Raw genomic sequence first — 57,076 nt, 5'->3', positions numbered from 1 at the left:
GTCAGTAGGTGTAGAAGCCGCGGCCCGTCTTGCGCCCGAGCAGGCCGGCGTCGACCATTCTGGCCAGCAGCGGCGGAGCGGCGTACAGCGGCTCCTTGAACTCCTCGTAGAGGGACTCCGCGACGGCCTTGGTGGTGTCCAGGCCGATCAGGTCGGCGAGCGCCAGCGGGCCCTGCGGGTGGGCGGCGCCGAGCACCAGACCGCGGTCGATGTCCTCGGCGGTGGCGAACCCGGACTCGAGCATCCGGATGGCGGAGAGGACGAACGGGATCAGCAGGGCGTTGACCACGAACCCGGCGCGGTCCTGGCAGTCGATCGCCTGCTTGCCGAGCACGCCCTCGACGAACTCGCGGCTGCGCTGGGTGGTCTCCGGGGCGGTCAACAGGCTGGGCACCAGCTCGACCAACTGGAGCACCGGGACCGGGTTGAAGAAGTGGATGCCGATCACGTGCTGCGGGCGGTTGGTGACCACGCCGAGCTTCATGATCGGGATCGAGGAGGTGTTCGAGGCGAGGATCGCCTCGGGGTCGGTGACCACCCGGTCGAGGGTGCGGAACAGCTCGGTCTTGGCGTCCTCATCCTCGACGATCGCCTCCACCACCAGCTGCCGGTCCGCCAGCTTCTCGAGGTCGGTGACGACGCGGATCCGGTCCATCACGGCGGCCGCGGAGTCGATCTTGCCCTTCGACTCGGCCCGGGCCAGCGACTTCTCCAGGCGCTCCCGCCCGGCGGTCGCGGCGGCGTCGGAGGACTCCACCACCACCACGTCGAGCCCGGCGCGGGCGCTGACCTCGGCGATGCCGGCTCCCATCAGGCCGCAACCGACCACTCCGACCTTCTCCATCGTGACAACCTCTCCTCGGGGAAATGTGGAACTCAGTACCGCTCGACGGTACTCAGTACCGACGAGTAGCCGAAACCGGCCCCTCCCCGGCTCGGCCGCACCAGGGCAGGCCGCGCGACGGAGTCGTTCAGGGACGACGGTCCTCGTACCGCAGGCCCCAGGCGGCGATCACGCCGCCGAGCGCGCCGAAGAAGTGCCCCTGCCAGGAGATGCCGGGCTGCCCGGGGAGCACGCCCCAGAGCATCCCGCCGTAGAGGATGAAGAGCAGGACGCCGAGCGCGATCTGTCCCGGACGGCGGGTGAAGAACCCACGCGCCAGCAGGTAGAGCAGCCAGCCGAAGACCAGGATCGAGGCGCCGAGGTGGACCGTGCCGGGCGCGCCGAAGAACCAGGTGCCGAGACCGCCCACGATCCACACCACCGTGGTCACGATCGCCCACCGCCCCACCCCCGAGAGCAGGACCAGGAAGCCCAGGACCAGCAGCGGCACGGTGTTGGCGACCAGGTGCCCCCAGCCTGCGTGCAGCAGCGGGGCCAGCAGGATCCCGGCGAGCCCGTCGCTGGAGCCCGGGCGGATCCCCTCCACGTCGAGCCGGTTGCCGGTCGCGGCGTCGAAGAGCTCGATCAGCCAGAGCACGGCGACGAACCCGAGGCTCCAGGCGCCCGCGCGCCACCACGCGTCGAACCGCGACGGCCCGCGCTCGACGTAGGGACCAGGCGAGGCGGGCGGCCATCCGGACATGGCCCCACGCTAGGCGAGCGCAGCAAGCACGAGTGCCGTCCGCATGACAACGGGCGCCCTCCGGAACTATCTGGACGTCCTACTAGGTGCGCTAGCGTGGGCGCCATGACCTCGCCTGCGTCCACGTCCGGGCCTCCCGGCGCCGGCCGCGACCCGATCCGCGAGGCGCACGCCCAGTGGCAGCGCCACGGCTGGTCCGAGGCCGCGGACGGGATGGCGATGGTGACCTCGGTGGCCCGGGTCCACCAGCTGCTGATGGAGCGGATCGACGCGCAGCTGCGCCCGCTCGGGCTCTCCTTCGCCCGGTTCGAGGTGCTGCGCCTGCTCTCGTTCGTGCGCTCCGGATCCCTGCCGATGACCCGCCTCGGGTCGCTGCTGCAGGTGCACCCGACCAGCGTCACCAGCGCGGTCGACCGGCTGGTCAAGCAGGGGTACGTCGAACGCCGCCGGCACGCCGACGACGGCCGGGTGGTGCTCGCCTCGCTGACGGAGGAGGGCCGGGACGTGCTCGAGCGGGCGACGGCCGCGCTCAACACCGAGGTCTTCGAGCAGCCCGGCCTGCCGCGCCGGGACGTGCTCGCGCTGACCCGCCTGCTCGCCGAGCTGCGCGCGGGCGCCGGGGACGACGTCTCCCCCGACCTCGCGCGCTGAGCACTACCGGTGGGTAGCGGTCCGCTCTTCCCAAGCATTACTTGGGCGTCCTACTATCTAGGTGCTAGGAAGTCCTACGAACTGCTCTGCGAAGGTGCCCCGATGTCCTCCACGCCCGCCCCGTCCGGCCTGCACGTGCCCCAGCACCCGATCCGCCTGGTCACCGCGTCGAGCCTCTTCGACGGCCACGACGCCTCGATCAACATCATGCGGCGGATCTTCCAGAGCCAGGGCTGCGAGGTGATCCACCTCGGGCACAACCGCTCCGTGCAGGAGGTCGTCGACGCCGCCCTCGAGGAGGACGTGCAGGGCGTCGCCGTCTCGTCGTACCAGGGCGGGCACGTGGAGTACTTCGAGTTCCTCGTCGAGTCGCTGCGCGCAGCCGGCGCCGGGCACGTCAAGGTGGTCGGCGGAGGCGGCGGCGTGATCGTGCCGGCCGAGATCGCGCGGCTGCGCGAGTCGGGGGTGACCATCTTCTCCCCCGAGGACGGCCAGCGGCTCGGCCTCGTCGGGATGATCAACCAGGTCGTCGCCGACTGCGACTTCGACCCGTGGACCGTCCGGCAGGTCACCGCCGAGGAGGTGCTCACCGGCGACCGGACCGCAGCGGCCCGGGCGCTGACCGGCGCCGAGACCGGCCAGCTGCCCGCCGACGTGCTCGCCCGGATCACCGAGGCCGCGGCCGCGCGGAGCACCCCGGTGCTCGGCATCACCGGCACCGGCGGCTCGGGCAAGTCCAGCCTGACCGACGAGCTGGTCCGGCGCTTCCGCGTCGACCAGCAGGACAAGCTGCGGATCGCCGTGATCGCCGTCGACCCGACCCGGCGCAAGGGCGGCGGCGCCCTGCTGGGCGACCGGATCCGCGCCAACAGCCTGGACGGCGACCGCATCTTCTTCCGCTCCCTGGCCACCCGCGGCGCCCACGAGGTGCCCGAGCACCTGGGCGACGTGATCGCCTGCGTCAAGGCCGCCGGCTTCGACCTGGTCGTCGTCGAGACCCCCGGCATCGGCCAGGGCGACGCGGCGATCGTGCCGTTCGTCGACACCTCGCTCTACGTGATGACGCCCGAGTTCGGCGCCGCCTCCCAGCTGGAGAAGATCGACATGCTCGACTTCGCCGACACGGTGGCGATCAACAAGTTCGAGCGCCGCGGCGCCAAGGACGCGCTGCGCGACGTCGGCCGGCAGATGGTGCGCAACCGCGAGGCGTTCGGCAAGCAGCCGCACGAGATGCCGGTCTTCGGCACCAGCGCCGCCACCTTCAACGACGACGGCGTCACCGCGCTCTACCAGCACCTGCGCGACCTGCTCGCCGAGCGGGGCCTGCCGGTGACCGAGGGCACCCTGCCGCACGTCGACGTCCGCCACTCCTCCGGCATCCGGCAGGTGGTGCCGACCGAGCGGGTGCGCTACCTCGCCGAGATCACCGAGACCGTGCGCGGCTACCACGCCCGCACCGAGGAGCTGGCCGAGGCGGCCCGTCGGGTGCAGCGGCTCGACATCGTCAAGGGCGAGCTGGTGAAGACCGGCGACAGCGCCGACAACGTGGGCGGCCTGCTCGAGCAGGCGCGCAAGGAGCTCCCGCACGAGGTGGCCGACCAGATCGAGGCCTGGCCCGCGGTCGTGGAGTCCTACTCCGGCGACGAGCAGGTGGTGCGGGTCCGTGACAAGGAGATCCACACCAAGCTGACCCGGGAGTCCCTGAGCGGCAACAAGATCCCCAGGGTCGCGCTCCCCCGCTACACCGACCACGGCGAGCTGGTCCGGTTCTGGCGCCGGGAGAACCTGCCGGGCTACTTCCCCTTCACCGCCGGCGTCTTCCCGTTCAAGCGCGACGGCGAGGACCCCGCCCGGATGTTCGCCGGCGAGGGCGACCCCGCCCGGACCAACCGCCGGTTCAAGATCCTCTCCGCCGACGGCGAGGCCACCCGGCTCTCCACCGCGTTCGACTCCGTCACCCTGTACGGCCGCGACCCCGACCCGCGCCCCGACGTCTACGGCAAGGTCGGCACCTCGGGCGTCTCGGTGGCGACGTTGGACGACATGAAGGTGCTCTACGACGGCTTCGACCTGGTCGCGCCGTCGACCAGCGTGTCGATGACGATCAACGGGCCGGCGCCCACCGTGCTGGCGTTCTTCCTCAACACCGTGATCGACCAGCAGGTCGACGCGTTCCGCGAGCGGGAGGGTCGCGAGCCCGACGAGGCCGAGCACGAGCAGCTCACGGCGTACGCCCTGGCGAACGTGCGCGGCACCGTCCAGGCCGACATTCTCAAGGAGGACCAGGGGCAGAACACCTGCCTGTTCTCCACCGAGTTCAGCTTGCGGATGATGGCCGACATCCAGGAGTGGTTCATCGCCAAGCAGGTGCGCAACTTCTACTCGGTCTCCATCTCCGGCTACCACATCGCCGAGGCCGGGGCGAACCCGATCAGCCAGCTCGCGTTCACGCTGGCCAACGGCTTCACCTACGTCGAGGCCTACCTGGCCCGGGGCATGGACATCGACGACTTCGCCCCCAACCTGTCCTTCTTCTTCTCCAACGGCATGGACCCGGAGTACAGCGTGCTCGGTCGCGTCGCCCGCCGGATCTGGGCGGTGGCGATGAAGGAGAAGTACGGCGCGGGCGAGCGCTCGCAGAAGCTGAAGTACCACGTGCAGACCTCCGGCCGGTCCCTGCACGCGCAGGAGATGGACTTCAACGACATCCGCACCACGCTGCAGGCCCTGATCGCCATCTACGACAACGCCAACAGCCTGCACACCAACGCGTTCGACGAGGCGGTCACCACCCCGACCGAGGAGTCGGTGCGTCGCGCGCTGGCGATCCAGCTGATCATCAACCGCGAGTGGGGCCTGGCGATGAACGAGAACCCGCTCCAGGGCTCCTTCATCATCGACGAGCTCACCGACCTGGTCGAGGAGGCCGTGCTGCGCGAGTTCGACTCGATCAACGAGCGCGGCGGCGTGCTCGGCGCGATGGAGACCGGCTACCAGCGTGGCCGGATCCAGGACGAGTCGATGCTCTACGAGCACCGCAAGCACGACGGGTCGCTGCCGATCATCGGGGTCAACACCTTCGTCCGCCCCGACTCCGACGCCTCGCCGGCCGAGGTCGAGCTGGCCCGCGCGACCGAGTCGGAGAAGGAGTCCCAGCTGCGCCGGGTGCGCGAGTTCCAGGGCTCGCACGCGAGCGAGGCGCAGCAGGCGCTGGCTCGGCTCAAGGACGCCGCGGTCTCCGGCGAGAACGTCTTCGCGGTGCTGATGGACGCCGCCCGGGTCTGCTCCCTGCAGCAGGTGACCGAGGCGTTCTTCGAGGTCGGCGGGCAGTACCGGCGCAACGTCTGACGACTCCCCTCTTCTCCGCCCCGGCGCACCCTCCCGCGCCGGGGCGGGGCCTGGGCGCTCACCCGGCGACCGTGGGGAGCACCTCCTCGGCCACCTCGAGCACGGCCCGCAGAGCCGGGGAGTCGTCGCTCGCGCGCCACACCAGCGACATCGGCAGCACCGGCGGGTCGCCCGCCAGCGGGACGAAGACGACGCCGTCCAGGGTGATGCTGCGCGCCGCCTCGACCACCAGCGCGACCCCCACCCCGGCCGCGACCAGGGCGAGGAGGCTGAACGTGTCCGGGGCCTCCTGTGTCACCCGCGGGGTGAACCCGGCCGCCAGGCAGGAGCGCAGCGCGAGCTCGCGGACCTCCGAGCCCCGGGCCGAGGGGAAGGCGACGAACTGCTCCTCGGCCAGGTCGGCCAGGGCCACCTCCGGACGGCTCGCGCACGGATGGGCGTCCGGCACCGCCACCATCAGCGGATCGTGGCGGACCACCCGGCCGCTCAGCCCGCGGATCCCGGCGACGGCGGTGAAGGCCAGGTCCAGGCTGCCGTCGACGACCCGGCCGACGGTCTCGCCCGAGTAGTAGGGACCGGCCAGGACGAACTCGATGCCCGGCAGCCGGGCCGCGACGGCCCTGGTCAGCACCGGCATGGTCACGGCGCTGCCGGTGCCGGCGTACCCCAGCGAGACCCGGCCGACCTCCCCGCGGCCGGCGGCCAGCGCGGCCCGGCGGGCGACGGCCGCGGAGGCCAGCACCTCCCGGGCCGGGTCCAGGAAGGACCGACCCGCCTCGGTGAGCCGGACCGACCGGGTGCTGCGGTCGAAGAGCGCCGTCCCGAGCTCGCGCTCGAGCAGCCGGATCTGCTGGCTCAGCGGCGGCTGCGAGATGTGCAGCCGGGCGGCCGCCCGGCCGAAGTGCAGCTCCTCCGCGACGGCGACGAACCCCGCCAAGTGCCTCAGCTCCACGATGCCCTCCCGAGCGACGACGACGATTCAGATGGCGCGATTCGGCTGTTGACGCGATTCAGATGCTGGACGACTCAATGCCTGGCCAATTTAGTCTTGGACCCTCTGCCTCCGGCTTGTCAGGGTGGTCGGGTGAACTTCGCCGACCGTGATCCCGCGCTGCGTCCCCTGCTGGACCAACTGCTCTCCCCAGACGACCGCACCCGGATCGAGCCCGTCCTCGACGACCTCGGCGCGGTGGCCGCCACCGAGCTCGACGACCTGGCCGCCACCGCCGACCGCAACCCGCCGGTGCTGCGCGCCTACGCCCCGGACGGCACCCGGATCGACGCCGTCGACCACCACCCGGCGTACCAAGAGATGTGCCGGCTCGCCTTCGAGCGCTACGGGCTCGCGGCCATGTCCCACCGCCCCGGCGTCCTGGGCTGGCCCACCCGGGTGCCGCACGTGGTCAAGTACGCCCTCTCCTACCTGTTCGTGCAGTCGGAGTTCGGCCTGGCGTGCCCGCTGTCGATGACCGACTCCGCCGCCCGGGTGCTGCGCCTCTTCGACCCCGAGCGCTTCGCCGCCGAGATCGACGCCCTGAGCAGCCCCACCCTGGAGGGCCTCGCCACCGGCGCGATGTTCATGACCGAGAAGCAGGGCGGCACCGACGTCGGGCAGACCGCCACCACCGCCACCGCCACCGTCACCCCGGAGGGCACGCACTGGACGCTGAGCGGCCACAAGTGGTTCTGCTCCAACGTGGCCGCCGACCTGATCCTCACCCTGGCCCGGGTCCCCGGTCAGGGCGAGGGAACCCGCGGGCTCGGCCTCTTCCTGGTGCCCCGGGTGCGTCCCGACGGCACGCCCAACGGACTGCGGATCGACCGGCTCAAGGACAAGCTCGGCAGCCGGTCGATGGCCAGCGGCGAGGTCACGCTGGAGGAGGCCTGGGCGCAGCCGGTCGGCGACCTGACCCGCGGCTTCCCGCAGATGGCGGAGATGCTCAACGTCTCCCGGCTCTCCAACGCGATGCGCGCCACGGCCCTGATGCGCCGCGCGGTGCGCGAGTCGGTGGACCACACCCGGGAGCGGGTGGTCTTCGGCCAGCGGCTCTTCGACCAGCCGCTGATGCGCCAGACCCTGCTGCCGCTCGCCCTGCACGCCGAGGCGGGTCTCGGCCTGGTGCTGGAGTCGGCCTCCCGGCTCGACGACGCGGACGCCGGTGACCCGCACGCCGCCGCGATGGTGCGGGTGCTCACCCCGCTGGCCAAGAACACCCTGTGCAAGCGCGCCCGGCAGGTGACCGGGGAGGCGATGGAGGTGCGGGGCGGCAACGGCTACATCGAGGACTGGGTCAACCCCCGGCTGCTGCGCGACGCGCACCTGGGCTCGATCTGGGAGGGCTCCTCCAACGTGATCTGCCTCGACGTGCTGCGCTGCATGACCCGCGAGCAGTCCCACCGGGTGCTGGCCGGCGCCTACGTCGGACGGCTCGCCGCGCTGGACCACCCGCGCGTCGAGCCGGCCGCCAGCACCCTGGTCGGGCGCTGGCAGCACCTGCGCAGCCGCGGCGAGCAGCTCCTGGCGATGAGCCGGTTCGACCAGGAGGCGGCGATCGGCGCGTACGCCGAGGACCTGTGCCACGCGGTGATGGCGACGCTGCTCCTCGAGCGGGCGCAGCGTGAGCTGGCCGCCGGGCTGGGACACCGCGCCCTGCTGCTGGCCCACACCTGGCTGCACTGGCTCGCCGATCCCCGGCTGACCTCCCCGCCGGCACTGCACGTGCTCGACCAGGTCGTCGACGGCGGCGAGGTGAGCGCCGAGGTGGCCCAGTCCGCGTACGACGCCATCGGCACTGCGTCGCGCCACCACGCCGAGGCGGGCACCCGTGGCTGAGCCGAGCGAGCCCCGTCCCGACGTGCAGGAGAGCGCCCCCGGCGCCGCTCCACTCGCGGGGATCCGGGTGGTCGACCTGTCCAAGATCCTCGCCGGGCCCTACGTGACGATGTCGCTGGCCGACATGGGCGCCGACGTGATCAAGGTCGAGCACCCCGACGGCGGCGACCCGACCCGGAAGTGGGGGCCGCCGTTCAACGGCCCCGACGCCACCTACTACCTGGCCGCCAACCGCAACAAGCGCTCGGTGACCCTGGACCTGAAGTCGCCCGAGGGGCAGGAGGCGGTGCACCGGCTGATCGAGACCGCCGACGTGGTGGTGGAGAACTTCAAGCCGGGCAGCTCGCTGGCCGAGGTGTTCAGCTACGAGCAGCTCTCGGCGCGCTACCCAGAGCTGGTGGTGCTGCACATCTCCGCGTTCGGCGACTCCGGGCCGCTGCGGCTGGAGCCCGGCTACGACATGGTCGCCCAGGCGGCTGCTGGGCTGATGTCGTTGACCGGGGAGACCGACGGCCCGCCGGTCAAGGCGGGCTTCGCGATGGCCGACCTCAGCGCCGCGCTCTTCGGCCTGATCGGGCTCACCGCCGCGCTGGTCGAGCGTGGCCGCACCGGGCGTGGGCAGTACGTCACCACCTCGCTCTACGAGACCCAGCTGGCGCTGCACGTCAGCTGGGCCACGGCCTTCTTCGCCACCCGGGAGCGCCCGCACCGGCTCGGCTCGGGCCACCCCAACCTGGTCCCCTACCAGGCCTACCCGGCCGCGGACGGCGACCTGGTGATCGCCGTGGGCAACCAGGCGACCTGGCGCCGGCTCTGCCGGGTGCTCGGCCGCGACGACCTCCCCGAGGACCCGCGGTTCCTGGCCAACGCCGACCGGGTGGTCAACCGCAAGGCGCTGAACGCCGAGCTGGAGTCGGCGCTCGCGCTCCGGACGGTCGAGGAGTGGTGCGCCCTGCTCAGCGCCGCCGACGTCCCGGTCACCCCGATCCGCACGCTGGACGAGATCTACGCCTCCGAGCAGACGGGCGCCCTGGAGATGATCGGCACCGTCGACCACCCGGTCGTCGGCGCCCTGGAGCAGATCCGCTTCCCGGTCAGCTTCTCCGGCCGGCGACCCCCGCTGCGCACCCCTCCGCCCCTGCTCGGGGAGCACAGCCGTGACGTGCTGGCCGAGGCCGGGTACGACGACGCCGAGATCGACCGGCTGCTCGCCCCAGCCGACCCCACCACCGAAGGGAAGACCCCGTGACCTCGCAGCAGCCCCGCCCCGCCCCCCAGGCCCCGCTCGACCTCGTCGGCACCGACTCGCTGATCGGGGAGGAGGACCGCGCGATCCGGGACACGGTCCGCCAGTTCGTGGAGTCGAAGGTCAAGCCGCAGCTCGCCGACTGGTACGAGGCCGGGCAGGTCCCGGTCCGCGAGCTGGCCCGCGAGGTCGGCGGGCTCGGCGTGCTCGGCATGCACCTGGAGGGCTACGGCTGCGCGGGCACCACCGCCACGGCGTACGGCCTGGCGTGCATGGAGCTGGAGGCCGGGGACTCCGGCCTGCGGTCGCTGGTCTCGGTCCAGGGCTCGCTGGCGATGTTCGCGATCTGGAAGCACGGCTCGGAGGAGCAGAAGCAGCAGTGGCTGCCCCGGATGGCGGCGGGCGAGGCGATCGGCTGCTTCGGGCTGACCGAGCCCGACTTCGGCTCCAACCCCGGTGGCATGCGGACCCGGGCGCGTCGCGACCCCGGGGCCGGCGGCGACTGGGTGCTCGACGGCACCAAGATGTGGATCACCAACGGGTCGGTCGCCGACGTGGCGGTCGTCTGGGCGCAGACCGACGAGGGGGTCCGCGGCTTCGTGGTCCCCACCGACACCCCGGGCTTCTCCGCCCCGGAGATCAAGAAGAAGATGTCGCTGCGCGCCTCGGTGACCAGCGAGCTCGTGCTCGACGGCGTCCGGCTCCCCGCATCCGCGATGCTGCCGGAGGCCCGAGGCCTCTCCGGTCCGCTGTCCTGCCTCAACGAGGCCCGGTTCGGGATCGTCTTCGGCGCACTCGGGGCAGCCCGCGACTGCCTGGAGACCGCGATCGCCTACAGCCGGGAGCGGGAGATCTTCGACAAGCCGCTCGCAGGGTTCCAGCTGACCCAGGCCAAGCTCGCCGACATGACCCTCGAGCTCGGCAAGGGGATGCTGCTCGCCCTGCACCTGGGCCGGCTCAAGGACGACGGCACCCTGCGGCCCGAGCAGGTCAGCCTGGGCAAGCTCAACAACGTGCGGGAGGCGATCGCCATCGCTCGCGAGTGCCGCACCATCCTCGGCGCCGCCGGGATCACCCTGGAGCACCCGATCATGCGGCACGCCAACAACCTGGAGTCCGTGCTCACCTACGAGGGCACCAGCGAGGTGCACCAGCTCGTGCTCGGCCAGGCGCTGACCGGCGAGGCGGCGTTCCGGTGACGCCCACCGCCACGCGTCCATCCACTCCCCCCACCACCCACCAGAGAACGCGAGGACACGCATGAAGATCGTTGCCGGAGTCGACGGAAGCCCGACCGCCGGGGCCGCGGCACTGAAGGCCGCCCGACTCGCCCAGGGCACCGGAGGCGTGCTGCACCTGGTCTCCGCCTACGGCAAGCTGGAGGAGCGGGTGATCGAGGCCGAGGCGCAGGAGCTGGTGCTGCACCCGAAGGACGACGCGAGACGGATCGCCGAGGCGGCGGCCGAGCAGCTGCGGGCCCAGTTCCCCGAGCTCACCGTCCACGCCGCCCCGTCCGCCGGGAAGCCCGCGGACGCCCTGCTGACAGCCGCCGACGAGGTCGGCGCCGACCTCATCGTGGTCGGAAACAAGCGGGTGCAAGGCCCGACCCGGATCCTCGGGAGCATCGCCACCGACGTCGCGCACCGGGCGCCGTGCGACGTCTACGTCGCGCACACCCACTGACCGGGGGTGCCTAGATTCCTACAGCCCCTCGCCGAGCAGGTCTGCGCTGCCAGCCCGGGGGACCGAAGCCGCGATTCGGCACGGTGTCCAGACCGGCAAGTCGAGAACAAGGCGAGTGTTGCGACGTAGCCGCCGCAATCGATGGCCGACGCCCTTCGTGCCGCTCGGCCACTTGGTGAGGGTGATTCCACCGCCCAGCAACAGCCGCCCCGAGCGCGGTGCTCACCAGGAGTCGAGAAACCGACGTCCGGTCGGTTCGGGGATTCTGGCCGCGGCGAGCAGACGTGAGACCACCGTGCGAGTCTCGGCTGGGTCGATGACGTCGTCGACCTCGTGGACGCTCGCGATGCTCAGCGCCTTGCCGCGCTCGTAGAGCTCAGCCACCAACTCCTCGTACCGCGCTTGCCGCGCGTCCGACCCCTCGATCGCCTCCAGCTCGGCACGGTGGCCCAGGCGCACGTAGCCCTCCAGCCCCATGCCACCGAACTCGCCCGTGGGCCAGGCCACGGTGGCCAGCGGCGCCTTCAGGTCGCCACCTGTCATCGCCATCGCGCCCAGGCCGTAGCCCTTGCGCAGCACCACCGCGATCATCGGGACCCGCGCGTGCGCGCCGGCCAGGAACATGCGACCGAACCGCCGCACGCTGGCAACCTCCTCGGCCTCCGGCCCGACCATGAAGCCCGGTGTGTCCACCAGGGAGACCACCGGCAGGCGGTGCACGTCGCACAACTGCAGAAAGCGTGCCGCCTTCTCCGCCGCCGGGGCATCGATCGCGCCGCCGAGGTGGCGCGGGTTGTTCGCCAGAACGCCGACCGCCCGGCCTTCCACGCGCGCCAGGCAGGTCAGGATGCCGGGGCCGTACTCGGGGCGAAGTTCGAGCACCGAGCCGACGTCGGCGACCAGCTCAACCACGCGGCGAACGTCGTAGGCCCGCAGTCGGTTCTCCGGGATGACGTGCCGCAGCAGCCGCTGGTCGTGGGCCCCAGCGTCGGATGTCACCGGCTCCAGCACCTGCCGCAGGTAGGTCCGTGCGGTTGCCACCGCCTCCGCCTCGTCCTCGACCAGGACATCGATCACGCCGTTGGGTACCTGCACCGAGACCGGTCCCACCTCCTCGGGGGCGAAGACTCCGAGCCCGCCCCCCTCGATCATCGCGGGTCCGCCCATGCCGAGGTTGGTGTCCCGGGTGGCGATGATGAGGTCCGAGACCGCAGCCAGGGCCGCGTTGCCGGCGAAGGTGCGGCCGGCCGCGATCGCGACCAGTGGCACCTGCCCCGAAAGCCGGGCTACTGCGGTGAAGGTCTGCTCATCCAGCTGTGCCACGGCCGCCATGTCGGTGTCCCCGGGCCGGCCGCCACCACCCTCGACGAAGAGCACCACGGGTAGCCGCTGCTCGAGGGCGGTGACCAGGAGGCGATGCATCTTGGCGTGGTTGAAGAAGCCCTGGGTACCGGCCAGGACGGTGTAGTCGTAAGCCATCGTGACGACCTGGTGGCCGGCCACGGTGCCGATGCCACCGACCAGTCCGTCTGCCGGGGTCCGCTCGACCAGCTCCTCCGGGCTCAGTCGCCGGCGCTGCGCGGCCAGCACGAGGCCGCCGTACTCGACGAAGCTGCCCTCGTCGAGCAGGTCGGTGACGTTCTCCCGGGCGGTACGCCGGCCGACGCGACGGCGGCGCTCGACCGCCGCCGGGCGCAAACCGTCCTGGGTGCGGGCACGCCGGTCCAGGACCTCGGCCAGGTCGGGACGGATCGCGTCGAGGTCGAGCTCCTCACTCTGGGTGCCCTGCGTCGAGGAGTCGCTGTCGACGCGCAGGACGGCCACCACCTGGCCGCCGTCGACGGTGTCGCCCGTCGCCACGTGCACGGACTCCACCGCACCACCGTGCTCGGCGAGCACGACGTGCTCCATCTTCATCGCCTCCAGCACCACCAGGGTGGAGCCCGGAGCCACCGCGGAGCCCGCCTCCAGACCCGTGGCGACCACCACGCCCGCCATAGGGGCCCGCACCCCCACACAGCCCTCGGGCACCACCACGTCCGCCCGGTCCGACGGCGTCCCCTCCCGGTCCTCCCGGGTGCCGAACAGCGGGGCCGGGGCGGTCGCGGCCAGGAGCTCGTCGAGGCGGCGCTCGACGAAGGTGGTGTCGACCTCGCCGCCGAGGAAGTCCGGGTGGTCGAGGATGGCCTGGAGCAGCTCGATGTTGGTGTCGACCCCCTCGACCACGAGCTCGCGCAGGGCGCGGCGACCGCGCCCTGCGAGCTCCGCCAGGTCGTGGCCCGGCTGGCTGACGACGACCTTGGCCAGCAGCGAGTCGTAGCGCGGGTTGGCGCTCATCCCGGTGTGGGCGTGGGTGTCTACCCGGGTGCCGGGCCCTCCCGGCACCTGGAAGCCGGTCAGCCTCCCGGAGCTGGTGCGCACGGACCCGTCGGAGGCGAGCCGGTCGGTGGTGACGCGCAGCTGCATGGCCGACCTGGTCGGCTCGATATCGGTGACGTGCTCGACCCCGAGCTCGGCCAGAGTGGCGCCGCCGGCCACCCGGAGCTGCAGCTCTACCAGGTCCAGACCCAGCACCTCCTCGGTCACGGTGTGCTCCACCTGGATCCGAGGGTTCACCTCCAGGAAGGCGACGCGGTCTGGCGCTACCAGGAACTCCACCGTGCCCAGGCTGCGGTAGTTCGCGGCGCGAGCCAGCGAGGTGGCGTGCTCCAGCAGCGAGTGGCGCACGTCGGGGGGCAGCTGCGCGGGCGCGACCTCGACCAGCTTCTGGCGCCGGCGCTGGACGCTGCAGTCGCGGTCCCACAGGTGGGTGACTCCGCCCTGCCCGTCACCCAGGACCTGGACCTCGACGTGCCGGGCACCGACCAGCAGCTGCTCGACGTACAGGTCGGCGGAGCCGAAGGCCTTCAGCGCCTCGGACGCGCAGCGTTCGTATGCGCTGTCCAGCTCGAGGGGGTTGCTCACCGGCAGCATGCCGCGACCGCCGCCTCCGGCGACGGCCTTCACCATCACCTGCGCACCTTCCCCGAGACCGGCGAGGAACTCGTGCGCCTGCTCCAGGGGGGTGGCTCCCACGGTGCCGGGGAGCAGCGGCACACCGTGCTTGCGGGCCACCCGGCGCGCGGCGGTCTTGTCGCCGAACATCCGGAGCGTCTCCGGGGTCGGGCCGACGAAGCGGATCCCCGCGGCCTCGCACCGTTCCGCGAACTCGGGGCTCTCGGAGAGGAAGCCGTATCCGGGGTGTACCGCGTCGCACCCCTGGTCCACGGCGGCCCGCACCAACGCCTCGACGTCCAAGTACGCCGCCGGCCCGGATCCCGCGAGCCCGACCACCTCGTCTGCGTGCGCGACGTGCCCGGAGTCACGGTCGTCAGCCGGGGCGACCCCGACCGTGCGGATGTCCAGGGTGGAGGCCGCGCGCATCACGCGGACGGCGATCTCGCCGCGGTTGGCGACCAGGAGCTTGGTGATCTTCATCGGTTCCTCGGGGACGGCTCGAAGGGTGACTGGCGCACGACGGTCAGGAGCGGCGCGAGACGTGGATGCCCGCCGCCTCGCGGTCCCACACGGCGGTGTCCACCGGTCGGCGCAGCATGTGTTTCTGGATCTTCTGGGTCGGAGTCTTGGGCAGCTCGGCGACCACCTCGACGTAGCGCGGAACCATGAAGTACGGCATCCGCTCGGCCACAAAGCGGATCAGCGCGGCGGGGTCGACCTCACGGCCCTCGCGGGGCACCACGACCGCCTTGATCTCGTCCTCCCCCAACTCCGCGGGGACCGCGACCACCGCGCTCTCGTAGACGTCCGGGAACTCGTTGAGGGCACGCTCGACCTCGAAGCTGGAGATGTTCTCCCCACGGCGGCGCAGCGCGTCCTTGCGACGGTCCACGAAGTAGTAGTGGCCCTCGGCGTCCCGCCTGAAGATGTCGCCGGTGTGCACCCAGCCGTCCACCAGCGTCTCGGCGGTCTTGTCCGGCAAGCCGTGGTAGCCACGCATCACCTGCAGCGGGGAGTCGGGCCTGACGAGCAGCTCGCCCGCTACGCCGTCCGCGACGTCACGACCCGCCTCGTCGACCAGGCGCAGTCGGTAGCCGTCACGAGCGCGCCCCGCCTCCCCCGGCACCACGTCCGCAGGGTCGGAGAACATCACTGAACCGATCTCACTCATCCCGTAGACCGCACCCAGCTCGACACCGAAACGAGCGCGGAAACCCTCCATGTCGCTGGCGAGCGGGGCCATCACCGCGAGAGTGAGCGGATTGTCCGCGTCGTCGGGGCGCGGCTCGGCCTGCTGAAGGAGTTCGGCGACGGCGCCCAGCATGATGGTCTCGGTGATCCGGAAGTCGCGCACCCAGCCCCAGAACCGACTCACCGAGAAGGCTGGCTGGATGACGGCCGTGGCCTGCGCGATGAGGGACTGGTAGCAGCCGTACCACTGCCCGGCCAGGTGGAACATCGGGAGCATCACGAGGATCCGGTCGTCCGCCCTGGGGCGCTCGGCGTCCTCACGGGAGGCGTAGGTATAGGCGTGGACTTGGGTGATCTCTACACCCTTGGACAGCCCGGTCGTCCCGGAGGTGTACATGATCGCCATCAGATCCGCCGGGTCAGCCTCCGCCAGGGGGGCCGCCTCGCAGTTCAGCATGTCCTCGAAGGAGACGACCCGGAAGCGGCTGCGGGCCAGGGCAGCACCGTCTCCCCCGCGAACTACCACCGTGGCCAGGTCGGGAACGTCGTCCTGGATCGTCGCCAGTCGATCCACGTAGTGGTCCTCGACGACCAGCACCCGGGCACCGCTGTCGCGCAGCACGTGGGCCAGGAACGTCCCCTTGTACGCGGTGTTCACCGGCACCTGAACGCGCCGGGTGAGGCCCAACCCGTAGAGGACGCTGAGGAAGTCGTAGGAGTTGTCGAGCATCATCGCGACCGGCTCCTGCACCCCCACCCCGAGCTCCTGCAGGCCTCCGGCCGCCTGTAGCGACCGGTCCCTGGTCCGACGGTAGGTCCACTCAGTCCCGTCCGCCTCGACGTAGGCCACCTTGTCGGGGACGCGCTCCATCGCCCGGGCGAACGTGGCGGTAAGGGTTCGGGCGGCAACTGGGGGGAGACCGGGCATGCTGCGTCACTCCTCGGGATGGGGGCAGACCTGTGGCCCATGACTTTACACAGGTGTAAAGTCATGTGCCACAGGTCACGCTCATCAACTTTTCGGGAGCCCAGATGCACACACCCCTCGACGGCCTCAAGGTCCTGGAGCTCGCCGGGATCGGACCGGGACCGCATGCCGCGATGGTGCTCGCCGACCTCGGCGCGGACGTCCATCGTCTGGTGCGTCCCGGCGTCGACCCGGGACCCAACGAGCACACCACCCGGGGACGCCGCGGTGAGGAGGCCGACCTCAAGGAGCCCACCGGCGTCCTCCGGGTGCTGGAGTTGGTCCGCGAGGCGGACGTGCTGATCGAGGGTTTCCGACCTGGCGTCGCGGAGCGGCTCGGGGTTGGGCCCGAGGAGTGCCTGGCCCAGAACCCGCGGCTTGTCTACGTCCGGATGACCGGCTGGGGCCAGGACGGGCCACGGGCCCCCACCGCCGGTCACGACATCAACTACCTGTCGGTGACCGGGGTCCTGGACGCGATCGGCCCCTCGGACACCCCGGTCCCGCCCCTCAACGTGGTGGCCGACAACGGCGGGGGCTCGATGTTCGCCCTCACCGGGTTGCTCGCGGCCCTGTGGCGGCGCGAGCGCACCGGACAGGGCTGCGTGGTCGACGTCGCGATCGTGGACGGGGTCGCCGTGCTCGCTCAGCAGGTCCTCGAGCTCGTTGCGCAGGGCGCCTGGGGCCCAGGGACCCGCGGGTCCAACCTGCTCGACGGGGGCGCGCCCTACTACCGGACCTACCGATGTAGCGACGGCCGGTCGATGGCCGTGGGACCGATCGAGCCGCAGTTCTACGCCCTGCTGCTCGCGGGGCTGGGCCTCGAGCCCTCGGCCCTGCCGGATCGCGAGGACCGGACTGCCTGGCCCGCGTTGGTGGAGGTCCTGGCGTCCCGCTTCGCCGAGCACGACCGCGACCACTGGACCGCCGTCTTCGCCGGCACCGACGCCTGCGTCACCCCGGTCCTGACCTTCGCCGAGGCCGGCCTGGACCACCACATGCGCCACCGTGGCGCCCTGCTTCGCACCCGGGACGGGCACCTGACCGCGGGTCCCGCACCGCGCTTTACCGATGCGCCATCATGAGGGACCAACGCGCCCGGCCGGGACGGAACCAGCAGCAGGCCCAGGAGGACACCATCGCCGATCGAGCGAAGCAGCAGGAGAAGACCGACCGGGCAGCCCGGACCGGTACCGACGAGCAGATCCTCCACGCCGCCGCCGGGGTGTTTACCCGGCTGGGCTACACCCGGACCACGATCGCGGACATCGCCACCGAGGCGGGCAGCACCCGACCGACCGTCTACTCGTACTTCTCCTCCAAGGAGGACGTGTTCCGTCGGCTGGCCGAGCGGGTGCGCGATCAGTTCACCGCCGCGCAGCGGGTTCCCGAGGACCTACCAGCCGACCAGATCATCCGCCTGGCCGACATCGGCTACCTGCGTTCGTACAGCGAGAACGCAGGGCTGCTGACGATCTTGCAGCACCAAGCGCTGGCCGACCCGTCGATGAGCGACCTGTGGCAGGAGATGCACACCCGGATCAACCGCTCCCACATCCGCTTCATGGAGCGTCTGGTCGAGGAGGGCGAGGCAGTCCCGGCTGCCTCCCTGGACTCGATCGCCAACGCGGTCAACGGGCTGGTGATGCGCTTCTCCCAGCTCGTTGCCGACGACCCGTCACGCTTCGACAAGCTCGCCGACGACTTGGTTCGGATCCACCTCGCGATGCTCGGCCTGACCCCCGACGCCAGGGCGCGCATTCCGGGCGCGGCTCAGACACCCAGGTAAGCGTGGACCACGTCCTCGTTGTGCAGGATGTCCTCCGGTGAGCCCTCCCGCGTGAAGCGGCCCCCGTCGAGCACCAGGACACGGGTGGCACACCGAGCGGGGACCGCCAGGTTCTGTTCCACGACCAGCACCGAGGTCCGGGTAGCGATCTCGGCGATCCGATCCCCCAGCTGCTCCACGATGATCGGCGCCAGCCCGTGCGACGGCTCGTCCAGCATCAGCACCTTCGGCTCGGCGAGCAGGGCCCGACCGATTGCCAACATCTGGCGCTCGCCCCCCGACAGGGTGCCTGCGAGCTGCCCGCGCCGCTGCGCCAGCTTGGGGAACACCTCGTAGACGCCGGCCAAAGCGCGGCCCACGGCGGCAGTGCCAGAGGCCCGGAGCCCGGCGCCGAGCCGAAGATTCTCCTCCACGCTCATCGCGGGGAAGGACTGCTGACCCTCGGGCACCAGGCTCAGCCCTGCCGCGACGCGGCGGTGCGCCGCCTGCCGCGTCAGGTCCCGCTCCCCCAGCACGACGGTCCCGGCCAGGGCGGGCTGCAGGCCGGCGAGCGTCCGGAGCAGCGTGCTCTTGCCGACCCCGTTCGCCCCGAGCACCGCGACCACCTCGCCCGGTCCCACGGTCAGGTCGATCCCGGTCAGGATGGTCCGGTCGCCGTAGCCGGCCGACAGGTTGCGTACCTCAAGCATCAGCGTGGTCACTTCCCAGGTAGGCGGCGATCACCGCGGGGTCCCGTTGAACGTCGGCCGGAGCGCCGTGGGCGATCGGCACGCCGCCCTCGAGAACCACCACCCGGTCCACGGTCTGCATCAGGAACCTCATGTTGTGGTCGACGAGCAGCACCGTGGTGCCGGCGTCGCGGATCTGGTGGATGGTGCGTTGCAGGTCGTTGAGGTCCGGGCCGCTCAGGCCGGCACCCGGCTCGTCGAGCAGGAGCACCTCGGGGCCGGTCGACATCGCGATCGCCACACCCAGGCGGCGAAGCTCCCCGAAGCTCAGGTCGCCGGCGCGAGCCGCGGTCCGGTGGACGAGCCCGACGGTGCCGAGGACCTCGTCGGCGTCCACTGGGCGCTGGGAGTTCATCTGCCCCAGCCGCACGTTCTCGTGGACGGAGAACTCCGAGAAGACACGGGAGGCCTGGAACGACCGAGCGACCCCCGCCCGGGCTGCACTTCCCAGGCCCCACCGGCGCACCGGCCGCCCGTGCAGCAGCACCCGGCCCTCGGTAGGCGCGAGCATCCCGCTGAGCACGTTGACCAGGGTGGTCTTGCCGGCGCCGTTGGGCCCGATCAGACCGGTGACCGTCCCGCGCGGCAGCTCCAGGGTCACCTCGGCCAGCGCCTGAAGGCCTTGGAAGCGCACCCCGACCCCCTCGGTGGCGAGCACGACCTCCCGGCCTGCGCCGTCCGGTGCCGTGCCGTTCGTGGTCGTCGACACGTCAGTCCCTCCTTTCGTCGCCGTTGGCTGTCGTCGCACGCCGTTCCCCGCGTGCCGCACGCCGCCCGGCCAGGCCGCGGACCCCGTCCTTGGCGAGGCCTACGATCCCGCGAGGGGCGATCATCATGGCCGCGAGCAGGATGGCCCCGTAGAGCAGGATGGAGTAGTCGCGCAGGTCCCGGAAGACCTCGGGGAACCCGGCCACAACGGTCGCGCCCAGGATCGGTCCCAACAGCGTCCCCGAGCCGCCGATAACCACCATGGCCAGTGGCGCGAAGGCCGCGTCGGCGAAGGTGAACGAATCGGGGGTGATGAAGCCCGCCCAGTGACCGTAGTAGACCCCGACGCCGCCGATCAGTGTGGAAGAGACGATGTAGGCGATCCGCTTGCGCCGGGCCACGTCGATCCCGACCGACGCGGCGAGGGCGTCGTCCTCACGAACGGCCCGCCAGGAGGCGCCCTCACGCCTGCGCAGCACCACGGTCAGGCCGAGCACCAGCAGCACGAGCGCCACCAGTCCCAGGCGGAAGTACGCCTCCGGCTCTTCGATCGCGACCACTCCCAGGTCGAACGGTCGAGAGATGCCGCCCTCCTCGACGGGGCCGGCGGTGGAGATCCCCGCTGCTCCGCCCGTCACGCTCGACCAGGCGAAAGACAGCTCGTAGGCCACGAGGGAGACCCCGGTGGTGATCAGGGCGAAATAGAGGGCGCGGGTCCGGAAGATCACCATGCCCAGGAGACCGGCAAGCACGGCGCTGCCGCCGAGCGCGACCAGCAGCGAGAGCCATCCCGGCCACTCCCAGCGGCCGGTGCCGAGCACGCCGACGTAAGCGCCCAGGGCGAAGAAGAATCCGCTCGAGAGCGCCAACTGGCCGACGAAGCCGACCACGATGTTGAGGCTGGTCGCGATGAGCGCCCAGACCACGATGGTGGTCAACATGAACAGGTCGCTGGAGCTGGCGCCGCCCACGGACACCCAGCCCACCGCCAGCACGACGGCCGCGACCAGCAGCCGGGCGGGCAAGGAGAGTCCGTGGGCGTCCCGAAGCCGACCCGAGAGTCCGGTCCGCCCCGGTTCGAAGGGGGTCTCGGGCGCCGGACGGCCCGTGCTCTGCAGGGTGGTCATAGCCTCACCTTCGTGCTCGACGCCTGCTGCACGGCGCCCTCGGGACGGACGGCCAGGAAGACGACCAAGCCGGCAAAGATCACGATCTGGCGCGCAGTGTTCGAGATGTAGCCCGCGGCCAGAGTCTCCACCACCGCCACCAGGAACCCGCAGGCGATCACGGTGTTCATCCGGCCCCCCGCTCCCACCACGACCAGGACCACGAACGCGATCAAGGTGGGCTGGAACCCCATGTGCGGGTGAATGGACGTGGTGGGCGCGAGCAGCGCACCAGCGAAGCCGGCCAGCGCCGAGCCGAGCGCGAACGTCGCGGTGCCGATCAATGAGGTGTTGATGCCCGTCAGCTGGGCGACCTCCTTGTTCTGCGCCAACGCCCGGAGCTTGCGGCCGTAGACGGTGCGATGCACCAGCAGGCCGATCCCGGCGGAGGCCACCAGCACCATGGCGATGATGAAGAGGCGATAGCTGGAGATGACGATCGGCCCGAGGTCGACCCGGCCGTCGAAGGGGGCACTGACCGCGAGCGGGTCCTTCCCGAATGCCAGCATGAGCAGCTCCTGGACCACGATCGCCAGAGCGAGCGAGCCGACCAGCACCGCCACCGTGCTGACCGTCTGAAGCCGTCGGAACACCAGGCGCTCCAGGCAGGCCCCCACGAGGCCAACCGCTGCGATGACCACCAGCATCCCCAAGAAGAACGGCAGCCCGGCACGCATCAGGGCGTACTGCAGGAACGCGCCGAGGGCGAACATCTCACCGTGGGCGAAGTTCGGGATGTGCATGGCGCTGAAGATCAGGTAGAGGCCGAGGGCCACGAGCACGTAGGCGCCGCCCAACACGAGGCCGTTGGCGCTTTGCTGCAGGAAGAGGTCCACCTCAGGGCTCCTGTCGGGTGGGGGTGGGTGACTGCGGGTGGCTGCGGGGGCGGCGGAGGCCGCCCCCGCAGGCATGGCTCACTCCGCGCGGACCCAGCCCTGGCCGTCGCGGTAGATCGCGACCTCGCCGTCGAACTCCACCTCGCGGTCCTTGAAGACCAGCCCGCCGTCCTGAGCCGAGTAGTCGTTGAGGGTCACGTCGGCGACCTCGTCGGCGGTGAGCGCGCCCATCGCCGCGATCAGGCTCTCGACGGTCGCCTCCTCCGCCTTCTCCATCCCCTTGAACAGGATCCGGATGGTGTCGTGGGTGAAGGCGCCGTAGCCGCCGGTCTGGTCACCCAGGGCCTCTTGGAGGGCCTGGGCCATCGGGTTGCCGTCGGCGATCAGGGTGTCCAGGCCAGTGGCGGGGGTGGAGCGCAGTACGCCGTCGACCACCGAGGTGTCGGGGAACATCACCTCGGTGTCGCTGTTGGTCAGCGCGGCGCTCCAGATCAGCTGCACATCGCCGCCCAGCTCGTCCATCTGCTTGGTGATCAAGCCGGACTCCGTGGGATTCATCCGGAGCACGTAGAGATCAATGTCGGACTTCATGACCTCGGAGACCGGGGCGCGGAACTCGGTATCGCCCAGCTTGGCCGACTGCTCGAGAACCACTTCGGCACCCGCCGCCTCAACATCGGCGACGAACTGCTCCTGGGAGGACATCATCGCGGTGTGCGTCTGGTCGGTGATCGTCGCGACGCGCTTGATCTCCGGGTGGGCCTTGATCCATTCGATCGTCGGCTCGTTGTAGGCCTGAATCCGTGCCGCAGTGCGGAACACGTTGTCGTTCTTGGTGGGGCCGTCCACGATCGCCGCGTTGAGCAGCCAGAACGCCTCGGACTGGCCCATCGTCGACTGCACGGCGGACGCGGAGCCAGAGTTGAAGGGACCGATGATCACCTGCTGCTCGTCGTCCATCGCGTCCCGGGTGACCGCCTGAGCGCCCTGTGGTGTGCCCTCGTCGTTGTAGACCTTGAGCGCCAGCTCCCGCTTCTCGCCGCCGAACTCGACCCCGCCGTCCTCGTTCACCTCGTCGAAGAGGTGCTCGATCATGGCGACCATGCTCTCGCCGTAGACCGCGGACGGGCCGGACATCGGCGCGATCGTCGCGATCTCGAGGACACCGTCCTCGGAGACGAGGCCATCCTCGTCCGAGCCACAGCCGGCCAAGGCCAGACTGGCCACCAGGCCGGTGATCGCCAGTACAGCGCGGGACTTGCCCGTTCGAAGCTTCATGTGCACCTCATTCATCGGTAGCCGAGCGGTCGGCGTGAAGTGTCACGCGTCACAGTCGCTCACGCTAAAGGAACTTTACGTTCGTGTAAACCCTTTCGGTTTCTTCTCTCCGCGTGACCCGCTTCTCACTCGGTTCTGTTGGTTGACGCTGGTGAAAAGGAACCGTAGGTTGCGCCCACAGCGAGCACTCATGGGCACCGGCACACGTGCACACACACCGAGTCGAAACGCCGACCCCTGGACGCGCCCTCTACCGCGAGGGTGCCGGGCACTCTCTCGGGACCTGACCACGTGAAGATCGACCACTGGAGCTGTGCCCACGATTCAGGTGCCCGCGGCCATGACCCACGCCATCGACGCCCCCGAACAGGAGCACCATGCAGAACGAGACGGTCACCTATGCCGACCACCCCGAACTCCCCCCGCCTCAGGGCTACCGGCACTCGGCCTTGTCGTCGGGCCCCCTGATCCACACCGCTGGTCAGACCTGGTCCTCCACAGAGACCGAGGACCTCGCGAACATCGGACTCCGCGAGCAGGTCAGAGGCGCGGTACGCAGCAGCGTCACCGCCCTGGCGGGCGCAGGCGGCAGCCCAGACGGGATCGTCTCTCTCGATGTGTTCGTCGTCGGCCTGAGTCAGGACACTGTGGACGACGTCTACCGCGGCATCGGCCGCGCAGCGAAGGAGGCTGGCTTCGGACCCGTCCCGATCACCGTTCTCGGGGTGGCCGCCCTGGCCGTGCCAGGGGCCCTGGCGGAGGTCCGGGCCATCGGCGTTCCGATGACTGGCTCGGCGTGAGCGAGCCGACCACGTCGAGGCTCGACGAGCACAGCACCGTCCGCGCCGCACTGGCGGGGGCGACCCGCGCCCTGCAGGACCTGATTCGGGGCACATCGATCAACGACGACCAGGCCTCCCAGTTGCTCGGGACACTCTCCGGGGTGCTCGAGGAGTTGGCCGCCGCCGGGAGCGACGACGGTCTGGGTCGTGTGGCGCTCGACCCGGGTCCGATCGGCTGCAGTCAGGCGTTGAGCCCGGTGTACGAGGTGACGCACCGTGGCGCGCACGAGGTCCGGGGCGACCTGACGTTCTCGCGGTTTCACCTGGGATCGGGCGGTGCGGCACACGGTGGCTCCATCGCCTTGTGGGCTGACGACGTCCTGGGTCGACTAGCCCACGTGACCGCCGGGGGCCTCACCCGAACGGCCTACCTGCACGTGGACTACCAAGCGCTAGTCCCAGTGGGCCATCGGGTGACCTTCGTCGCGCGTGTGGATAACGTCGAGGGCCGCAAGCTCAGCCTCAGCGCCGATGTGCTGGTCGATGGCGAGGTCGCCACCCGTGCGCACGGGCTGTGGATCCAGGCCCGCTGAGGCGAAGGCAACCCATCAGTCGTCCTGGGGGCCCAGGGGCGGCCGAAGCGCATCACCGGGCACGGAGCGCCGGTCAGACCAGCAGGGTCTGCAGCCGGAGGCCGATCAGTTCCTCAGCCTCCCCGACCATCCGGCTGACCAGGTCGCCCACGGTCGGGACGTCGTGGATGAGGCCCTGGGTCTGCCCTACGGTCCAGATCCCCGCCTCCACGTCACCCTCGGTGAACACGGTGCGCCCGCGCACGCCCGCGACCAGGTCCTGCACGTCCTCGAACTGCCCGCCCTCGGCCAGGATGTCGACGACCTTGCGGGAGACGGAGTTCGAGGCCACCCGAGAGGTGTTGCGCAGCGACCGGAAGATCAGCTCGGTGCCCAGCTCGTCACCGGCGACGATCGCCTGCTTGACCCGGTCGTGGATCGGCGCCTCCTGGGTGCACATGAACCGGGTCCCCATGTTGACCCCGTCCGCACCCAACGCCAGCGCCGCGACCAGACCCTGGGCGTTCGCGATCCCACCGGACGCGACCACCGGGATGTCCAGCACCCGGGTGGCCGCCGGGATCAGCACCAGCCCGGCCACGTCGTCCTCGCCGGGGTGACCCGCGCACTCGAAGCCGTCGATGCTCACCCCGTCGACCCCGACCTTCTGCGCCTTGACCGCATGCCGGACGCTGGTGCACTTGTGCAGCACCTTGACCCCGTGCTGATGGAAGAACGGCATGTGCGGCTCCGGGTTCGAGCCCGCGGTCTCCACGACCGTGATCCCGGCATCGACGATCGCGTGCCGGTACTCGTCGTACGGGATCGGCTTGATCGACGGCAGGATCGTCAGGTTCACCCCGAACGGCTGATCGGTCATCTCCCGGGTCCGCGCGATCTCCCGGGTGAGCGCCTCCGGGGTCGGCTGGGTCAGGGCCGTGAGCATGCCCAGGGCGCCCGCCTCGGCCACAGCGGAGACGAGCTCGGCCGTGCCGACCCACTGCATCCCGCCCTGCACGATCGGGTGCCGGACGCCGAAGGTCCGGGTGAAACGGGTGCTGATCATGGGGCGGCTCCTCGGGATGGGCGGTCGGGAGAGTGACCGGGCTCATACATGATGCATGACCTGGCCGGGACGGTTCGACGGCGGGCGATCAGGAATCACCACCTTCCGAACGCTCGTTTAGATCGCTAGGATGCCCGCATGGACATCCAAGGAGCATCAGCAATCGTCACTGGTGGAGCCTCGGGCATCGGCGCGGCCGCAGCGCGCCAGCTCGCGGCCAGGGGGGCCCGCGTCGTGGTCGCAGACCTCAACGAGGACGCGGGCAAGGCACTCGCCGACGATATCGGCGGCACCTTCGTCCGCGTCGACGTCACCGACACCACGCAGATCCAGGCGGCTGTCGAGGAGGCGGAGAAGCTGGGTCCGGTGCGGGTGCTGGTCAACTCTGCGGGCATCGGCTCGGCCCAGCGCACCATCGGCCGCGACGGCGAGTTCGGCTCCGCGCACGACCTCGACGTCTACAAGAAGGTCATCGCCATCAACCTCGTCGGCACCTTCGACGCCATCCGGCTCGCGGCCACTGCGATGAGCCGCAGCCAGCCGCTGGAGTCCGGCGAGCGCGGCGCGGTCGTCAACATGGCCTCGGTGGCAGCGTTCGACGGCCAGATCGGCCAGGCGGCGTACTCCTCGTCCAAGGGCGGCATCGTCGGCATGACGCTCCCGGTCGCCCGCGACCTCGCGGCAGCGGGGATCCGCGTCAACACCGTGGCCCCCGGTCTGATCGACACCCCGATCTACGGCGAGGGTGAGGCTGCCGAGGCGTTCAAGGCCAAGCTCGGCGAGTCGGTCCTCTTCCCACGGCGGCTCGGCAGCCCCGACGAGCTGGCGAGCATGGTCGTGGAGTGCGTGACCAACTCCTACATGAACGGCGAGGTCGTCCGCGTCGACGGCGGCATCCGGATGCCCCCCAAGTAGGTGCTGACCGCCTCCCTGCGCCCCGCCCGATCCCTCGAGAGGACGACCCCGTGACCCCCGAGACCGAGCTCGAGCAACTGCTCGCCGCCCGCTACTCCTGCCGGGCCTTCCGTCCGGACCCGGTACCCGACCAGCTCGTCGACCGGCTCTTCGCCACGGCCCAACGCACCCCGTCGTGGTGCAACACGCAGCCGTGGCAGGTGCACCTGCTAGGCGGCGAGGCGACGGCCCGCTTCGCCAAGGAGCTCGGCGAGCACGTGGTAGCCCACGAGCAGGTCGCCGACCTCGGTCTCCCCGCCTACGAGGGCATCCACGCGGACCGGCGCAGGGAGGCCGGCTACGGGCTCTACTCCGCGCTCGGCATCGCCCGGGAGGACCGGGCAGCGCGCAGCGATCAGATGGCCCGGAACTTCTCGTTCTTCGGCGCCCCGCACTGCGCGGTGGTGACCACCGGCCGGGACCTCGGCACGTACGGCGCCGTTGACTGCGGCGGCTACGTCAACACACTGATGCTCGGCGCCCAGGCCCTCGGGCTCGGCGTCATCGCCCAGGGCGCCGTCGCGATGTACTCCGACTTCGTCCGCGGCTGGCTCGACCTCCCCGAGGACCGGCTGGTCGTCTGCGCCGTCTCCTTCGGGTACGCCGACGAGAACGATCCGGTGAACGCATTCCGCACCACTCGGGCCGATCTGGGCGACGTCCTGCACCGCCTGGACGGATGAGCGGCTCAGCGGGTCTCGAGCACGAGCTTGCCGACGTGCTCGTTGCGCAGGAGCGCCTCCTGCGCGGCGAGCGCGTCGTCCCACACGTACGTCGCGTGCACAACCGGCCGGAGCACGTCCGCGGCCGCCTCGAGGTCGGCGCCGTCGCGGACCGCCGCAACGGCGGCCGCGCGCTGCTCGGGCGTCCGGGTCCGGAAGGTGCACCCGAGGAGCTCGAGCCGCTTGCGGGCGAACTCCTCGAGGTCGAGCGTGCCGGTGGCGCCGCCAAGCCGGCCGACGTCGACGAGGCGACCGCCCAGCGCAGCCACGCGGACGTTGTCGGGCAGGTAGGGCCCGCCCACGTGGTCGACGACCACGTCGACGCCCTCCTCGCCGGCCAACGCCACCACCTGCTCGACGAAGCCGCCCTCGCCCGGCACCACAAGCGCGTCCAGCCCGATCCCCTCGAGCACTCCCGCGTGGCGGTCGCTGCGGCTGGTTCCCAGCACGAGTCGAGCCCCCAGGTGCCGGGCCAGCTGGACGGCCTGGGTGCCGACGCCACTGGCCGCCGCGTGGACGAGGACGACCTCGCCCCGGGCCAGTCGCCCGGCCCGGACCAGGGCGTCGTGCTCGGTGACCAGCCCGACCACAGCGGCGGCGCCCTCGACGTACGACCAGCCCGACGGGATCGGCAGTGTCGTGGCCGCCGGGCAGACCACCTCCGCCGCCAGGCTCCCGGCAGCCAGCGCCATGACGCGGTCGCCGACCGCGACGGTACGCACCGCGTCACCGACCTCCAGCACCTCGCCGGCCGCGTCCATCCCGGCGACGGCCGGACCAGTCCGGACCACGTTCGTGACGTAGCTGCCGGTGCGCGCAAGGACGTCCGCGCGGTTGACCGAGACGGCTCGCACGGCGATCCGCACCTCCCCTGGACCAACCGGTCCGGGGCGGGGCACCTGCCCCCGCCGCAACGTCGTCCCGTGGTCGGTCGGCTCGAGGAGGATCGCCGGCATCGTCACGGGCACACCGTAGGCGACCACCCACCGGGACCACGGCGTCCCCCTGCCCTCCCGAGGATCCCGTGATGCCCTCCGACTCACCGACCACCCACACCGGCCTGCGCAACCTCCGCGACCTTGGGGGGCTGCGCACCCACGACGGGCTCGTCGTCCGCCCCGGGCTCCTCTACCGGTCGGCGACCCCCGCCTTCCTCGGCGAGGATGAGGCCAGGCACCTCGTCGAGGAGCTGGGCATCGCGACCAGGATCGACCTCCGCCGGCGCCGGGAGGCCGAGCACGGGACGAGCGCGCCCCTGCTCGCCGTCGAGCGCCTGGCGGTGCGCCTGCCCATCGGGGCGGGGCAGGAATGGACCAGGGACCCCGACGTGGAGGTGATGACCGACCGCGTCGCGCGCTACTACCTCCGCTTCCTGCAGCACTCCGGCGGCACCCTGCGGAAGATCGTGGAGACCGTCGCCTCGCCGGGGAGCCTCCCGGCCCTGGTGCACTGCACGGCAGGAAAGGACCGCACGGGCGTCGTGCTGGCCGTCGTTCTCGGCGCGCTGGGCGTGACCGACGACGAGATCGTGGCCGACTACGCCCGGACCCGCGAGGACCTGGAGCCGCTCTACGAGCAGCTGAGGCACGTGCCGGACTACCAGGAGCGGATCGCCGTGCTGCCCGAGGAGTCGCGGACCGCGGAGCCACAGGCGATGGCGACCTTCCTCGAGCTGGTCCGCGCCGAGTACGGCGACGCGCGCGACTACCTGCTGGCCCAGGGCGTGCCCGAGGAGACCCTGGAGCGGCTGCGCGAGCTGCTCGTGGGGCGGCTGAACGAGCAGCCGGGCCCCCGCCACCCGTGAGTGCGGAGCGCCCTCAGCGCAGCCGCACCCGCCCGAGCACCTCGGGGGTAGCACCGACCATGTGGGCGGCGATGTCGACGTACTCCGTCACCACGTCGTCCACCGCGAGCGCGCCCGCCGGGTTGTACCAGACCGGGATCCCCTGGATCATGCCGAGCAGCGCTCGGGACATCACCCGGGGCGAGGAGACAGCGAAGTCGCCCGAGGCCACCGCCTCCTCCACGCAGGCGAGCATGAGCCGCTCGACCACGGCCCGCTTGCGTGCGTAGGTCTCCCGGTTCTCGCTGGTGAGACAGCGGATCTCAGCATCGAGGTAGGCGACCTTGCCGCTGGTCGCCATGAAGCGGACCAGGGCCTCGACCCCGTTGAAGAACGCGTCGACGGGCTGCCCCTCGGCCTCGGCGACCGCCACCAAGGTCATCGAGGACGAGCGGTCGATGGCGGCGTCCATCAGTGCAAACAGGATCTCCTGCTTGTTCTCGTGGTGGTAGTACAGGGCCGGAACGGTCGCACCGACGCGGCGGGCGATGTCCCGCACGGTGGTGCCGTGGTAGCCGTGCTCGTAGAAGGCATCCAGGGAGGCCGCGAGAATCGGCGTGAGCTCGAGTGGAGGACTCTTGCGCCAGTCGACGCCCGGCTCGGCAGGTTCCGGAAGTTCCATGGGCAGATTCTAACGCTCTATCGAGCGATCACTACGGTTGAGCTATCGCTCACTAGGAACTCCGTCGGGAAAGAGCCGGTCATCAAGGACGTCGCCGCACGCCGCCGCGAAGTCAGGGCTGCACGTCCTCGGCAAGGGGCTACGCGCAGCCCTTCGCTCCTCGGGCCGTGCTCTTCATCACGACTTCCGCGTCGAGCTGCGCCAGGGCGGCGGCTGGCGCGAGGACGCTCTGCGACCGGACGGCCAGCAGCCGCTCAGCGGCCGCTGAACACCGCCGGCCGCTTCTCGGAGTACGCCGCGAACGCCTCCCGGCAGTCCTCGCTCGAGAGCAGCGGCAGGTGGCGACCAGCCTCCAGGGCGACGAACTCGCCGAAGCCGAGGGTCTCGGCGTCCACGTGGTTCTGCTTCAGCGCGCGGCGGGCCAGCGGCGCCCACGCGGCGAGCTCCTCTGCGCGTGCGCGGACCCCCGGCACGAGCTCCTCGGGGGCGAACACGGCGTTGGCCAGTCCGAGGTCCGTCGCCCGGGCGGCGTCCACCTTCTGCGGGAAGAACGTGAGCTCCCTCGCGACACGGGAACCCACCAACCGCTGCAGCATCCACGGGATCCCCATGTCGCCGGCGACGCCGACCTGGAGGAACGCCGTGTTGAACTTCGCCGAGGACGACGCGTACAACAGATCGCACGCCAGGGCGATGCCCATGCCGGCCCCGGCGCACGGCCCGTTCACCGCGGCGACGGTGATCGCGGGCATGGTGTGCAGCAGAGCGGGCACGTCGAAGTACGCGAGGTCCGGGTTGTCGGCTGGGCCGTGCTCCACCTGGTGCTCGATGTCGGCACCGGGGCAGAACCAGTCGCCGGCCCCGGTGAGCACCAGGACCGCGAGCGTCTCGTCCTCGGCGACCTCGTGCAGCAGCTCGTGGAGCTCCCGCAACATCTGCGTGGTCATGGCGTTCCGGCGGCCGGGGCGGTTCATCGTGATGGTGCCGACCCCGCCCTCGACCTGCCACTCGATGGTCTCGTGACGCATCCTGGTGTCCCTTCCTCAGCCGGCTGTGCCGGCGCAGATCTCGTGGTTCTCCGGGGTCCCTTCCCCGGTCGCCTCCGCGGACTCCAGCGCCGCGACGTAGCGGTCGAAGTAGGCCTCCGGGTCGTCGACCCCGGACTCGGTGGCGAGCTCGATCCAGTCGTCGCGCTGCTGTGACGCCCCCTCGGCTGCCCAGGCCTCGCCGGCCTCGACGGGCCCGATCTCCTGCAGCTCGCGCCCGGCGTCGGCCAGCAGGCCGCACCCCCGTTCGATGTCGGGCACCACGAACCGCGCCTGGAACGCCCCCGCGATCTCCTCGCTCGCGGCGGTCATCGCCTCCTGCACGTCGGCGGGGAGCGACTCCCAGGTGTCGGTGCTGATCACGTGGGCGAGCGTGGAGTAGACGCCAGTGAAGGCGCCGATGTCGTAGAAGTGGGGCGCGACCTCCTGCAGGCGATAGTCCACCTGGCTCGGGACCGGAAGCACGGACGCGTCGACCACCCCGCGCTCCATGCTCTCGTAGATCTCCTCGGGGGCGATGGCCACGGGCTTGATGCCGAGGGGCACCACCCCAGTGCTCATCGCGCCCCCTGTGCGCGCGGTCAGGCCATCGAGGGCCCCGAGGGAGTCGACCTCCGTGGTGGTGGCGATGACCGGCTTGGAGTCCCCGAACGCGTAGAGCATGCGCACGCCGCGGTCTGCGTACTCTGCCTGGAATGCCTCCTCCTTGGCGTACAGAGCGTTCATCGCGTCGCCGACGGCCTGGGGGTCCCCGCTCTGGAAGGCCACCCCGCCGATGTTGGCCAGCACGATCTCGGGGGTATAGGCGGCGGCGATCATCGAGATGTCGGCCGTCCGCGAACCGGCGCAGTCCAGCGACTCCGCCGACTGGCACAGGGCCCCGTTGTAGGAGGTCTCGAACGTGACTTCCCCGTCGGTGGCCTCGGTGACGGCATCCATCCAGGCCTCGAAGCCCTGGGAGTACGGGTGTTCCTGGGTCACGAAGGAGCTGACCCACAGCAGGGTGCCGCCCTCCTCCCCCTCTCCGGAGCCGCCGCATCCGGCGAGCAGCAGGACGGTCCCGGTAGCAGTCGCCAGCCTCCGGAACGTCCCGCGCGAGGCTGGACGGGGACCGGACTGGGGGCGAGTGAGGGACTTGGGCAGGGACATGGCGGACCTTCCTACGGGCTGGTGAGGACGAGGGACAGGGGCGCGACGGCGGGGCCCTCCCGACCGACCACGTCGACGCGGCCCAACCAGGAGGCGGGGCCGTCGGTCCAGAGCGAGACCCGGATCCGTTCCCCTGGGAGCACGGGTCCGGTGAACCGGGCGGTCATCCGCTCCAGCCGGCCGCCGGTGGACTCCAGGGCGAGGCGGACGGCGGTGCCGACCGTGCTCAGCCCGTGCAGGATCGGGCGCTCGTGGCCGGCCCGGCGGGCCGTCTCCACGTCGGCGTGGAGCGGGTTCGAGTCGCCGCTGAGCCGGTAGACGAGCGCCTGGTTCGCCGACACCTCGTGCTCGAGCACGAGGTCGGGCTCGCCGGTGGGCTCGGGGTCGGGCCGCGGGCTCCCCCGCTCGCCGCCCCACCCGCCCGCGCCCCTGACGAAGGTGGAGTACGTCGCCGTGGCGACGTGGACGCCGTCCACCTCGATCCGCGCCTCGACGTCGAAGAGGGCGGCCGCACCCTTGTCGCGTGCGGCGACGACGCGGCAGCGGGAGACCGCCTCGCCGGCCACCGGCACGGGCGCCCGCAGGACCAGCGACTGCTCGCCATGCAGCACGTCGTCGAGGGTGGAGCCGTCGGGCAGCCCCATCCCCAGCACGTCGGGGAAGGGGAGCACCAGCGGGAAGGTGGGCAGGGCAGCGAAGTCCCGGTGCCCCTCGAAGACGAGGTGCGGCGACTCCTCCCCGGTACCGACGCCGAGGGCGTAGAGGCAGACGTCGCGGGCGTCGTACCGCCGGCAGACGGGTGGGTACTCCCGGCCCACCAGCGGGTGGACCACCGCCGATGTGGACATGCTCCCCCGGCCCTTCACGACCGGTGCCGCAGGTGCGCCTGGAGACCGCTCGGAGCGGGGTCGCACACCGCCGCTAGCTTCTTGAGCTCCGTGCGGGCGACCGCACGTCGGTGCACCTCGTCCGGGCCGTCGGCGATCCGAATGATCCGCGTCTCCACCCACATCCGTGCCAGCGGGAAGTCCTGGCTGAGCCCGCCGCCGCCGTGCGCCTGGATGGCGCGGTCGATCACCCGGGCGGCCATGCTGGGAACCACCACCTTGATTCCGGAGATCTGGCTCGCCGCCTCCTTGTTGCCGACGGTGTCCATGAGGTGCGCGGCGTACTGGGTGTAGAGGCGGGCCTGGTCGATCTCGATCCGCGAGTCGGCGATCCACTCGCGGATGACGCCCTGGTCGACCAGCCGCGAGCCGAAGGCCGTGCGGTTCTCCGCGCGGTGGATCATCAGCTCCAGCGCCCGCTCGGCGGCACCGATCAGCCGCATGCAGTGGTGGATCCTTCCGGGCCCCAGCCTGGCCTGCGACATCGCGAACCCCGCGCCCACGTCGCCGAGCAGATTGGCCGCCGGTACGCGGACGTCCTCGAAGGTCATCTCCACGTGGCTCTCGAAAGGGTTGTAGCCCATGACCGAGAGGTCCCGCTCGATGGTCACCCCCGGGGTGTCGATCGGCACCAGGACCATGGTGTGACGACGGTGCCGGTCGGCGTCCGGGCTGTCGTCGGAGATCCCCATGACGATGAGCAGCCTGCAGCGGTCGCGGTTGGCCCCGGAGATCCACCACTTGCGACCGTTGACGACCCACTCCGCGCCGTCGCGCACGATCGAGGTCTCGATGTTGCTCGCGTCGGAGGAAGCGACTTGCGGCTCGGTCATCACGTAGGAGGAGCGGATCTCGCCGGCCATCAGCGGCGTGAGCCACTGCTCCTTCTGCTCCGGGGTGCCGAACATGGAGAGCAGCTCCATGTTGCCGGTGTCGGGCGCCGCGCAGTTCAGCGCCTCCGGGGCGAGCCCGATGCTGCGCCCGGTGATCTCCGCCAGCGGGGCGTACTCGCTGTTGGTGAGAGGGTAGTGCCCCTCCTCCTTGTGCGGCAGGAAGAAGTTCCACAGACCCCGGCGGCGCGCCTCGGCCTTCAACTCCTCCAGCACCGGGGGCTGCGGGCGGGACTCGCCCCCTTCGGCGACCTGCTGCTCAAATGCCGCCTCGGCGGGGTAGACGTGCTCCTCCATGAAGCAGGTCAGCTCGGATGCGAGCTTCTGGGAGCGTGCGGTGTTCTCGAACATGTGTGTCGGTCTCCCGTCTCAGATGTGCCGGATGGTCAGGCCGCCGTCGACCGGGATGACCACGCCGTTGACGTAGCTCGACGCGGGCAGGCAGAGGTTGAGCGTCATCTGCGCCACCTCCTCGGGGATCCCGTAGCGCCGCACCGGCACCCGCCGGCGGGCGTAGACCTCCTTCTTCTCGTCTGGGAACCGCTCGGTCATGGCCGTCCGGATCGGACCGGGGCAGATGCAGTTCACCGTGACGTCGCGGGAGCCGAGCTCGACCGCGAGGCTCTTGGTGAGGCCGGTGACCCCGGCCTTGCTCGCCGAGTAGCTCATCAGGCCCGCCATGCTCATGATCGCCTCGGTGGAGGCGATGTTGACGATCCGCCCGCCCCCGGCCGCCAGCAGGTACGGCAGCGCATACCGCACAAGGCGTGCCTGGGAAGTCACGTTGACGTCCATGGTGTGCGCCCAGACCGCCTCGAACTCGTCCTCTTCCTGGAAGGAGTCGTTCGGGACCGAGATGCCGGCGTTGTTGACGAGGATGTCGATACCGCCCGCCCACTCGACGGTGCGCTCGACGAGGTTCACCAGCTGCGCGCGCTCTGCGACGTCGCAGACGACCCCGAGCGCGGCCTTCTCGCCGTGGACCTCGTTGATCTCCCCGACCACGGCGGCGACCCGGTCCTCGCCGAGGTCGGCGACGACCACGCGTGCGCCCTCGTCGGCGAAGAGGTGGGCGGTCGCCCGTCCCATGCCGCTGGCCGCGCCGGTCACGATGGCGCGACGGTCCTCGACCGAGCGGGACAAGGTGCTGATGCGTCGGGACGTGCCCCGACCGCTGGTGTTCTCCATGGCAGATCCTTCTTCAGTGTGGGGACGGGCAGGAGCCCGCCTGAGTGCGCAGGGGTTGCAGGGCGGTCAGGACAGGAGTCGGAGGCCCGCCCGGAACAGGGCGGGGGCCGCGGGACCCGTGAGCTCGTTGCTCTCGTCGACGCGTCGGCCGCTCCGGTGCAGGTACAGGTTGAAGCCGGTGATCGCGCCGTACCGGTAGCAGGCGAGCGCCTGGTAGTAGTCGAAGTGCTCCAGCGGCTGCCCGCTGTCCTCCTCGTACCAACGGCGGATCCGGTCGGGCTCCTCGCGGACGAGCGCGACCGCGGACCGCTCCTCGTGCCAGCAGGCGGGGTCGACCATCATCGCCAGCCAGCCGACGTCGAGGCCCACGGGCCCGAGCCCCGCGATCTCCCAGTCGATGACTGCCACGAGCCGGCCGTCCGCCTCGTCGTAGAGGATGTTGTGGGTCTGGTAGTCGCCGTGGAAGAGGCCGGTGCGATGACCGCCGGGGTCGGCCTCGAGAAGCCGGTCGGCGAGGCGCTCGCCCAGTTCGGTCCACGCGGGATCCGGGTGGCGAGGCAGGAACCGCCGCCAGAAGGCCACTTGGTCGGCGACCGACTGGATCTCGTCCCAGTCCGACAGGCCGGCGCGCCAGTCGAGCGCGTGCAGCTCGGCGAGGGCCGAGACCGCCTGCCGCAGGTAGGGGGTCGTGTCCCCGTCCGCGGGCAGGGCGCCCGACGTGGGGTCGTGCATCGGCAGGTGCTTGGCCCGCAGCCGCTCCTGGACGATGGCGTCCGTCCCGAACCACCGGGGATCGTCCGTCGACCACAGCAGCGGCGCGACGGGGATCCCCCCCGCCTGCAGGGTCCGGAGCAGCGGGACCTGCCGCAGCACGTCGGTGTTCCCCTGCCGCCGGACGCCCGGGGGCGCCAGCCGGACCACCAGACTCGTCAGCACGCTCCCCCCGGCGTCGAGCACGTCGCACCCGAAGCTGAGCCCGGCGTTGCCGGGCATGGGCCCCACGTCGGTCACCTCGGCCGCGCCGGGGACGTGCGCCGTGGCCCAGGTCCGCAGCCGCCCGGCCATCTCGCCCGCGGTGGGTGCGCTCGTGAGGGTGCTCACCGCGACCACGCATCCGCGACGGCGGCAAGCTCCTGGACTCCTCCGTCGGGGGTCGGCGTGGCGCCGGCGGCGGACAGGCGGGGAGCGGTGGCCGCGACCACGGACCCGTCCCGGCGCACGAGCGAGCCGCGCGCGGCGACGTGAGGGTGGTCCGGGGCCTCCTCGAAGGTGAGGACCGGCGACACACAGGCGTCGGTGCCCTCGAACACCTTCGTCCAGTACTCCCGCGGGTGGCGCTCGAACACCTCGGCGAACACCTCGGCGACCTCCTCCCACCGGCTCTGGTCGTTCTGGTCGGGCAGCCCCGCGGGGTCGAGCTCCAGGCCCTCGAGCAGCAGTGCGTAGAACTGCGGCTCGATAGCGCCCACGGCCATGAACCGGCCGTCGCTGCACCGGTAGGTCCGGTAGAAGGGCGCCGCGCCGTCCAGCAGGTTGCTCTGGCGCTCGTCGGTCCACATACCGATGCGTCGCAGCTCGAGCAGCGACTGGACCAGGACGCCGGCACCGTCCACCATAGCGGCGTCCACCACCTGGCCACGGCCGGTCCGCTCGCGCTCGAACAGAGCCGCCAGCACACCGACGACGAGGAACATCGAGCCGCCGCCGAAGTCACCCACCAGGTTGGCGGGCGGCACGGGGTGGTCCGCCGGGCCGATCGCGTGCAGCGCACCCGTCAGGGAGATGTAGTTGATGTCGTGACCCGCGGCCTCCGCCAGGGGGCCCTCCTGGCCCCACCCCGTCATCCGGGCGAAGACGAGGCGCGGGTTCCGCGCCAGGCTCTCCTCGGGTCCGACCCCCAGGCGCTCCATCACGCCGGGACGGAAGCCCTCCACCACCACGTCAGCCGAGTCGAGGAGCTGACGGACCCCCTCGAGCGCGTCCGGGTCCTTGAGGTCTGCGAGCACCGTCGTACGGCCGCGCAGCGTGTGGGTCGTCATCGTGTACTCGGCCTCGGGGGCGGTGGGCCGCACCACGCGGACCACCTCGGCGCCCAGGTCGCTGAGCATCATCGAGGCGTGCGGCCCGGGACCGATCCCTGCCATCTCGACGATCCGGATGCCGGCCAGTGGCTTGCTCATTGCGGGATTGCTCCTTGGATGGGGTAGGGGTCCGTCGACCGTGGGTGGTCGACGTGGGTGGTCGCGATGCGGACGATCGCGATGCGGGTGGTCGACGGGGGGTCAGTGCACGGCGGCGAACATGATCCGCTCCTCGGTCACCGTCTCCGGCGCGAACTCGGCAGCGATGCTGCCCTGCCGGGCGACCAGCACCCGGTCCGAGAGCGCCAGGATCTCCGGCAGGTAGGAGGACAGCAGGATGACCGCGGCCCCAGAGTCGGCGAACTCCCGGATGATCTGGTGGATCTCCTCGATGGCGCCGACGTCGACCCCTCGGGTGGGTTCGTCGAAGATCACGACCTGCGGTGCGCGGGTCAGGGCCTTGGCCAGAACAACCTTCTGCTGGTTGCCGCCGGAGAGCTCGATCACCTTGGCCTTGCCCGAGACCGAGCGGATCGCGAAGCGCTCCACGAACTTCTTTGCGACCGACCGGCGGTCGGCCGGACGGGCCCACAGCGGCATCCGCTTCGCCGTGGCGAGGTGGCCCAGGAAGATGTTCTGCTCGACCGACATCGTCTCGAAGAACCCGTTCACCTTGCGGTCCTCAGTGATGTAGACGACGCCGTCCTTGGCGGCCTGCCGGGGGACGCTGTAGCGGACCGGACGGCCGTTGAGGTAGATCCTGCCGCCGTTGATCCGGCTGCGCTTGGCCGCCCCGGCGATGATTCTCGCGGTCTCGGTACGCCCTGCGCCCACGAGGCCGGCGATGCCGAGAACCTCCCCGCTGTAGGCGGAGAACGACATGTTCTTCACCACGGCGCCCATGTTGAGGTTCTCCACCGAGAGCACCTTGCGACGCTCGGCTGCCTGGCGGACGCCGCCGCGGCGCACCGTGTACTCCACGCTGCGGCCCACCATCGCCGCGACGATCTCCCGGCGGGTCGTGTCCTTCGCGGAGACGGTCTTCTGGAGCTGGCCGTCGCGCAGGACGGTGATCCGGTCGGCGATCTGCAGCGACTCCTCGATGGCGTGCGAGACGTAGACGATGCCGATGCCGCGCTCCCGGAGCCGCTCGATCGCGCCGAAGAGCTGCTCCTTCTCCTCCGGTGTCAGGGTCGCCGTCGGCTCGTCGAAGATGACCAAGCGGGCCTCCTTGCGGAGTGAGCGCACGATCTCGACCATCTGCCGGTGCGCCCCTCCCAGGGAGGAGACCGTCTTGGTGACCGGGACATGGAAGTTGAGGGACTGCAGGTGCTGGCGCGCCGAGATGTTGATGCGGCGCATCCGGGCCACCAGCGGCTCGTCGCCCAGCTCGAGGTTCTGCGCCACCGACATAGTGGGGATCAACGAGGTCTCCTGGTAGACCATGCTGATCCCGGCGGCGAGCGCCTCGCTCGGGTGGGTGAACCGGACGGTCTCCCCCGCCAGCTGCATCTCGCCGGAGTCGGGCACCGCGGCGCCCGAGATGATCTTGCAGAGAGTGGACTTGCCTGCCCCGTTCTCCCCGAGGAGCGCGTGGACCTCACCCGGCCGGACGTCGAAGTCGACGGCATCCACGGCGATGTTCCCGGCGTAGGTCTTGGTGATGCCGGTCATCCGGAGGACCGGCTCCGCCGCCACCGGGGACTCCTGCTGGGCTGCACTCATGACTCTCCTCCTTCGGCGCTGGTGACGAGCACGGCCTCCGCGCCCGCACAGGCGACCGCGAGGACACCGGAGGCCTCGCTGGCGGCGGTGGTGCCGTGCCGCCAGCCCCCGGGCCGGGAGTGCATGCTCCGGACGAAGTCGCCGTCCCACCCGAGCTCGGCCACGAGCCCGTAGGACCGCGGTGGCGACCAGGGCTTCACCTCGCCCAGGTGCTTCACCCCGCCGACCTGGAGCGGCTCGCGGACGGAGCCGGTCCGGCGCAGGGCCGGGAGCAGCCACTCGTCGACGGGCACCTGCTGGATCATCCTTCGGCGGTAGTCGTCCTCATGGAGCACGAACTCCACGAGGTGCGTCCGGACGCCGAAGAACGCGACCCACAACCCCGCGGCCGACGGGTGCACGCGGGCCGGGTAGGCGGGCAGCCGTTCCGCGAGGGGCCGACGTGCCCCGCTGCCCGTGTCCAGGGTCGAGATCCGGTGGGCGAAGGACTCGGTGACGACCACCGTGCCGGGCTCCCGGCCGTCGCAGAGCCCCCATGGCCACACCAGGCCCTCGGCGACCGTGCGCAGGGAGCCGTCCTCGCGGACGTGCAGGATCCGGCCCTCCGCGTCACCCTCGTACAGGGCGTACGGCCATTCGGACCACTCCCGGCGCCGGGAGACCTCAGAGACGAAGACCTCGCCCGCGCTCACTGCCACCGCGGAGAGCACTCCGACGCCGGCCCGCGCCTGAGCGTCCAGCACCTCGTGCACCGCGCCGCCGCGGTCCACTGCCACGAGCCCCGCTCGGTCCACGCAGACCAGCAACGACCCGTCCCCGCGCAGGGTCATGCCGCGCGCGTCCCCCGGGAGGTCGGCCACCTTCCTCGCGGGTCCGTCGCCGTCCAGCCGCCAGAGCGCGGCACCGGCGGTTGCTAGGACGGAACCGTCCGCGTCCACCAGGACGTCCTCCGGACGCAGGTCCCCCGCGTCGCTGAGGATCCCGAGGGCGTCGAGCTCGTCGTTCGGGGTGAGCCCGCCGTCCATGCTCGGTACGCCGCGGACGGGACCACGGTCCGGCACGAGGAACTCCGTGAGGAGCGCGAGAGCCCTATGCATGCGACACACCTCCACTGGTGGTGAGGCCGGCCGTGGCCCGGGTGCTGGTCGACGAGGTCGCGCCCTCCCGCTTGGGTAGCGCGACCCGGCCCACACGGTTGTTGGTCAGCCCTCCGAGGAAGAGGTGCCCGTCGTGCTCGCGCATCGAGGTGATGAGCGAGTGGTGCTCGAGGGTCTCGTCCCACAGGCTCTCCAGCACCTCGCCCTCCTCGGTCACCTTGAACACGCACGAGGTGTTCATGTTGTGGATGATCCACTCGTCGAGAGGGAGCTCCTTGAGCATCCGCCGCCGGAAGCCGGCGTCCTCGACGGCCAGGTCGAAGGTCGGCGTACGCATCGAGGCGAAAGCGACCCAGTAGGTGCCGTCGCTGGCTCGGTTGGTGTTGTCCGGGTAGCCCGGCAGATCCTCCAGGAAGGGCTCGAGCTGCCCCTTCTTCGGCCCGTCGATCCACAGCCGGTCGATCCGCGCCAGCACCGACGAGTTGATGAGGACGGACTGCCCGTCGTGGCTCACGCAGATGCCGTTGGGGAAGGCGTAGTTCTTGACCACGGTCGTGGTCTCGCCGGTCTCGGGGTCGTAACACAGGACCCGCCCGTTCGGCCGTGCCTCCATCGTCTCGTACATGTGCTCCACGCCGTCGAAGCGCGTGCTCGCGTCACTGAAGTAGATCTTCCCGTCCGGCGCGATGTCGAGGTCGTCGGCGAGACGCACGGCCGAGTCGTCCCGGATGCGGTGCCAGGAGCGCTTCGTGCGCGTGGTGAGCGCCGTCGCCTGGCCCTGGGGGTCGATCGCGTAGAGGCCCATCCCGCCCACGCAGACGACGAGGTTGTCGTCCTTGTCGATCGCAAGCCCCAGCGGCAGGCCACCGACCCGGCAGAAGATCTTGCCCTCGGTGTAGTCAGGTCCCTCGAAACGCCAGATGTAGCCCCGCCGGTCGCCGCAGTAGAGGTGGCCGTTGCGGTCGACGATCACGTCCTCAGGCCCGTCAAGCTGCCCGAGTCCGATGGGCTGGGCGTCCGTGAGCCGGCGGTTGGGGTTCCACACGCTACCTGGCTCGTAGATGTTCGCGAGCGCCGGCAACCGCACCTCGCCGGGCACCACGAAGATCTTCTGGATGGCTTTGTCGCGGTTCTTGGCGTACTTGATGTCGAGCGTGGCGAACGCCAGCAGCACTACGGCGAGGACCACCTGGTAGAGGTTGTTGTCGTACCCCATCAGCAGCATGCCCTGGTAGAGGCCGCTCGTGACGAGCGCACCGAGGAGTGCGCGAGCAGCGGTCCCCTTGCCACCGCCGAGACTGACTCCGCCGATGATGATCGCGGTGAGCGCGATGAGCTCGTAGCCCTGCCCGGTCGTCTGGGAGGTCTGACCCAGCCGGGCAGCCACCAGGACCCCGGAGAGGCCCGCGAGGGAGCCGGAAATCACGTAGGTGGTGAAGCTGAGCCGGTTGAGCCGCATGCCCGCGCGGCGCGCCGAGGTGCGGGAGGCTCCCAGCGCCGTGACCTGCCAGCCGAAGCGGGTGCGGGTGATGACGAACTGGAAGAGCACCACCATCAGCAGCATCACCCAGAAGCCGACCGGCAGGCCGGCGATGCTGCCGCGTGCCAGGAACGTCCAGACGACGTCCTCACGGAACAGCACGCTGACGCGCGGGCTGTACTCCTGGTCCAGGTAGATCGCCACCGTCCGGAATGTCAGCAGCGTCACGAGGGTGGTGATGAACGGCCGGGTCTTGAAGATGCTGATGATCGCGCCGTTGATCGAGCCGCACAGGGCTCCGACCCCGATGGCGATCACGAACACCGCGAGGACCGGCAGCTCATACAGCTTGAAGCAGATCACTGCCACGGCGTTGCTGACCGCGAAGATCGACCCGACGCTCAGATCGATGCCGCCGCCCAGCACGACGACGGTCATGGCGAGCGCCAGCAGCCCCATCTCCGCAAGGATCTGCGTGGTGGTGACGGTGTTGGCCGCGTTGTAGAGCTCCGGAACCGTGAGGGCGAAGTAGATGACGACCGCCACCAGCAGCGCCACCGGCGCGATGGCGTCCATCCAGCGCTTCTCCATGAGGTCGGCCAGCATCCGCTGCGCCGAGAACCGGTGGACAGGTGACCGGCCGGACAGGCCGTAGGCGTCGACAGTCACTGTGTTCTCCTCCCGTGTGTGTCGTGGGCGGGGGGTCAGGAGACGTTTCCGTCGTAGCAGGCGCTGCGGTCGCGCTTGTAGGTGTCCTTGTCGATCACGTTCCAGCGCGTGTAGACCGCCGTCCGACTCGACCCGGCGGGGCGGCCGCTCTGCAGCAGGTACTGGACGAGGGAGACGATGGAGTCGCCCATCGTGGCGACGCCGTAGTTGAGGGCCGCGGTCATGCTGCCGTTCTCGAGGGCCTCGCAGGCCACCACGCTGGCGTCGCTGGTGTAGACCCCGATCTCCCCGGCCTTGCCGGCCTGCTCGACCGCGTTGGCCGAGCCGATCATCATCGAGTCCCAGGCGCCGATGAACCCGCACAGGTCCGGGTGCTGCTTGAGCACCACCTTGGTGATGTCACCGGCCTTGGTCGGGTCGTACTGGCCCGCCTGCTCAGAGACGACCTCCATGCCGGACTCGTCGAAGACCTTCTGCCAGGCGGCGACCGCCTGGACGGAGAGCCCGTCCGAGCCCCACCCGGTGATGACGGCGACCTTGTTCCGGCCCTTCTTGTCGCAGTCCGAGGCCATCCGCTCCGCCAGCGCCGCCTGGGCCTTGACGAAGTCACCACCCACGAAGGCGTCGGACTGCGCCACAGACGCCAGGTTGATGAGGATGACGTAGACGCCGTCGGCCTGTGCCTGCTGGATCAGGGAGGAGGCGTTGGAGAGGTCCTGGTTGTGCAGGATGAGCACGTCAGGGTCCTGGTTGAGGAGCGTCTGCGCGTTGGTGACCAGCTTCTGCGGGTCGGCCGCCGCCTCGTTCATCTCGAATTCGATGCCGAGCTGAGGGAACGTCTTCTTGAAGGTGTTCGCCCACTGCTCCTGCAGGGGGAACCCGGCCGCACCGGCGGCGTACACCACCTTCTTGCCCTTGACCATGTCGCCCGCGAGCTTGCTGATCTCGGCGGGCTCACCCACCTGCGGCAGGCCGCCGGACCCTTCGGAGTTGCCGCCCCCCGACGACGAGGACGAGTCGGCACCGCTGCTGCAGGCGGTGAGGAACAGTGCGGCAGTGGCTGCCAGCGCGGCGAACTTCTTCATGGGGTTCCTCCAAGGGTGCTGATGGGCAGGGAAGGTCAGGGGGTGGCGAGGTCCTCGGCGCGGCGCTAGAGCTCGCCGACGCGCGCGGTCTCCTCGTCGGTCGGGTGCAGAAGCCGGTCCAGGACGAGCGCGGCCAGCACGATCAGGGACTTGAAGAGCGCCTGCTGGATGGTGTCGAAGTTCATGAGGGTCATCGCGTTGAGCAGCACGCCCAGGAAGCACGTGGCCGCGACGACCCCGGCGATGCTCCCGCGCCCACCGGCCAGGCTGACCCCGGCGATCACCACGATGGCGAGCACGTCGTAGAGCTGGCCGCCCGCCGCAAGGGCGCGGGAGTCGAACGACCCCGCCGCGCCGACGATCACGATGCCGGCGACGAACGCCGAGGCGGCCGAGACGACGTACGTGAGCACGACCAGCGGCCTGGTCGGCATGCCGGAGAGCGCCGCCGCGTCCGGGTTGTCGCCGCGGGCGTAGATCATCTGGCCGGCGGCCGTGCGGGTGGCACAGAACCAGAAGACCACCGCCAGCCCCAGCCAGACGAAGGTGGAGACGGGAATGCCCAGCCAGGCGTCGTTCCCGATCGCGTTCATGATCTTCGCCTCCCCAGGGACGGCGAAGGCGATCGCGCCATCGAAGAAGAAGAAGCGGGCGGCGCCCAGGTACGCGAGGCCGGTGGCGAGGGTGACGAAGAGGGCGGGCAGCTCGACGTAGGCGATCATCACGCCGTTGAAAAGGCCCAGCACGACCGCCACGATCAGGGCCCGGAGGAGCGCGGCCGGCTCGCTCGCGCCGTTGGTCATGGCCAGGACGGCGGCCTGGGCGGTCACCGCGTAGATCGTCACCACCGACAGGTCGAGGCCACGCCCGATGACGACCACCGCTTGACCCAGCGCGAGGATGCCGAGGCCAGCCGCCGCCTGCAGCACGTTGACCGCGTTGCCGCGGGTCGCGAAGCCGGAGATCGACGCGGCGAAGACCGCGACCAGCACGATGGTCAGGACGCCGACGACCATGCCTTGGTCGAGAGACTTCAACCGGTCGACGGCGGATGAGGGACGCGCTTCCGTCTGCAGGGTCGTCATGCCATCCCCTCTCATTATTGAGCGCTCGCTAAACCGGGACGCTAGTGGCGCACATCACACTTGTCAACGATGCTTTTTACGAACGCTCACTCAGTCGAACCGCGCCACCCGGGACCGCCGCGCACCCCGCCCAGGCGGGAACCCGAAGGGGCGAACACCCTTGACGCGCACGCGACCATGCCGGAGACTCGCCAAACGTACGTTCGTTTTACCTGAACGATCCACTCCCCGCCCGCCCGATCAGGAGCAGCCGTGTACCCAGGCACCCACGCCGCGACCCACCCGGACAAGATCGCCGTCACCCTGGCGGACGGCGGCGAGGCGCTCACCTACGCCGAGCTCGAGGACCGGTCCCGACGGCTCGCGCGCGCCCTCCAGGAGCGCGGCGTGCAACGGGGGGACTGCATCGCTCTGCTCTCGGAGAACTCCACCCGGTACTTCGAGGTCTACTGGGCCGCCATGCGCAGCGGCTTCTACTTCACCGCCCTCAACACGCACCTGGGCGTGGCCGAGCATGAGCACATCATCGAGGACAGCGGCGTGAAGGCGCTGCTCGTCTCCGGCCAGTACGCCGAGATGGGCGCGACGCTCGCGAAGCACACCGACGTGCCCGTGCGGATCTCCGTCGGCGCACAGCTCGACGGCTTCGAGGACCTCGACGCCGTCCAGGCCGCCACCTCCGACGCCCCGCTCGAGAACCAGCCCGCCGGGCAGGACATGCTCTACTCCTCCGGCACCACCGGGAAGCCGAAGGGCATCCGGACGCCGCTACCGGACCGGCAGGTGGACGAGCCCGGCAACCCGCTGATCGTCACCTTCGCGCCGCGCTACGGGTTCTCGGAGGAGACCGTCTACCTCTCCCCCGCCCCGCTCTACCACGCCGCCCCGCTGCGCTTCTGCGCGATGATCCAGTCGCTCGGCGGGACCGTCGTGGTGCTGCCGAAGTTCGACGCGGAGGGCGCGCTGCGGGCCATCGAGGAGCACCGCGCCACGCACAGCCAGTGGGTGCCGACGATGTTCGTGCGGATGCTCAAGCTGCCCGCCGAGGTGCGCGAGAAGTACGACGTCTCGAGCATGCGCGTCGCCGTGCACGCGGCCGCCCCATGCCCGATCGAGGTCAAGCAGCAGATGATCGACTGGTGGGGTCCGGTGCTGGAGGAGTACTACGCGGCCACCGAGGTGCACGGCATCACCCTGATCGACTCCCACGAGTGGGTTCAGCGCCCCGGCACCGTGGGCAAGGCGGCGCTGGGCGTCCTCCGAGTCTGCGACCCCGACGCCGAGGGCCAGCCCGAGGTCCCCACCGGCGTCGACGGGCTCGTCTACTTCGAGCGCGATGCCATGCCGTTCGAGTACCACAACGACCCGGTGAAGACCCGGGAGGCCCAGCACCCGCTCCACCCGACCTGGACCACGACGGGCGACGTCGGCCACGTCGACGAGGACGGCTACCTCTACCTCACGGACCGACGCTCGTTCATGATCATCTCGGGCGGGGCGAACATCTACCCGCAGGAGGCCGAGAACGTCCTCACGATGCACCCGGCCGTGCAGGACGTCGCCGTCATCGGCGTGCCGGACCCGGAGATGGGCGAGCGGGTCAAGGCCGTGGTCCAACCGGCTCCCGGCGTCGTGGGCTCCCCCGAGCTCGAGCGCGAGCTGATCGACTACGTCCGGGAGCGGATCGCGCACTACAAGGCTCCGCGGTCCGTCGACTTCCTCTCCGAGCTCCCGCGAACACCCACCGGCAAGCTCATCAAGGGGACGCTGAAGAAGCAGTACGCGCAGGGCTGAGAGGTCACGCGATGAGACCCGTCCCCGGAGGGTGAGCGTGACTCGCACCCACGACTGGTTCGTCCGTGCTCTGGCGCACGAGGCGACCGTCGACACGCTCGACGTCGACGGCGTCGAGATCAGCTGCCGCACGTGGGGCGAGCACGGACTGCCCGGGCTGGTCCTGGTACACGGCGGCGCCGCGCATGCGCACTGGTGGGACCACGTGGCGCCGCTGCTGGCGACGACCCACCGCGTCGTGGCCCCGGACCTCAGCGGGCACGGGGACAGCGGCCACCGCGAGGACTACTCGCTTGCAGAGGTGGGCGGACGAGGTCATGACAGTCGCCAGGCGGGGGTTCGAGGCCCCTCCGACGGTGGTCGGGCACAGCATGGTGACGCTGGCTGCGGCGCTGCGGCACGGTGCGGAGCTCGCGGGAGCAGTCGTGGTGGACACGCCGGTGAGCGAGGCGACGCCTGAGGCGGCGGCCGCCCGGGCCAAGGCGGCGTTCGGCCCGCGCCGGGTGCACGCCGACCGCGCGGAGCTGCTCTCCCGGTTCCGGGTGGTCCCGGACCAGGAGACCGAGCGCTACGTCTTCGACCACGTCGCGGAGCACTCGATCCGTGCCGTCGCCGGCGGATGGGCCTGGAAGTTCGACCCCGCGATCTTCTCCTACGACCCGCTGCGGCCGGATGCACTGACGACGCCCTCCTGCCCGGTGGCCGTGCTGCGCCCGGAGAACGGGCTGGTGGACCCCGACATGGGCGCGATGTTCTCGAGGAGGCTGGGGCACGAGGCTCGGGTCATCGACGTGCCGGCCGCGGCGTACCACGTCATGCTCGATCAGCCCATCGCCCTCGTGATGGGCCTGCGCGCCCTGCTCGCGACGCAGTAGGCCCCGCTCAGGCCTCCATGACCGCACCAGGAGGTTGCTCGCGATCGGCCAACCGCATGCGTAGGCGGACTGGATGGGGTTGTGGTATTCGCTGACGGGGATCTCCAGCACGATGTCGTACTCCGAGAATCCGCCGGGACTGGGCGGACCGGTGCAGGCACAGGTCCGTGCCGCAGATGCCCGCCGCCGCGACCCTGACCTTGAACTGGTCGCGCGCGGACACCCCGGGGCTCGGGGATGTCCTCCAGGCAGGTGTCCCCCGGTCCGTGCACGCGCAACGCCTTCATGTCGCCCTCCCCGTCCCGAACAGCCCCTTGCCGAACCGGTCGGAGAAGACCACCTCCTCCACCGGCAGGCGCTTGAGCTTCGTCGGGAAATTCCTCGCGGGGTAGCCGACGGCCAGCATCCCCGCGGTCAGGTACTCGTCCGGGATGCCCAGCAGCTCACGCACGGCCGGCTCCTCGCGGCACACCAGCGTGGTCATCGCCGTCGCCACCTCCCGGTCGCGAAGCGCCAGGCAGAGGTTCTGCACCAGCGGGTAGATGGAGGCTCCGCCCACGACGCTGACCCGGTCCGTGTCCGAGTCCGTCACCTGCAGGTCCTCGGTGCGGGCACAGATCACCACGAGCACCGGGACCTGCGCGAGGGAGTGCGCGAACTCGTCGGCGGCGACCAGCATCCGGTCCCCTCCCCCGACTCGTACCTGCCCCTCCTGGATACGCGCGTAGTAGGGCTCCCAGTGGCGCAGGTAGAGCTCCTGGAGGCGTTCCTTGAGCTGGGCCTCCCGCACGACCAGCCACCGGACCGCCTGGCGGTTGCCGCCCTGGGGGCCGAAGCGAGCGACGTCGAACGCCCCGTGCAGCACCTCCGGCGGGACCTCGCGTGGGTCGAAGCGCCGGCAGGTGCCGGTCGTCGTCATCGCCTCGGTCAGTTCCATGTCTGCTCCTCGTCGGTCATTCCGGACCTGAGCAGGTCCAGGGCCAGCACCACGTACTGCTCGGCGATCTCGGCTGCCGAGAGAGGTCCGCCCGGCACGTACCAGCCGGAGACGTCGCGCCCCATCTGCAGCACCGCGCGGGTCGCCTCCCGCGGGAACTCCGTCCTGAAGACTCCGAGGGCTGCACCGCGCTCCACCAAGCCCCGGAAGAGGAGCTCCTGCTCGTCACGGAGCCCGAGCACCTCGGCACGTGCCTCGCCCTCGACGCTCCGCAGCTCGATGGCGCTGATCCTCGCCAGGGAACGGCGCCGGGTGTGGAAGTCGATCCATGCCCGCACCAGGGCGGCGAGCTGGGCGGATGGATCCTCGGGAGCGCGCTCGAGCGCAGTCCTGGTCAGCCCGACCACCTCGGTCAGCGAGGCGACCATGATCTCCCGCAGGAGGTTCTCCTTGGACCCGAAGTAGTGGTAGATCGAGGTCGTGGTGACGCCGGCACGGTCGGCGATGTCACGGACCGACGCCCCGTGGTAGCCGACCTCGGTCATGACGTCGATCGCGGCCCACAGGACCACGTCCCGACGGCTGCCGCGGCGCGTGCGAGGGATCTCCACCACAGCGGTGGCCGGGGAGGGTGTCGTCGTCGTCATCGTCCGGGAGCGCGCGGTCTTCGCGCGGCTTACCCCCACCCCCCGTCGACCCGCAACACCGCGCCCGTGACGTAGGAGGATGCCTCGCTCGCCAGGAAGAGGGCAGCACCGACGATCTCCGAGGGCTCGGCACACCGCCCCAGGGCGACCTGCTTCTCCATCTTCTCCTTGAGGCCCTCGGGCCAGCCCTGGGAGATGTCGGTGAGGAAGGCACCCGCCTGGATGGTGTTGACCCGCACCTTCGGTCCGAACGCCTGCGCGAAGCCCTCGCTGAAGACGTGCAGCCCCGCCTTCGCGGCCGCGTACGGAAGCGCCATCGGCTGGGGGCGGATCGCCTCGATGGAGCCGATGCTGATGATCGACCCGCCGTCGCCCTCGGCCATCCGGGTGCCGATGAGGGCGCTGAGCCGGAACGGTCCCTTGAGGTTGATGCCGATGACCTTGTCGAAGTACTCCTCGGAGACCTGGTCGAGGCTCGGGTAGAGCGGCGAACCGCCGGCGTTGTTGAAGAGCACGTCGACCCGGCCGAGCTCGGAGTAGACGGTCTCGACGAGCCGGTCGCAGTCCGGCCACGAGCTGACGTTGAAGCCCACGGGGAGCGCGCGGACGCCGTGCTTCTCCCGCACCTCGGCCGCGACCTTCTCGCAGTTCTCCATCTTCCGGCTGGCGACCACCACGTCGGCGCCCCGCTCGGCGAAGGCGTGAACGATCTCTCGGCCCATCCCTCGACTGCCTCCGGTGACGAGCGCCACCTTGCCCGCGAACTCCTGCTCCATCTGTCTCTCCTTCGTCTCGTGTCAGGTCGGTCGGTCGGTCAGCGAGGTGCGAGGTCCCGGCAGGCCTGGAGCGCATTTGCCTCGACCGGCAGCAGGTGCGCCACTGGCACGGTGACCCCGTGCTCGGTGAACCGGGCGATGTGGTCGCGGCACTCCTCGGGCGACCCGTGCACCACGAGCTCGTCGATGACGGCCTCCGGGACCGCCTCGAGCGCCCCGCGACGGTCGCCCTCGTCCCAGAGCTTCCACATGGGCTCGAGCTCGTCCCGGCCGAGCGAGGCGTGGAACTGCCGGTAGACCGGCACGTTGAGGTAGGTCGTGATCATCCGGCGGGCGACCGCGCGGGCGAGCTCGGCGTCCCGGGTGGGCGCCACCAGGATCCGGGCCACGATCTCCTTGCCCTCACCGCCGGCGTGCACCTGGGGCGCCACCCGGCCGACATCCTCGGCCGAGAGCCAGTTGAGGACCGCCCCGTCCGCCTCGGCCCCGGCCAGCTCGAGCATCTTGCCGCGCAACCCGGCGAGCAGCAGCCGGGGCGCCGGGTCGGGTACGACGCCCAGCCGGAACCCGTGCACCGCGAACGTGTCGTACGTCTGGTCGACCCGTTCCCCGGCCAGCGCCGGCCGCAGGAAGCGCAGAAGGTCGCGCGAGCGGGAGAGCGGCTTCTCGTACGGGATGCCGTTCCACTGCTCGACGATGACGTTCGAGGAGGCTCCGATGCCGAGGGTGAACCGCCCGGGCACCATCGCCGCCAGGGTGGCCGCCGTCTGGGCGAGCAAGGCAGGTCCGCGGGTGAACGCCGGCGCGATGGCGATGCCCAGGTGGACGCGGGTGGTCACCGCAGCGGCCGCAGCCAACGGCGTGAACCCGTCGGCCCCCATGCCCTCGGCCGTCCACAGGTCCGTGTAGCCGAGGTCCTCCAGCTCCCGCGCGACCTCGGGCAAGCGGGCCACGGGGAGCTCCTCGAGGGGGATCGTCATCCCCCACCTGCCAGCGGTCACGGCGTCACCCGGTGACCCCGAGCGTGTCCGCCGCCCACGGCCGCAGCTCGCGCTTGAGCAGCTTGGAGTTGGCGTTGCGCGGCAGCGGCTCCGGTCGCACGATCACCTCGCGCGGACGCTTGTACGACGCCAGCTGGGCCTCACAGGCACGCGTCACCTCGGCCGGGTCGAAGTCGGGATCCTCGCTCACCACCACGGCCACCGCGGTCTCGCCGAAGCGCTCGTGCGGCACACCCACCACCGCGCACTCCCGCACGCCGGGGATCCTGCTGATGACGTCCTCGATCTCCTTGGGGTAGATGTTCAGCCCACCGGAGATGATCATGTCCTTGGTCCGACCGACGATGGTGACGAAGCCGTCCTCGTCGAGCTCGACCAGGTCGCCGGTGTGCAGCCAGCCGTCCCGAAAGACGTCGGCGGTCTGCTCGGGCCGGCCGTGGTAGCCCTTCATGGAGGCCAGCGAGCGAATGAGCAGCTCGCCCCTGCCATGACGCTGGATCCGCCCGTCGGCATCGCGCACAGCGAGGTCGCTGTGCGGCAGCGCGCGGCCCGCGGAACCCTCGTGATCGAAGACCTCGTCGGCCATCAGGACGGTGGTGATCGTGGGAAACTCCGAGAGCCCGTAGCCCTGGCAGACGTCGACCCCCGAGACACCTCGGCAGACCGTCTCGATCACCTTGCGCGGGACCGGCTCCGCACCGGTGACGATCCACTCCAGCGAGCTGGCCGAGAGGCGGTCCATCAGGTCAGGCCGGGAGACCAGGTCCCGCAGCAGGCTGGGGACCAGCATCACGTGGGTGATCTGGTGCTCCTCGATCGAGGTCACGATGTTCTCCATCGTCGCGCCGCCGGTCCGACGCAGCTCGGAGTAGCCACCGTTCCAGGTCAGGGACATCACCAGGTTGTGGAAGCCGGCCGCCCACGAGAGGGACGGAATCACGAAGTACCTGTGGTGCGGCTCGAGCCCCAGCCCCTGGAGCTGCCCCATCGCGTTCCAGAGCACACCGTCGTGCGACTGCTCCGCGGCCTTCGGCAGACCCGTCGTACCCGAGCTGTAGTAGAGGAGGAAGGTGTCGCCCAGGTCGGGTCCCACGTGCTCCTCGGGCAGCGCCGTGCCGTGACGCACGTCCTGCCAGCTGACGCTCTTGGCTCCTCGCGGCGGCGACACCTCCCCGACCGTGACGACAAGCTCGAAGTCGTGCTCCAGCCCGGCGAGGCCGCGCGAGGCGATCTCGTCCATCACCAGGTACCGGGAGCCGCTGTCCCGGCACACGTGGGCGATCTCCGGCCCGGTGAGCAGGACGTTGACCGGGACGCAGACCGCGCCCAGCGCGGCCAGCCCGAAGTAGACCTCGAACCACTCGAGTCGGTTGCCCATCATCACGGCGACCTTGTCCCCGGGCCGGACACCTTGGGCGTGCAGCCCGCCTGCGACGTCCAGGGCGGCGTCGCGCATCTGCCTGAAGGTGCGCACCTCGCCCTCGAAGCCGTATCCCGGGCGGTCACCCGCGTGCGACTCGGCCGTGCGGTCGAGCATTCCGAAGACGTTGCGTGACAGGCTCATGAGGTCCTTCCTCCTGGTGGAGTTCTTGGGGTTGCGGTCAGCAGCCTGGCGCCGGTGCCGACACCGTGCCTAGGCGAGTTCGGACAGGTGGGACAGGTGCGCGGCGGCACCGCTCGGCGCGGGGGTGGTCGCCGCCTTGAAGCGGCGGAGCTCGGTCCGCGCCAGCCCACGACGGTGCACCTCGTCCGGCCCGTCGGCGATCCGGACGATCCGGGTCTCGGCGTAGATCCGGGCGAGCGGCGTCTCCTGGCACAGTCCGGCACCACCGAAGACCTGCATCGCGCGGTCGACCACGCGACGCGCCATGTTGGGCACGACGACCTTGATGCCGGAGATCTCGCTGGCCGCCTCACGATTGCCGACGGTGTCCATCAGGTGCGCGGTCTGCAACGTGTAGAGCCGTGCCTGGTCGATCTCCATCCGGGAGTCGGCGATCCACTCCCTGACCACGCCCCGCTCGACCAGCGGCTTGCCGAACGTCGACCGGCGACCCGCCCGGTGGATCATCAGCTCCAGCGCCCGTTCCGCCGCCCCCACCATGCGCATGCAGTGGTGGATGCGACCCGGGCCGAGGCGCGCCTGGGACATCGCGAAGCCTGCTCCCTGCTCACCGAGCAGGCTCGTCACCGGCACCCGCACGTCGGTGAAGCGCATCTCGACGTGGGTCTCGAAGGGCTGGTAGCCGAGCACGTCGAGCTCGCGGACCACCTCCACGCCGGGGGTGTCCCGCGGGATCAGCACCATGCTGTGCCGGCGGTGACGGGGGGCACCGGGGTCCTGGTCGCTGATGCCCATCAGGATCAGCAGCCGGCAGTCCTCGCGCAGTGGTCCGGAGATCCACCACTTGCGCCCGTTGATGACCCATTCGTCACCGTCCCGCACGATGGAGGTCTCGATGTTGCTGGCGTCGGAGGAGGCGACCTGCGGCTCGGTCATCACGTACGCCGAGCGGATCTCGCCCGCCATCAGCGGATAGAGCCACTCCTCCTTCTGCTCCGGCGTGCCGAACATCGAGAGCAGCTCCATGTTGCCGGTGTCGGGCGCGTTGCAGTTCATCGCCTCCGGCGCCAGCTCGAGGCTGCGCCCGGTGAGCTCGGCGATGGGTGCGTACTCGAGGTTGGTGAGCGGGTCGTGGTCCTTCTCCGGATGCGGCAGGAAGAGGTTCCAGAGACCGAGCCCACGCGCGGTCTCCTTCAGCTCCTGCAGCACCGGCGGGGTCGGACGCGGCACGCCTCCCTCGGCGACCTGACGCTCGAAGAGCGCCTCCGCCGGGTAGACGTGGTCCGCCAGGAACGCGTTCGTCTGCTCCACCAATGCCTGGGAGCGGGGTCCGAAGTCGAACATGTCCACCTTCCTCATCCGGCGACGCCGAGGTAGGCCCGGCGCACCTCGTCGGAGGCCCGCACCTGGGCGGCGGGTCCTTCCATGGAGACTCGTCCGTGCTCGAGGACGTAAGCGCGGTCGGCGGCTCTCAGGGCCTGGTCGGCCATCTGCTCCACGAGCAGGATGCCCGCGCCGGTCGACTCGCGGATCATCTCGATGAGCCCGAACACCTCCAGCGTCTTCAGCGGGCTCAGGCCCAGCGAGGGCTCGTCGAGCAGCAGGTAGCGGGGTCGGGCGGCGACGGCGCGGGTGAGGGCGACCATCTGCTGCTCCCCACCGGAGAGCAGACTCGCCTGCTGGTTCCACCGGTCGGTGACGATGGGGAACGCGTCGAGCAGCGCCGCCACCGGGTCCTCGCCGTCGGTGCGCCCACGGGCGGCGTGGCGGCCGATCTCGATGTTCTCCCCGACGGTGAGCTGGGGGAACAGCTTGCGTCCCTCGGGCACCATGACGATCCCCTGGCGGGCGCGCCTGGCCGGCGAGCTCTTGGCGAACGACGCACCCTCGATGCGCAGGTCACCCGAGCGGACGGTCAGGAGCCCGGCGATGGTGCGGACCAGGGTGGTCTTCCCTGCGCCGTTGGAGCCCACGACCGCGACCAGCTCACCCGGGTCGAGGTGGACGCTGACGCCGTGCAGGATGGGTGCGCGGTCGTAGCCGCACTCCAGGGTGTCGACCTCGAGTGTCATCAGTGCTCCTCCATCGGCTTGCCGAGGTACGCCGCGACGACGGCCTCGTCGGAGAGGACCTGCTCCGGGGTGCCCCGCGAGAGCAGCCGGCCCTGGTCCATGCAGGTGACCTCGTCGGCGATCCGGGCGACCAGGTCCATGTGGTGCTCGACCACGATCAGGGCGTAACCGTGGGCGCGCAGCGAGATCAAGAGGTCGCCCAGTCCGGCGGTCTCGGTGGCGAGCAGGCCTGCAGCGGGCTCGTCCAGCACGATCAGCTCCGGCTCACCAGCCAGCGCCCGGGCGATCTCCAGCGCCCGTTGCTTGCCATAGGGCAGCTCACCGGCCCGCAGGCCCGCGAACTCCTTCAGCCCGACCAGGTCGAGCAGCCTGGCGGCCTCCGTGCGCATCTCGGCGTCCCGGCGGTACCGCGAGGGCGGCTTGAGAGCTGCGGCCCACAGCGGGGTCTCTCCGGTGTCGACGAACCCGGCCAGCACGTTGTCCAGCACCGTCGCGTCACCGAACAGCTGAGGGGTCTGGAACGTGCGCCCGACCCCGGCCCGCGACACCGTGTGCGGCGCCAGGCCGGTGATGTCGCGGCCGTCGAGGACCACCGTCCCCGCGCTGGGCTTGTAGACACCGGTGAGCAGGTTGGCCAGGGTGGACTTCCCCGCGCCGTTGGGACCGATGACCGCGTGGATCTGACCTCGGTCCACCGTGAGGTCCATCTCGGCCACCGCCTGCAGACCTCCGAACTTCTTGCCCAGTCCCGTCATGGTCAGCAACGGCCGCCCTTGGGCACCTGCCGTCGCATCCTTTCGGCCTTGGACCGGGGCGGGGGCGTCGGCAGCGGGGACCACGTCGGAGCCCGCGTCCAGCCCGGCAGCCTCGCCAAGCCCGGCGCCGTCGTCCTCGGCCACGTCGGCGTGCCGGCGCCGGCCGGTGACCACCGCGCTGAGCGAGCCCACGATGCCCTTGGGCATCAGGAACAGGGTCAGGATGAACAGCACCCCCACCAGGCCCGGGGTGGACAGGTACCAGGAGTCGGAGAGGTGGTCCTGCTGGAGCTGGCTGACCCGCGCCAGCGCGTCGGACTGCTCCAGCCACACGATCCCGACCGCGCCCACCACCGGGCCCAGCACGGTGCCCGAGCCGCCGAAGACGACGGCCAGCACGATGGTGATGGTGAGGAAGATGTCGAAGGTCTCCGGCTGCAGGTGCGCGAAGCACAGGGTGGTGAAGACGCCCCCCAGGCCGCCCAGCACCGAGGCCAGCACGAAGACCGACACCTTCCTCCGGAACACGTGCACCCCCAGGTGCGCCGCGAGCATCTCGGACTCACCGATCGCGCTCAACGAGCTGCCCCACGGGGAGCGGGCGATGTTGCGCGACAGGATGACCACCACAGCGGTCACCACCACGACAGGCACCATCACCGTGGCCACCGTGTTCGCGATCATCGGTGGCTCGAGCACGAAGCCGAAGACCTCGATCGACGGCAGGCCCGTGGTGCCGTGCTGGGCGTGGTTCGGGTAGCCCGCCAGCCGTCCGAACGGTGCGGCCTCGCTCAGGATCCGCTCCACCAGGATCGCGAGCACCAGCGTGATCACCGAGAACTGCGGACCCCGCAGCTGCATCGAGGCCACCGCGACGACCGCGCCCACTCCCCCGCAGATCGCCAGCGCACCGGCGATCGCGAGCAACGGGTGCCAGCCGGCATCCAGGATCAGCCAAGCGCTCGCGTAGGCGCCGATGGCGTAGAACCCGCCCTGACCGAGCGAGACCAGCTTCGCGTAGCCCATCAGCAGGTTGAGCCCCACCGCGGCCACCGTCATCGCAGCCATCGAGCCGACCAGCTGCATCAACGAGATCGAGGTGCCGGCCCCCTCGCGGCCGGGCAGGATCACCACGACCGCGACGACCAGCGCCGTCACGGCGAACAGCACGTCGCGCAGCAGCGGCGAGAGACCGGGACGCTTGCTGCGTCCCCCGCCCCCACCAGGCTCGGTGGTGGTGCGCGGCTCGGAGTCCAGGATGCTCACAGCTTGACCTCCACACGTCGTCCCAGGAGACCCTGGGGCCGCCAGACCAGGACCGCGATGACCAGCAGCAGGCCGGCCGTCTCACCCCAGATGGCGCCGAACTCATAGCTCGCGAACTCGCTCAGCACGCCGTACAGGGCACCGCCGAGCAACGGCCCCCACAAGGAGGAGAGACCGCCCACGACCGCGACGGCGATCGCGGCCACCAGCAACGGCGCGCCCATGACCGGCGACGCACCCACGGTCGCGGCGTACAGGGTCCCGGTCAGCGCCGCGATGCCCATCGCCACCGCGTAGGTGATCATGCCCACCAGCCGCGGCGAGATCCCCATCAACGAGGTGGTCTCGGGGTCCTGGGAGACCGCTCGCATCACCAGGCCCGCCGAGGTCTTCTTCGACGCGACCACCAGCAGCACCGTCACGACCACCGCCAGGACGGCGATCAGCAGCTGCTGCTTGCTCACCCCCGCACCGAGCACCTCCACCGAACCACTCAGCCGGGCAGTCTCAGAGCGCTGCGGCGAGGGACCCTGCACGTTGGTGATCAGGTTGAGCATCACGAACGACAGCGCGACGGTGGACAACAGCCACCGCACGTCGTGCTCTCCCTCGGTCATGAAGGGGAGCACCAGGAACCGGTAGGCCAACGCGCCCACCAGCCCCGCGACCAGGACTCCGACGACCACCTTGCCCACGTCAGGCAGCCAGCCCCAGCCCGCAACTGCGAGCACGACGAAGGCACCCAGCGCGACGAACTCGCCCACGGCGAAGTTCAGCGTCTTGGTCGTGATGAATGTCAGGACGAAGGACTGGGCCAGGAGGGCGTAGAGCCCTCCCAGAACCAGCCCGAGCACCAAGGCGTCCATGGTCTCCTCTTCCAGCCGACGCGGAGCGTCAGCAGCCCTTCTCGACGCATTCGGCCGCGGTCCCCTTGATGACCAGGTCGAACTTCTCGTCGAAGCCGTAGGTGAGCCAGTTGGCCGGGTCGTCGTCGTAGAGGACGTGGTCCTCGGCGGTGAACGGGTTGTCGATCGTCAGGTCACCGATGTGGACCGTCTCGATCCCCTCCATCGCGTCGCGCACGGCCTCGAAGTCCGTGGCGTCCCCGACCTCCTGCACCGCCTGGGCGTAGATGTCCAGGATGGCGTAGGTCGAGATGTTGTTGGTCGGGATCGCCGGCTCCTCGCCGGTGGTCTCGCGGACCTGGTCCAGCACCCACTTGTCGCCGCCCTCGAGGAAGTTCCGCGGGTCGACGATCTGGATGTTCTTCCACTGCGAGGGCTCGGCGACGTCCTTGTAGTCGGTGAGGATCGTGCCGGTGGTCATGATGGTCGAGGGCTGGTAGCCGGCCTGCTCGATCGCCCGGGTCACCGTGGCGGTGTCGGCACCCTGGGTGATGCCCATGAATACGGCCTCGACGCCCGAGTCCTTGAACCTCT

General features: G+C 70.7%; 50 protein-coding genes and 1 pseudogene (1 of these 51 cut by a window edge). 16 read left to right on the top strand and 35 right to left on the bottom strand.

The genetic code is table 11. The annotated features are described in order from the left end of the window. Position 1: 1 nt before the first annotated feature. Positions 2-844 (bottom strand): 3-hydroxybutyryl-CoA dehydrogenase, encoded by an 843-nt coding sequence (locus H8838_RS04070; RefSeq protein ID WP_185995976.1) that lies wholly within the window; start codon positions 842-844, stop codon positions 2-4. 127 nt (positions 845-971) lie between these two features. Continuing rightward, entirely contained in the window at positions 972-1,586 is a 615-nt protein-coding gene (locus H8838_RS04065) for a rhomboid family intramembrane serine protease (protein ID WP_185995975.1), read from the bottom strand. Positions 1,587-1,691: 105 nt separating this feature from the next. Between H8838_RS04065 and H8838_RS04060 the strand changes: the two genes are divergently transcribed. Together H8838_RS04060 and icmF are read left to right on the top strand one after the other, a co-directional pair. Further along, entirely contained in the window at positions 1,692-2,237 is a 546-nt protein-coding gene (locus H8838_RS04060) for a MarR family winged helix-turn-helix transcriptional regulator (RefSeq protein ID WP_185995974.1), read from the top strand. Positions 2,238-2,339: 102 nt separating this feature from the next. Further along, positions 2,340-5,585, top strand: coding sequence for a fused isobutyryl-CoA mutase/GTPase IcmF (icmF, locus tag H8838_RS04055; protein WP_185995973.1), 3,246 nt, complete (start codon positions 2,340-2,342; stop codon positions 5,583-5,585). A 58-nt stretch (positions 5,586-5,643) separates the two neighbouring features. Here the strand turns inward: icmF and H8838_RS04050 are convergent, their stop codons facing one another. Further along, positions 5,644-6,537 carry a LysR substrate-binding domain-containing protein gene (locus H8838_RS04050; RefSeq protein ID WP_185995972.1) on the bottom strand — a complete coding sequence of 298 codons (894 nt, stop codon included), beginning with the start codon at positions 6,535-6,537 and terminating at the stop codon, positions 5,644-5,646. Between the two features lie 132 nt (positions 6,538-6,669). On the opposite strand from H8838_RS04050, the gene H8838_RS04045 reads away from it, so the two are divergent. The 4 genes from H8838_RS04045 (at position 6,670) to H8838_RS04030 (ending at position 11,347) form a co-directional block, all read left to right on the top strand. Further along, positions 6,670-8,418, top strand: a complete 1,749-nt coding sequence (locus tag H8838_RS04045) for an acyl-CoA dehydrogenase family protein (protein WP_185995971.1) — start codon at positions 6,670-6,672, stop codon at positions 8,416-8,418. Further along, positions 8,411-9,667, top strand: a complete 1,257-nt coding sequence (locus H8838_RS04040) for a CaiB/BaiF CoA transferase family protein (protein ID WP_224766363.1) — start codon at positions 8,411-8,413, stop codon at positions 9,665-9,667. Before H8838_RS04045 ends, H8838_RS04040 begins: the two co-directional genes overlap by 8 nt. Next, positions 9,664-10,863, top strand: a complete 1,200-nt coding sequence (locus H8838_RS04035; RefSeq protein ID WP_185995970.1) for an acyl-CoA dehydrogenase family protein — start codon at positions 9,664-9,666, stop codon at positions 10,861-10,863. The genes H8838_RS04040 and H8838_RS04035 overlap by 4 nt, the downstream gene beginning before the upstream one ends. 61 nt (positions 10,864-10,924) lie before the next feature. Then, positions 10,925-11,347, top strand: a complete 423-nt coding sequence (locus tag H8838_RS04030; RefSeq protein ID WP_185995969.1) for a universal stress protein — start codon at positions 10,925-10,927, stop codon at positions 11,345-11,347. A 222-nt stretch (positions 11,348-11,569) separates the two neighbouring features. On the opposite strand, the gene H8838_RS04025 is transcribed toward H8838_RS04030, so the two are convergent. Next, the gene (locus H8838_RS04025) at positions 11,570-14,824 is read right to left on the bottom strand and encodes a carboxyl transferase domain-containing protein (protein ID WP_185995968.1); all 3,255 of its coding nucleotides are present in this window, start codon (positions 14,822-14,824) and stop codon (positions 11,570-11,572) included. A gap of 43 nt (positions 14,825-14,867) precedes the next feature. Further along, a complete protein-coding gene (locus H8838_RS04020) occupies positions 14,868-16,406 on the bottom strand; it encodes an AMP-binding protein (protein WP_224766362.1) in 1,539 nt (512 codons plus the stop codon). Between the two features lie 161 nt (positions 16,407-16,567). On the opposite strand from H8838_RS04020, the gene H8838_RS04015 reads away from it, so the two are divergent. Both H8838_RS04015 and H8838_RS04010 read left to right on the top strand, forming a co-directional pair. After that, positions 16,568-17,587: a CaiB/BaiF CoA transferase family protein gene (locus H8838_RS04015; RefSeq protein ID WP_185995966.1), complete on the top strand. Its 1,020-nt coding sequence runs from the start codon at positions 16,568-16,570 to the stop codon at positions 17,585-17,587. Next, positions 17,584-18,291, top strand: a complete 708-nt coding sequence (locus H8838_RS04010; RefSeq protein ID WP_185995965.1) for a TetR/AcrR family transcriptional regulator — start codon at positions 17,584-17,586, stop codon at positions 18,289-18,291. Before H8838_RS04015 ends, H8838_RS04010 begins: the two co-directional genes overlap by 4 nt. Here the strand turns inward: H8838_RS04010 and H8838_RS04005 are convergent. From H8838_RS04005 to H8838_RS03985, 5 genes are all read right to left on the bottom strand, one after another. Beyond that, positions 18,276-18,980, bottom strand: a complete 705-nt coding sequence (locus H8838_RS04005) for an ABC transporter ATP-binding protein (protein ID WP_185995964.1) — start codon at positions 18,978-18,980, stop codon at positions 18,276-18,278. The two genes, H8838_RS04010 and H8838_RS04005, sit on opposite strands and share 16 nt — an antisense overlap. Continuing rightward, entirely contained in the window at positions 18,973-19,728 is a 756-nt protein-coding gene (locus tag H8838_RS04000) for an ABC transporter ATP-binding protein (RefSeq protein WP_185995963.1), read from the bottom strand. Before H8838_RS04000 ends, H8838_RS04005 begins: the two co-directional genes overlap by 8 nt. Position 19,729: 1 nt before the next feature. Continuing rightward, positions 19,730-20,854: a branched-chain amino acid ABC transporter permease gene (locus tag H8838_RS03995; protein ID WP_185995962.1), complete on the bottom strand. Its 1,125-nt coding sequence runs from the start codon at positions 20,852-20,854 to the stop codon at positions 19,730-19,732. Continuing rightward, on the bottom strand, positions 20,851-21,729 hold the full coding sequence (locus H8838_RS03990) for a branched-chain amino acid ABC transporter permease (RefSeq protein WP_185995961.1): 879 nt from the start codon (positions 21,727-21,729) through the stop codon (positions 20,851-20,853). Before H8838_RS03990 ends, H8838_RS03995 begins: the two co-directional genes overlap by 4 nt. 78 nt (positions 21,730-21,807) lie before the next feature. Continuing rightward, complete coding sequence (locus tag H8838_RS03985; RefSeq protein WP_185995960.1) at positions 21,808-23,007, bottom strand: ABC transporter substrate-binding protein; 1,200 nt, start codon at positions 23,005-23,007, stop codon at positions 21,808-21,810. Positions 23,008-23,384: 377 nt separating this feature from the next. Between H8838_RS03985 and H8838_RS03980 the strand changes: the two genes are divergently transcribed. Together H8838_RS03980 and H8838_RS03975 are read left to right on the top strand one after the other, a co-directional pair. Further along, on the top strand, positions 23,385-23,807 hold the full coding sequence (locus tag H8838_RS03980) for a RidA family protein (protein ID WP_185995959.1): 423 nt from the start codon (positions 23,385-23,387) through the stop codon (positions 23,805-23,807). Continuing rightward, positions 23,804-24,382, top strand: coding sequence for a hotdog domain-containing protein (locus H8838_RS03975; RefSeq protein ID WP_185995958.1), 579 nt, complete (start codon positions 23,804-23,806; stop codon positions 24,380-24,382). Before H8838_RS03980 ends, H8838_RS03975 begins: the two co-directional genes overlap by 4 nt. Positions 24,383-24,455: 73 nt before the next feature. Here H8838_RS03975 and H8838_RS03970 read toward each other — a convergent pair whose 3' ends face one another. After that, positions 24,456-25,427, bottom strand: coding sequence for an NAD(P)H-dependent flavin oxidoreductase (locus H8838_RS03970; RefSeq protein WP_185995957.1), 972 nt, complete (start codon positions 25,425-25,427; stop codon positions 24,456-24,458). A 138-nt stretch (positions 25,428-25,565) separates the two neighbouring features. Here H8838_RS03970 and H8838_RS03965 point away from each other — a divergent pair, with 138 nt between their 5' ends. Further along, a complete protein-coding gene (locus H8838_RS03965; protein WP_185995956.1) occupies positions 25,566-26,342 on the top strand; it encodes an SDR family NAD(P)-dependent oxidoreductase in 777 nt (258 codons plus the stop codon). A gap of 50 nt (positions 26,343-26,392) precedes the next feature. Further along, entirely contained in the window at positions 26,393-27,064 is a 672-nt protein-coding gene (locus H8838_RS03960; RefSeq protein WP_224766361.1) for a nitroreductase, read from the top strand. Positions 27,065-27,069: 5 nt separating this feature from the next. Here the strand turns inward: H8838_RS03960 and H8838_RS03955 are convergent, their stop codons facing one another. Further along, a complete protein-coding gene (locus H8838_RS03955) occupies positions 27,070-28,059 on the bottom strand; it encodes a zinc-binding dehydrogenase (protein ID WP_224766556.1) in 990 nt (329 codons plus the stop codon). A gap of 71 nt (positions 28,060-28,130) precedes the next feature. On the opposite strand from H8838_RS03955, the gene H8838_RS03950 reads away from it, so the two are divergent. Beyond that, complete coding sequence (locus H8838_RS03950) at positions 28,131-28,907, top strand: tyrosine-protein phosphatase (protein WP_185995954.1); 777 nt, start codon at positions 28,131-28,133, stop codon at positions 28,905-28,907. 13 nt (positions 28,908-28,920) lie between these two features. Here H8838_RS03950 and H8838_RS03945 read toward each other — a convergent pair whose 3' ends face one another. From H8838_RS03945 to H8838_RS03885, 13 genes are all read right to left on the bottom strand, one after another. Beyond that, positions 28,921-29,568, bottom strand: coding sequence for a TetR/AcrR family transcriptional regulator (locus H8838_RS03945; RefSeq protein WP_185995953.1), 648 nt, complete (start codon positions 29,566-29,568; stop codon positions 28,921-28,923). Between the two features lie 254 nt (positions 29,569-29,822). Continuing rightward, positions 29,823-30,596 carry an enoyl-CoA hydratase/isomerase family protein gene (locus tag H8838_RS03940; protein ID WP_185995952.1) on the bottom strand — a complete coding sequence of 258 codons (774 nt, stop codon included), beginning with the start codon at positions 30,594-30,596 and terminating at the stop codon, positions 29,823-29,825. A gap of 15 nt (positions 30,597-30,611) precedes the next feature. Further along, positions 30,612-31,763, bottom strand: a complete 1,152-nt coding sequence (dctP, locus tag H8838_RS03935; RefSeq protein ID WP_185995951.1) for a TRAP transporter substrate-binding protein DctP — start codon at positions 31,761-31,763, stop codon at positions 30,612-30,614. A gap of 11 nt (positions 31,764-31,774) precedes the next feature. Continuing rightward, complete coding sequence (locus H8838_RS03930) at positions 31,775-32,611, bottom strand: MaoC/PaaZ C-terminal domain-containing protein (RefSeq protein WP_185995950.1); 837 nt, start codon at positions 32,609-32,611, stop codon at positions 31,775-31,777. A gap of 14 nt (positions 32,612-32,625) precedes the next feature. Then, positions 32,626-33,891 (bottom strand): acyl-CoA dehydrogenase family protein, encoded by a 1,266-nt coding sequence (locus tag H8838_RS03925; protein ID WP_185995949.1) that lies wholly within the window; start codon positions 33,889-33,891, stop codon positions 32,626-32,628. 18 nt (positions 33,892-33,909) lie between these two features. Then, complete coding sequence (locus tag H8838_RS03920; protein ID WP_185995948.1) at positions 33,910-34,728, bottom strand: SDR family NAD(P)-dependent oxidoreductase; 819 nt, start codon at positions 34,726-34,728, stop codon at positions 33,910-33,912. Between the two features lie 66 nt (positions 34,729-34,794). After that, the gene (locus H8838_RS03915; RefSeq protein WP_185995947.1) at positions 34,795-35,829 is read right to left on the bottom strand and encodes a phosphotransferase family protein; all 1,035 of its coding nucleotides are present in this window, start codon (positions 35,827-35,829) and stop codon (positions 34,795-34,797) included. Continuing rightward, a complete protein-coding gene (locus tag H8838_RS03910; protein WP_185995946.1) occupies positions 35,826-36,908 on the bottom strand; it encodes a CaiB/BaiF CoA transferase family protein in 1,083 nt (360 codons plus the stop codon). Before H8838_RS03910 ends, H8838_RS03915 begins: the two co-directional genes overlap by 4 nt. A gap of 102 nt (positions 36,909-37,010) precedes the next feature. Then, positions 37,011-38,534 (bottom strand): sugar ABC transporter ATP-binding protein, encoded by a 1,524-nt coding sequence (locus tag H8838_RS03905; protein ID WP_185995945.1) that lies wholly within the window; start codon positions 38,532-38,534, stop codon positions 37,011-37,013. Beyond that, entirely contained in the window at positions 38,531-39,631 is a 1,101-nt protein-coding gene (locus H8838_RS03900) for an SMP-30/gluconolactonase/LRE family protein (protein ID WP_185995944.1), read from the bottom strand. Before H8838_RS03900 ends, H8838_RS03905 begins: the two co-directional genes overlap by 4 nt. After that, entirely contained in the window at positions 39,624-41,780 is a 2,157-nt protein-coding gene (locus tag H8838_RS03895; protein ID WP_185995943.1) for an ABC transporter permease, read from the bottom strand. The genes H8838_RS03900 and H8838_RS03895 overlap by 8 nt, the downstream gene beginning before the upstream one ends. A 35-nt stretch (positions 41,781-41,815) precedes the next feature. Continuing rightward, on the bottom strand, positions 41,816-42,865 hold the full coding sequence (locus tag H8838_RS03890) for a sugar ABC transporter substrate-binding protein (RefSeq protein WP_185995942.1): 1,050 nt from the start codon (positions 42,863-42,865) through the stop codon (positions 41,816-41,818). A gap of 65 nt (positions 42,866-42,930) precedes the next feature. Then, positions 42,931-43,950, bottom strand: coding sequence for an ABC transporter permease (locus H8838_RS03885; protein ID WP_185995941.1), 1,020 nt, complete (start codon positions 43,948-43,950; stop codon positions 42,931-42,933). 252 nt (positions 43,951-44,202) lie between these two features. Between H8838_RS03885 and H8838_RS03880 the strand changes: the two genes are divergently transcribed. The 3 genes and pseudogenes from H8838_RS03880 (at position 44,203) to H8838_RS03870 (ending at position 46,619) form a co-directional block, all read left to right on the top strand. Next, on the top strand, positions 44,203-45,744 hold the full coding sequence (locus H8838_RS03880; protein WP_185995940.1) for an acyl-CoA synthetase: 1,542 nt from the start codon (positions 44,203-44,205) through the stop codon (positions 45,742-45,744). A 31-nt stretch (positions 45,745-45,775) separates the two neighbouring features. Next, positions 45,776-46,033, top strand: a pseudogene (locus H8838_RS19935) (alpha/beta fold hydrolase); the annotation flags it as partial. Positions 46,034-46,061: 28 nt separating this feature from the next. Beyond that, positions 46,062-46,619, top strand: a complete 558-nt coding sequence (locus tag H8838_RS03870; protein WP_224766559.1) for an alpha/beta hydrolase — start codon at positions 46,062-46,064, stop codon at positions 46,617-46,619. A gap of 283 nt (positions 46,620-46,902) precedes the next feature. Here the strand turns inward: H8838_RS03870 and H8838_RS03865 are convergent, their stop codons facing one another. The 10 genes from H8838_RS03865 to H8838_RS03820 form a co-directional block, all read right to left on the bottom strand. Beyond that, a complete protein-coding gene (locus H8838_RS03865) occupies positions 46,903-47,556 on the bottom strand; it encodes a nitroreductase family protein (protein ID WP_185995937.1) in 654 nt (217 codons plus the stop codon). Continuing rightward, complete coding sequence (locus H8838_RS03860) at positions 47,547-48,203, bottom strand: TetR/AcrR family transcriptional regulator (protein WP_185995936.1); 657 nt, start codon at positions 48,201-48,203, stop codon at positions 47,547-47,549. The genes H8838_RS03865 and H8838_RS03860 overlap by 10 nt, the downstream gene beginning before the upstream one ends. Positions 48,204-48,232: 29 nt before the next feature. Further along, positions 48,233-48,979 carry an SDR family NAD(P)-dependent oxidoreductase gene (locus H8838_RS03855; protein ID WP_185995935.1) on the bottom strand — a complete coding sequence of 249 codons (747 nt, stop codon included), beginning with the start codon at positions 48,977-48,979 and terminating at the stop codon, positions 48,233-48,235. A gap of 38 nt (positions 48,980-49,017) precedes the next feature. Further along, positions 49,018-49,959 (bottom strand): LLM class F420-dependent oxidoreductase, encoded by a 942-nt coding sequence (locus H8838_RS03850; protein WP_185995934.1) that lies wholly within the window; start codon positions 49,957-49,959, stop codon positions 49,018-49,020. A gap of 25 nt (positions 49,960-49,984) precedes the next feature. After that, positions 49,985-51,544, bottom strand: coding sequence for a class I adenylate-forming enzyme family protein (locus tag H8838_RS03845; RefSeq protein ID WP_185995933.1), 1,560 nt, complete (start codon positions 51,542-51,544; stop codon positions 49,985-49,987). A gap of 69 nt (positions 51,545-51,613) precedes the next feature. Continuing rightward, positions 51,614-52,888, bottom strand: a complete 1,275-nt coding sequence (locus tag H8838_RS03840; RefSeq protein ID WP_185995932.1) for an acyl-CoA dehydrogenase family protein — start codon at positions 52,886-52,888, stop codon at positions 51,614-51,616. An 11-nt stretch (positions 52,889-52,899) separates the two neighbouring features. Then, positions 52,900-53,616: an ABC transporter ATP-binding protein gene (locus H8838_RS03835; RefSeq protein WP_224766360.1), complete on the bottom strand. Its 717-nt coding sequence runs from the start codon at positions 53,614-53,616 to the stop codon at positions 52,900-52,902. Next, complete coding sequence (locus H8838_RS03830) at positions 53,616-55,637, bottom strand: branched-chain amino acid ABC transporter ATP-binding protein/permease (RefSeq protein WP_185995931.1); 2,022 nt, start codon at positions 55,635-55,637, stop codon at positions 53,616-53,618. The genes H8838_RS03835 and H8838_RS03830 overlap by 1 nt, the downstream gene beginning before the upstream one ends. Further along, positions 55,634-56,503, bottom strand: coding sequence for a branched-chain amino acid ABC transporter permease (locus H8838_RS03825; RefSeq protein WP_185995930.1), 870 nt, complete (start codon positions 56,501-56,503; stop codon positions 55,634-55,636). The genes H8838_RS03830 and H8838_RS03825 overlap by 4 nt, the downstream gene beginning before the upstream one ends. A gap of 28 nt (positions 56,504-56,531) precedes the next feature. Further along, positions 56,532-57,076, bottom strand: partial view of an ABC transporter substrate-binding protein gene (locus H8838_RS03820; RefSeq protein ID WP_185995929.1) — the end only. Its footprint extends 676 nt past the window's final position; only the last 545 of its 1,221 coding nucleotides appear in the window; its start codon lies beyond the right edge, outside the window; the stop codon is at positions 56,532-56,534.

Origin of the sequence: Nocardioides campestrisoli (assembly GCF_013624435.2) — a bacterium.
In the GTDB taxonomy this organism is placed as follows: Bacteria; Actinomycetota; Actinomycetes; order Propionibacteriales; family Nocardioidaceae; genus Nocardioides; species Nocardioides campestrisoli.
The sequence above is the reverse complement of the archived record's forward strand: the minus strand, read 5'-3'. Positions and strand labels throughout refer to the sequence as shown.

Excerpts from the sequence above, each read along its gene's own strand:
- H8838_RS04070 (WP_185995976.1), bottom strand. The coding sequence starts at position 844 with ATGGAGAAGGTCGGAGTGGTCGGTTGCGGCCTGATGGGAGCCGGCATC.
- H8838_RS04065 (WP_185995975.1), bottom strand. The coding sequence starts at position 1,586 with ATGTCCGGATGGCCGCCCGCCTCGCCTGGTCCCTACGTCGAGCGCGGG.
- H8838_RS04060 (WP_185995974.1), top strand. The coding sequence starts at position 1,692 with ATGACCTCGCCTGCGTCCACGTCCGGGCCTCCCGGCGCCGGCCGCGAC.
- icmF (WP_185995973.1), top strand. The coding sequence starts at position 2,340 with ATGTCCTCCACGCCCGCCCCGTCCGGCCTGCACGTGCCCCAGCACCCG.
- H8838_RS04030 (WP_185995969.1), top strand. The coding sequence starts at position 10,925 with ATGAAGATCGTTGCCGGAGTCGACGGAAGCCCGACCGCCGGGGCCGCG.
- H8838_RS04025 (WP_185995968.1), bottom strand. The coding sequence starts at position 14,824 with ATGAAGATCACCAAGCTCCTGGTCGCCAACCGCGGCGAGATCGCCGTC.
- H8838_RS04020 (WP_224766362.1), bottom strand. The coding sequence starts at position 16,406 with ATGGAGCGCGTCCCCGACAAGGTGGCCTACGTCGAGGCGGACGGGACT.
- H8838_RS04015 (WP_185995966.1), top strand. The coding sequence starts at position 16,568 with ATGCACACACCCCTCGACGGCCTCAAGGTCCTGGAGCTCGCCGGGATC.
- H8838_RS04010 (WP_185995965.1), top strand. The coding sequence starts at position 17,584 with ATGAGGGACCAACGCGCCCGGCCGGGACGGAACCAGCAGCAGGCCCAG.
- H8838_RS04005 (WP_185995964.1), bottom strand. The coding sequence starts at position 18,980 with ATGCTTGAGGTACGCAACCTGTCGGCCGGCTACGGCGACCGGACCATC.
- H8838_RS03995 (WP_185995962.1), bottom strand. The coding sequence starts at position 20,854 with ATGACCACCCTGCAGAGCACGGGCCGTCCGGCGCCCGAGACCCCCTTC.
- H8838_RS03985 (WP_185995960.1), bottom strand. The coding sequence starts at position 23,007 with ATGAAGCTTCGAACGGGCAAGTCCCGCGCTGTACTGGCGATCACCGGC.
- H8838_RS03980 (WP_185995959.1), top strand. The coding sequence starts at position 23,385 with ATGCAGAACGAGACGGTCACCTATGCCGACCACCCCGAACTCCCCCCG.
- H8838_RS03970 (WP_185995957.1), bottom strand. The coding sequence starts at position 25,427 with ATGATCAGCACCCGTTTCACCCGGACCTTCGGCGTCCGGCACCCGATC.
- H8838_RS03965 (WP_185995956.1), top strand. The coding sequence starts at position 25,566 with ATGGACATCCAAGGAGCATCAGCAATCGTCACTGGTGGAGCCTCGGGC.
- H8838_RS03955 (WP_224766556.1), bottom strand. The coding sequence starts at position 28,059 with ATGCCGGCGATCCTCCTCGAGCCGACCGACCACGGGACGACGTTGCGG.
- H8838_RS03950 (WP_185995954.1), top strand. The coding sequence starts at position 28,131 with ATGCCCTCCGACTCACCGACCACCCACACCGGCCTGCGCAACCTCCGC.
- H8838_RS03945 (WP_185995953.1), bottom strand. The coding sequence starts at position 29,568 with ATGGAACTTCCGGAACCTGCCGAGCCGGGCGTCGACTGGCGCAAGAGT.
- H8838_RS03940 (WP_185995952.1), bottom strand. The coding sequence starts at position 30,596 with ATGCGTCACGAGACCATCGAGTGGCAGGTCGAGGGCGGGGTCGGCACC.
- dctP (WP_185995951.1), bottom strand. The coding sequence starts at position 31,763 with ATGTCCCTGCCCAAGTCCCTCACTCGCCCCCAGTCCGGTCCCCGTCCA.
- H8838_RS03930 (WP_185995950.1), bottom strand. The coding sequence starts at position 32,611 with ATGTCCACATCGGCGGTGGTCCACCCGCTGGTGGGCCGGGAGTACCCA.
- H8838_RS03925 (WP_185995949.1), bottom strand. The coding sequence starts at position 33,891 with ATGTTCGAGAACACCGCACGCTCCCAGAAGCTCGCATCCGAGCTGACC.
- H8838_RS03920 (WP_185995948.1), bottom strand. The coding sequence starts at position 34,728 with ATGGAGAACACCAGCGGTCGGGGCACGTCCCGACGCATCAGCACCTTG.
- H8838_RS03910 (WP_185995946.1), bottom strand. The coding sequence starts at position 36,908 with ATGAGCAAGCCACTGGCCGGCATCCGGATCGTCGAGATGGCAGGGATC.
- H8838_RS03905 (WP_185995945.1), bottom strand. The coding sequence starts at position 38,534 with ATGAGTGCAGCCCAGCAGGAGTCCCCGGTGGCGGCGGAGCCGGTCCTC.
- H8838_RS03900 (WP_185995944.1), bottom strand. The coding sequence starts at position 39,631 with ATGCATAGGGCTCTCGCGCTCCTCACGGAGTTCCTCGTGCCGGACCGT.
- H8838_RS03890 (WP_185995942.1), bottom strand. The coding sequence starts at position 42,865 with ATGAAGAAGTTCGCCGCGCTGGCAGCCACTGCCGCACTGTTCCTCACC.
- H8838_RS03885 (WP_185995941.1), bottom strand. The coding sequence starts at position 43,950 with ATGACGACCCTGCAGACGGAAGCGCGTCCCTCATCCGCCGTCGACCGG.
- H8838_RS03870 (WP_224766559.1), top strand. The coding sequence starts at position 46,062 with ATGACAGTCGCCAGGCGGGGGTTCGAGGCCCCTCCGACGGTGGTCGGG.
- H8838_RS03865 (WP_185995937.1), bottom strand. The coding sequence starts at position 47,556 with ATGGAACTGACCGAGGCGATGACGACGACCGGCACCTGCCGGCGCTTC.
- H8838_RS03860 (WP_185995936.1), bottom strand. The coding sequence starts at position 48,203 with ATGACGACGACGACACCCTCCCCGGCCACCGCTGTGGTGGAGATCCCT.
- H8838_RS03855 (WP_185995935.1), bottom strand. The coding sequence starts at position 48,979 with ATGGAGCAGGAGTTCGCGGGCAAGGTGGCGCTCGTCACCGGAGGCAGT.
- H8838_RS03850 (WP_185995934.1), bottom strand. The coding sequence starts at position 49,959 with ATGACGATCCCCCTCGAGGAGCTCCCCGTGGCCCGCTTGCCCGAGGTC.
- H8838_RS03845 (WP_185995933.1), bottom strand. The coding sequence starts at position 51,544 with ATGAGCCTGTCACGCAACGTCTTCGGAATGCTCGACCGCACGGCCGAG.
- H8838_RS03840 (WP_185995932.1), bottom strand. The coding sequence starts at position 52,888 with ATGTTCGACTTCGGACCCCGCTCCCAGGCATTGGTGGAGCAGACGAAC.
- H8838_RS03835 (WP_224766360.1), bottom strand. The coding sequence starts at position 53,616 with ATGACACTCGAGGTCGACACCCTGGAGTGCGGCTACGACCGCGCACCC.
- H8838_RS03825 (WP_185995930.1), bottom strand. The coding sequence starts at position 56,503 with ATGGACGCCTTGGTGCTCGGGCTGGTTCTGGGAGGGCTCTACGCCCTC.